52 protein-coding genes, 1 tRNA gene and 4 pseudogenes (1 of these 57 only partly in view) are annotated in these 55,716 nt (G+C 69.6%); 31 read left to right on the top strand and 26 right to left on the bottom strand.

Going from position 1 to position 55,716, the window contains the following annotated elements; all coding sequences use genetic code 11:
• Positions 1-456, bottom strand: the 5' portion of a protein-coding gene (locus ACWV17_RS27365) for a DUF2617 family protein (RefSeq protein ID WP_455356856.1). 63 nt of this gene lie to the left of the window's left edge; 456 of the gene's 519 nt are visible here — the first part of the coding sequence; its start codon is at positions 454-456; its stop codon lies off the left edge, out of view.
• 747 nt (positions 457-1,203) lie between these two features.
• Here ACWV17_RS27365 and ACWV17_RS27360 point away from each other — a divergent pair.
• Positions 1,204-2,412: a pyridoxal phosphate-dependent aminotransferase gene (locus ACWV17_RS27360; RefSeq protein WP_455361771.1), complete on the top strand. Its 1,209-nt coding sequence runs from the start codon at positions 1,204-1,206 to the stop codon at positions 2,410-2,412.
• A gap of 287 nt (positions 2,413-2,699) precedes the next feature.
• On the opposite strand, the gene ACWV17_RS27355 is transcribed toward ACWV17_RS27360, so the two are convergent.
• Positions 2,700-3,230, bottom strand: coding sequence for a YbjN domain-containing protein (locus ACWV17_RS27355; protein WP_455356866.1), 531 nt, complete (start codon positions 3,228-3,230; stop codon positions 2,700-2,702).
• Between the two features lie 137 nt (positions 3,231-3,367).
• Positions 3,368-5,983 (bottom strand): ATP-dependent chaperone ClpB, encoded by a 2,616-nt coding sequence (clpB, locus tag ACWV17_RS27350; protein ID WP_455361770.1) that lies wholly within the window; start codon positions 5,981-5,983, stop codon positions 3,368-3,370.
• A 120-nt stretch (positions 5,984-6,103) separates the two neighbouring features.
• Between clpB and ACWV17_RS27345 the strand changes: the two genes are divergently transcribed.
• Positions 6,104-6,508 carry a pyridoxamine 5'-phosphate oxidase family protein gene (locus ACWV17_RS27345; protein ID WP_455361769.1) on the top strand — a complete coding sequence of 135 codons (405 nt, stop codon included), beginning with the start codon at positions 6,104-6,106 and terminating at the stop codon, positions 6,506-6,508.
• A 143-nt stretch (positions 6,509-6,651) separates the two neighbouring features.
• On the opposite strand, the gene ACWV17_RS27340 is transcribed toward ACWV17_RS27345, so the two are convergent.
• The gene (locus tag ACWV17_RS27340) at positions 6,652-6,972 is read right to left on the bottom strand and encodes a (2Fe-2S)-binding protein (protein ID WP_455356869.1); all 321 of its coding nucleotides are present in this window, start codon (positions 6,970-6,972) and stop codon (positions 6,652-6,654) included.
• A gap of 6 nt (positions 6,973-6,978) precedes the next feature.
• On the opposite strand from ACWV17_RS27340, the gene ACWV17_RS27335 reads away from it, so the two are divergent.
• The 3 genes from ACWV17_RS27335 to ACWV17_RS27325 all read left to right on the top strand — a co-directional run bounded on the left by ACWV17_RS27335 (position 6,979) and on the right by ACWV17_RS27325 (position 8,961).
• Entirely contained in the window at positions 6,979-7,266 is a 288-nt protein-coding gene (locus ACWV17_RS27335; protein WP_455361768.1) for a hypothetical protein, read from the top strand.
• A 107-nt stretch (positions 7,267-7,373) separates the two neighbouring features.
• Entirely contained in the window at positions 7,374-8,360 is a 987-nt protein-coding gene (locus ACWV17_RS27330) for a helix-turn-helix transcriptional regulator (RefSeq protein WP_455356871.1), read from the top strand.
• A 220-nt stretch (positions 8,361-8,580) separates the two neighbouring features.
• Complete coding sequence (locus ACWV17_RS27325) at positions 8,581-8,961, top strand: DUF4234 domain-containing protein (RefSeq protein WP_455356872.1); 381 nt, start codon at positions 8,581-8,583, stop codon at positions 8,959-8,961.
• A gap of 100 nt (positions 8,962-9,061) precedes the next feature.
• Here the strand turns inward: ACWV17_RS27325 and ACWV17_RS27320 are convergent, their stop codons facing one another.
• Genes ACWV17_RS27320 through dnaK form a run of 4 tightly spaced genes read right to left on the bottom strand, consistent with a single transcriptional unit; the run spans position 9,062 to position 13,243 of the window.
• Positions 9,062-9,523 carry a heat shock protein transcriptional repressor HspR gene (locus tag ACWV17_RS27320; RefSeq protein ID WP_455361767.1) on the bottom strand — a complete coding sequence of 154 codons (462 nt, stop codon included), beginning with the start codon at positions 9,521-9,523 and terminating at the stop codon, positions 9,062-9,064.
• Position 9,524: 1 nt separating this feature from the next.
• The gene (gene dnaJ / locus ACWV17_RS27315) at positions 9,525-10,700 is read right to left on the bottom strand and encodes a molecular chaperone DnaJ (RefSeq protein WP_455356874.1); all 1,176 of its coding nucleotides are present in this window, start codon (positions 10,698-10,700) and stop codon (positions 9,525-9,527) included.
• A gap of 33 nt (positions 10,701-10,733) precedes the next feature.
• Positions 10,734-11,381, bottom strand: coding sequence for a nucleotide exchange factor GrpE (grpE, locus tag ACWV17_RS27310; RefSeq protein WP_455356875.1), 648 nt, complete (start codon positions 11,379-11,381; stop codon positions 10,734-10,736).
• Positions 11,378-13,243, bottom strand: coding sequence for a molecular chaperone DnaK (gene dnaK / locus ACWV17_RS27305; RefSeq protein ID WP_455361766.1), 1,866 nt, complete (start codon positions 13,241-13,243; stop codon positions 11,378-11,380). The genes grpE and dnaK overlap by 4 nt, the downstream gene beginning before the upstream one ends.
• A 275-nt stretch (positions 13,244-13,518) precedes the next feature.
• Between dnaK and ACWV17_RS27300 the strand changes: the two genes are divergently transcribed.
• The 3 genes from ACWV17_RS27300 (at position 13,519) to ACWV17_RS27290 (ending at position 17,643) form a co-directional block, all read left to right on the top strand.
• Complete coding sequence (locus ACWV17_RS27300; RefSeq protein ID WP_455361765.1) at positions 13,519-14,025, top strand: sugar transferase; 507 nt, start codon at positions 13,519-13,521, stop codon at positions 14,023-14,025.
• A 129-nt stretch (positions 14,026-14,154) separates the two neighbouring features.
• Positions 14,155-16,479: a heterodisulfide reductase-related iron-sulfur binding cluster gene (locus ACWV17_RS27295; protein ID WP_455361764.1), complete on the top strand. Its 2,325-nt coding sequence runs from the start codon at positions 14,155-14,157 to the stop codon at positions 16,477-16,479.
• 246 nt (positions 16,480-16,725) lie between these two features.
• On the top strand, positions 16,726-17,643 hold the full coding sequence (locus ACWV17_RS27290) for a Yip1 family protein (RefSeq protein ID WP_455361763.1): 918 nt from the start codon (positions 16,726-16,728) through the stop codon (positions 17,641-17,643).
• A gap of 100 nt (positions 17,644-17,743) precedes the next feature.
• On the opposite strand, the gene ACWV17_RS27285 is transcribed toward ACWV17_RS27290, so the two are convergent.
• From ACWV17_RS27285 to ACWV17_RS27275, 3 genes are all read right to left on the bottom strand, one after another.
• Complete coding sequence (locus ACWV17_RS27285; protein WP_455357567.1) at positions 17,744-18,241, bottom strand: phosphoribosyltransferase; 498 nt, start codon at positions 18,239-18,241, stop codon at positions 17,744-17,746.
• Between the two features lie 8 nt (positions 18,242-18,249).
• Positions 18,250-18,825, bottom strand: a complete 576-nt coding sequence (gene dcd / locus ACWV17_RS27280) for a dCTP deaminase (RefSeq protein WP_254375295.1) — start codon at positions 18,823-18,825, stop codon at positions 18,250-18,252.
• 88 nt (positions 18,826-18,913) lie between these two features.
• Positions 18,914-19,078: a hypothetical protein gene (locus ACWV17_RS27275; protein WP_455357379.1), complete on the bottom strand. Its 165-nt coding sequence runs from the start codon at positions 19,076-19,078 to the stop codon at positions 18,914-18,916.
• A 227-nt stretch (positions 19,079-19,305) separates the two neighbouring features.
• On the opposite strand from ACWV17_RS27275, the gene ACWV17_RS27270 reads away from it, so the two are divergent.
• Positions 19,306-19,376: transfer RNA gene (locus tag ACWV17_RS27270), tRNA-Gly, on the top strand.
• A gap of 252 nt (positions 19,377-19,628) precedes the next feature.
• Here ACWV17_RS27270 and ACWV17_RS27265 read toward each other — a convergent pair.
• A complete protein-coding gene (locus ACWV17_RS27265) occupies positions 19,629-19,967 on the bottom strand; it encodes a DUF6223 family protein (protein ID WP_455361762.1) in 339 nt (112 codons plus the stop codon).
• Positions 19,968-20,163: 196 nt separating this feature from the next.
• Between ACWV17_RS27265 and ACWV17_RS27260 the strand changes: the two genes are divergently transcribed.
• Both ACWV17_RS27260 and ACWV17_RS27255 read left to right on the top strand, forming a co-directional pair.
• Positions 20,164-21,315: a histidine kinase gene (locus tag ACWV17_RS27260; protein WP_455361761.1), complete on the top strand. Its 1,152-nt coding sequence runs from the start codon at positions 20,164-20,166 to the stop codon at positions 21,313-21,315.
• Positions 21,312-21,974, top strand: coding sequence for a response regulator (locus tag ACWV17_RS27255; RefSeq protein WP_455361760.1), 663 nt, complete (start codon positions 21,312-21,314; stop codon positions 21,972-21,974). The genes ACWV17_RS27260 and ACWV17_RS27255 overlap by 4 nt, the downstream gene beginning before the upstream one ends.
• Positions 21,975-22,020: 46 nt before the next feature.
• On the opposite strand, the pseudogene ACWV17_RS27250 reads toward ACWV17_RS27255, so the two are convergent.
• Positions 22,021-22,389 (bottom strand): annotated as a pseudogene (locus ACWV17_RS27250) (amino acid permease); the annotation flags it as partial.
• Between the two features lie 500 nt (positions 22,390-22,889).
• A pseudogene (locus ACWV17_RS27245) lies at positions 22,890-23,204 on the bottom strand (tyrosine-type recombinase/integrase); the annotation flags it as partial.
• Positions 23,205-23,391: 187 nt separating this feature from the next.
• On the opposite strand from ACWV17_RS27245, the gene ACWV17_RS27240 reads away from it, so the two are divergent.
• The 3 genes from ACWV17_RS27240 (at position 23,392) to ACWV17_RS27230 (ending at position 24,959) form a co-directional block, all read left to right on the top strand.
• Entirely contained in the window at positions 23,392-23,745 is a 354-nt protein-coding gene (locus ACWV17_RS27240) for a hypothetical protein (RefSeq protein WP_455361759.1), read from the top strand.
• A 252-nt stretch (positions 23,746-23,997) separates the two neighbouring features.
• Positions 23,998-24,297 carry a DUF7677 family protein gene (locus tag ACWV17_RS27235; protein ID WP_455357378.1) on the top strand — a complete coding sequence of 100 codons (300 nt, stop codon included), beginning with the start codon at positions 23,998-24,000 and terminating at the stop codon, positions 24,295-24,297.
• A 347-nt stretch (positions 24,298-24,644) separates the two neighbouring features.
• Positions 24,645-24,959, top strand: coding sequence for a hypothetical protein (locus tag ACWV17_RS27230; protein WP_455361758.1), 315 nt, complete (start codon positions 24,645-24,647; stop codon positions 24,957-24,959).
• A gap of 137 nt (positions 24,960-25,096) precedes the next feature.
• On the opposite strand, the gene ACWV17_RS27225 is transcribed toward ACWV17_RS27230, so the two are convergent.
• Complete coding sequence (locus ACWV17_RS27225; protein ID WP_455361757.1) at positions 25,097-25,537, bottom strand: flavoprotein; 441 nt, start codon at positions 25,535-25,537, stop codon at positions 25,097-25,099.
• Between the two features lie 268 nt (positions 25,538-25,805).
• Between ACWV17_RS27225 and lepB the strand changes: the two genes are divergently transcribed.
• Entirely contained in the window at positions 25,806-26,471 is a 666-nt protein-coding gene (lepB, locus tag ACWV17_RS27220; protein ID WP_455361756.1) for a signal peptidase I, read from the top strand.
• Here the strand turns inward: lepB and ACWV17_RS27215 are convergent.
• Positions 26,437-26,565 (bottom strand): annotated as a pseudogene (locus ACWV17_RS27215) (IS256 family transposase); the annotation flags it as partial. The gene lepB and the pseudogene ACWV17_RS27215 sit on opposite strands and share 35 nt — an antisense overlap.
• Positions 26,566-26,828: 263 nt before the next feature.
• Here ACWV17_RS27215 and ACWV17_RS27210 point away from each other — a divergent pair.
• Complete coding sequence (locus ACWV17_RS27210) at positions 26,829-28,250, top strand: ATP-binding protein (RefSeq protein WP_455361755.1); 1,422 nt, start codon at positions 26,829-26,831, stop codon at positions 28,248-28,250.
• Between the two features lie 409 nt (positions 28,251-28,659).
• On the top strand, positions 28,660-30,429 hold the full coding sequence (locus tag ACWV17_RS27205; protein WP_455361754.1) for a hypothetical protein: 1,770 nt from the start codon (positions 28,660-28,662) through the stop codon (positions 30,427-30,429).
• Here the strand turns inward: ACWV17_RS27205 and ACWV17_RS27200 are convergent.
• A complete protein-coding gene (locus tag ACWV17_RS27200) occupies positions 30,359-32,476 on the bottom strand; it encodes an ATP-binding protein (RefSeq protein WP_455361753.1) in 2,118 nt (705 codons plus the stop codon). The two genes, ACWV17_RS27205 and ACWV17_RS27200, sit on opposite strands and share 71 nt — an antisense overlap.
• A gap of 279 nt (positions 32,477-32,755) precedes the next feature.
• Between ACWV17_RS27200 and ACWV17_RS27195 the strand changes: the two genes are divergently transcribed.
• Both ACWV17_RS27195 and ACWV17_RS27190 read left to right on the top strand, forming a co-directional pair.
• Positions 32,756-32,938, top strand: coding sequence for a hypothetical protein (locus ACWV17_RS27195; protein WP_455361752.1), 183 nt, complete (start codon positions 32,756-32,758; stop codon positions 32,936-32,938).
• Positions 32,935-33,174 carry a hypothetical protein gene (locus ACWV17_RS27190; protein ID WP_455361751.1) on the top strand — a complete coding sequence of 80 codons (240 nt, stop codon included), beginning with the start codon at positions 32,935-32,937 and terminating at the stop codon, positions 33,172-33,174. Before ACWV17_RS27195 ends, ACWV17_RS27190 begins: the two co-directional genes overlap by 4 nt.
• Here the strand turns inward: ACWV17_RS27190 and ACWV17_RS27185 are convergent, their stop codons facing one another.
• Both ACWV17_RS27185 and ACWV17_RS27180 read right to left on the bottom strand, forming a co-directional pair.
• Positions 33,175-33,387 (bottom strand): DUF4287 domain-containing protein, encoded by a 213-nt coding sequence (locus tag ACWV17_RS27185; RefSeq protein ID WP_455361750.1) that lies wholly within the window; start codon positions 33,385-33,387, stop codon positions 33,175-33,177.
• 66 nt (positions 33,388-33,453) lie between these two features.
• A complete protein-coding gene (locus ACWV17_RS27180) occupies positions 33,454-34,017 on the bottom strand; it encodes a DUF998 domain-containing protein (RefSeq protein ID WP_455361749.1) in 564 nt (187 codons plus the stop codon).
• A 7-nt stretch (positions 34,018-34,024) separates the two neighbouring features.
• Between ACWV17_RS27180 and ACWV17_RS27175 the strand changes: the two are divergent.
• Positions 34,025-34,249: pseudogene (locus tag ACWV17_RS27175) on the top strand (response regulator transcription factor); the annotation flags it as partial.
• A gap of 300 nt (positions 34,250-34,549) precedes the next feature.
• On the opposite strand, the gene ACWV17_RS27170 reads toward ACWV17_RS27175, so the two are convergent.
• Complete coding sequence (locus ACWV17_RS27170; protein WP_455361748.1) at positions 34,550-34,954, bottom strand: hypothetical protein; 405 nt, start codon at positions 34,952-34,954, stop codon at positions 34,550-34,552.
• 170 nt (positions 34,955-35,124) lie between these two features.
• Here ACWV17_RS27170 and sigJ point away from each other — a divergent pair, with 170 nt between their 5' ends.
• The gene (gene sigJ, locus ACWV17_RS27165) at positions 35,125-36,078 is read left to right on the top strand and encodes an RNA polymerase sigma factor SigJ (protein ID WP_455361747.1); all 954 of its coding nucleotides are present in this window, start codon (positions 35,125-35,127) and stop codon (positions 36,076-36,078) included.
• 311 nt (positions 36,079-36,389) lie between these two features.
• Here sigJ and ACWV17_RS27160 read toward each other — a convergent pair whose 3' ends face one another.
• Both ACWV17_RS27160 and ACWV17_RS27155 read right to left on the bottom strand, forming a co-directional pair.
• Positions 36,390-36,833: a PIN domain-containing protein gene (locus ACWV17_RS27160; RefSeq protein WP_455361746.1), complete on the bottom strand. Its 444-nt coding sequence runs from the start codon at positions 36,831-36,833 to the stop codon at positions 36,390-36,392.
• The gene (locus ACWV17_RS27155; RefSeq protein ID WP_455357370.1) at positions 36,830-37,090 is read right to left on the bottom strand and encodes a ribbon-helix-helix domain-containing protein; all 261 of its coding nucleotides are present in this window, start codon (positions 37,088-37,090) and stop codon (positions 36,830-36,832) included. The genes ACWV17_RS27160 and ACWV17_RS27155 overlap by 4 nt, the downstream gene beginning before the upstream one ends.
• Before the next feature lie 549 nt (positions 37,091-37,639).
• On the opposite strand from ACWV17_RS27155, the gene ACWV17_RS27150 reads away from it, so the two are divergent.
• The 8 genes from ACWV17_RS27150 (at position 37,640) to ACWV17_RS27115 (ending at position 49,969) form a co-directional block, all read left to right on the top strand.
• The gene (locus tag ACWV17_RS27150) at positions 37,640-38,794 is read left to right on the top strand and encodes a type III PLP-dependent enzyme (RefSeq protein WP_455361745.1); all 1,155 of its coding nucleotides are present in this window, start codon (positions 37,640-37,642) and stop codon (positions 38,792-38,794) included.
• Positions 38,795-38,890: 96 nt separating this feature from the next.
• Positions 38,891-40,288, top strand: a complete 1,398-nt coding sequence (locus ACWV17_RS27145) for a diaminobutyrate--2-oxoglutarate transaminase (protein ID WP_455361744.1) — start codon at positions 38,891-38,893, stop codon at positions 40,286-40,288.
• Positions 40,285-41,973, top strand: a complete 1,689-nt coding sequence (locus tag ACWV17_RS27140; protein WP_455361743.1) for a pyridoxal phosphate-dependent decarboxylase family protein — start codon at positions 40,285-40,287, stop codon at positions 41,971-41,973. Before ACWV17_RS27145 ends, ACWV17_RS27140 begins: the two co-directional genes overlap by 4 nt.
• On the top strand, positions 41,970-43,919 hold the full coding sequence (locus ACWV17_RS27135) for an IucA/IucC family protein (protein ID WP_455361742.1): 1,950 nt from the start codon (positions 41,970-41,972) through the stop codon (positions 43,917-43,919). Before ACWV17_RS27140 ends, ACWV17_RS27135 begins: the two co-directional genes overlap by 4 nt.
• Positions 43,916-45,331 (top strand): lysine N(6)-hydroxylase/L-ornithine N(5)-oxygenase family protein, encoded by a 1,416-nt coding sequence (locus tag ACWV17_RS27130; protein ID WP_455361741.1) that lies wholly within the window; start codon positions 43,916-43,918, stop codon positions 45,329-45,331. Before ACWV17_RS27135 ends, ACWV17_RS27130 begins: the two co-directional genes overlap by 4 nt.
• Positions 45,328-46,797 carry an MFS transporter gene (locus ACWV17_RS27125; RefSeq protein WP_455361740.1) on the top strand — a complete coding sequence of 490 codons (1,470 nt, stop codon included), beginning with the start codon at positions 45,328-45,330 and terminating at the stop codon, positions 46,795-46,797. The genes ACWV17_RS27130 and ACWV17_RS27125 overlap by 4 nt, the downstream gene beginning before the upstream one ends.
• Positions 46,794-48,614 (top strand): IucA/IucC family protein, encoded by a 1,821-nt coding sequence (locus ACWV17_RS27120; RefSeq protein ID WP_455361739.1) that lies wholly within the window; start codon positions 46,794-46,796, stop codon positions 48,612-48,614. The genes ACWV17_RS27125 and ACWV17_RS27120 overlap by 4 nt, the downstream gene beginning before the upstream one ends.
• Positions 48,611-49,969 carry a glutamine synthetase family protein gene (locus tag ACWV17_RS27115; protein WP_455361738.1) on the top strand — a complete coding sequence of 453 codons (1,359 nt, stop codon included), beginning with the start codon at positions 48,611-48,613 and terminating at the stop codon, positions 49,967-49,969. Before ACWV17_RS27120 ends, ACWV17_RS27115 begins: the two co-directional genes overlap by 4 nt.
• Positions 49,970-50,053: 84 nt before the next feature.
• Here the strand turns inward: ACWV17_RS27115 and ACWV17_RS27110 are convergent, their stop codons facing one another.
• The 4 genes from ACWV17_RS27110 to ACWV17_RS27095 all read right to left on the bottom strand — a co-directional run bounded on the left by ACWV17_RS27110 (position 50,054) and on the right by ACWV17_RS27095 (position 54,150).
• On the bottom strand, positions 50,054-51,010 hold the full coding sequence (locus ACWV17_RS27110; RefSeq protein ID WP_455361737.1) for an ABC transporter substrate-binding protein: 957 nt from the start codon (positions 51,008-51,010) through the stop codon (positions 50,054-50,056).
• 193 nt (positions 51,011-51,203) lie between these two features.
• Entirely contained in the window at positions 51,204-52,040 is an 837-nt protein-coding gene (locus tag ACWV17_RS27105) for an ABC transporter ATP-binding protein (RefSeq protein ID WP_455356152.1), read from the bottom strand.
• Positions 52,037-53,125, bottom strand: coding sequence for a FecCD family ABC transporter permease (locus ACWV17_RS27100; protein WP_455361736.1), 1,089 nt, complete (start codon positions 53,123-53,125; stop codon positions 52,037-52,039). The genes ACWV17_RS27105 and ACWV17_RS27100 overlap by 4 nt, the downstream gene beginning before the upstream one ends.
• Complete coding sequence (locus ACWV17_RS27095; RefSeq protein ID WP_455356221.1) at positions 53,122-54,150, bottom strand: FecCD family ABC transporter permease; 1,029 nt, start codon at positions 54,148-54,150, stop codon at positions 53,122-53,124. The genes ACWV17_RS27100 and ACWV17_RS27095 overlap by 4 nt, the downstream gene beginning before the upstream one ends.
• 239 nt (positions 54,151-54,389) lie before the next feature.
• On the opposite strand from ACWV17_RS27095, the gene ACWV17_RS27090 reads away from it, so the two are divergent.
• Positions 54,390-55,118, top strand: coding sequence for a DUF2470 domain-containing protein (locus tag ACWV17_RS27090; protein WP_455361735.1), 729 nt, complete (start codon positions 54,390-54,392; stop codon positions 55,116-55,118).
• Positions 55,115-55,477, top strand: a complete 363-nt coding sequence (locus tag ACWV17_RS27085; protein WP_455361734.1) for a hypothetical protein — start codon at positions 55,115-55,117, stop codon at positions 55,475-55,477. The genes ACWV17_RS27090 and ACWV17_RS27085 overlap by 4 nt, the downstream gene beginning before the upstream one ends.
• Positions 55,478-55,716 lie beyond the last annotated feature (239 nt).

Genomic DNA, 55,716 nt, shown 5'->3' with positions numbered 1-55,716 from the left:
CGGATACGCGTGCCACGTCCGCCACCGGACCTGGCCCTCGTGCCGCTGCGCCAGCATCGCCGTGAAGGCGTGCGGGCTGCCGGGGAACGTGCCGGCGAGGCCATTGGGGTGGTCGGCGACCAGCGCGAGGAGCTCCTGCGCGCGCCCCGCGAACGAGCCCTGCGAGAGCGTCTCGACGCGCGCCGCGAACTCGTACTCCCAGTCGCCGACCCGCTTGGCCACACCGAGCGGCAGCGGCGTGCTGCTGCCCGGCATACAGGCGACCGTCTCGGAGCAGGAACCGTGGTCCTCCTCCACCAGCACCTGGTGCGAGGCGCCGAGCAGCCGCAACTGGAGCCTGGCCCCGGAGAGTTGGAGGTCGAGTACGGCGAGGGCGGGCAGCGGCTCCCGGCCCAGGGCCCAGGCGAGGTCGGCAGCACGCGTGTCGGTGTACTTGGTCTGGAGGGTTGTGAGCATGAATCGACTCCGCTGGCGCGCAAGGGAGGGATGGGCCGGGGGCGTCACCCCTGGCTCCCGGACTGTGTTCCGCGGGTGAGTGGGGTCGGCCGGCTCGAGTCCACAGGAAGTCCGAGGACTGCTGGTCTACACAGGGGAGGGAATCATGAAACGCGCGGCACTCACAGCGTTTTTACCCAACTTGACGGGGTTTCCATCCCCTCGGGGGCCCAACAGTTCAACTGTTCAACAACCCAGGTCACAGAGCGGTCAACGGCAGAGCGCCTGGCGGGAGTTGGGACCCGCCAGGCGCATATTTCATATGACGGTGCCACAGCAGTGCTGCCATGCCCCCGTCATGGCGGTGCCAGGCTGCCCCGTGTCAGCTGGAACCGCACCCACCGCCGCCCCCGCAGGAGGAACCTCCCCCGCAGGACGACGAGCTGCTCGAACACGAGCTGCCCCCGCCACCCGCCCACCAGCCGCCCGACCCGGTGGTGTTCGCGCTGCTCGATCCCCCGCGCCCGCGACGCGACCCGCTTCCCACGCCCCCGCGGCGGCCGACCAGGATCGCGGCCCCCACGATCAGCAACACCGCCACAGCCAGCCCGAAAACGATGACTCCCATCGTTCCCACCTGCCTTTCGTTCCCCCGAAGCGAGGTCCCCGCTTCTTGTGTGACTACTTGTGTGACAAGGGGATCCCCTCGGCCGCCCACGGCCAAAGCACACTTGAGGAACTCCAGAGCTTCGGCACAGGATGGCCGCCATGACAGGCATGACAGGACGATCAGGACGGCGCCCGCTGCTCAACAGCCGGCTCGCCGCCTTCGGCACGACGATCTTCGCGGAGATGTCGGCACTCGCCGTACGCACCGGGTCGATCAACCTCGGCCAGGGCTTCCCCGACACGGACGGCCCGGCCGAGATCGCCGAAGCGGCGGTGCGGGCCATCAGGGACGGCCGCGGCAACCAGTACCCGCCCGGCCCCGGCATCCCGGAACTCCGGACCGCGATCGCCGCGCACCAACAGCGCTTCTACGGTCTGCCGTACGACCCGGACACCGAGGTCCTGGTGACGGCCGGCGCCACCGAGGCGATCGCCGCCTCGCTGCTCGCGCTGCTGGAGCCGGACGACGAGGTGATCGCGCTGGAGCCGTACTACGACTCGTACGCGGCCTGCATCGCGATGGCGGGCGGGACCAGGGTCCCGGTCACCCTGCGCCCGGACGACGGAAGCTTCCGGCTGGACCTGGACGAGCTGCGCGACGCCGTCACCCCACGCACCCGGCTGATCCTGCTCAACACTCCGCACAATCCGACCGGGACCGTCCTCACCCGCCAGGAGCTGGCGGCGGTCGCGGAGCTGGCGGTGGAGCGCGACCTGCTCGTCGTCACCGACGAGGTGTACGAGCACCTGTCCTTCGAGAGCGAGCACGTGCCGCTCGCCTCCTTCCCCGGGATGCGTGAGCGCACGGTCACCATCGGCTCGGCCGGCAAGACGTTCTCTTTCACCGGCTGGAAGGTCGGCTGGGTGACGGCGACCCCCGAGCTGGTGACCGCGGTCCGCTCCACCAAGCAGTTCCTGACGTATGTCTCCGCGGGACCCTTCCAGTACGCGGTCGCCGAGGCGCTCGCGCTGCCCGACAGCTACTTCAGCGACGTCCGCGAGGACCTCCGCGCCAAGCGGGACATCCTCGCCACCGGGCTGGAGGAGGCCGGGTTCGGGGTCTTCAGGCCGGCCGGGACGTACTTCATCACCACCGACATCCGGCCGCTCGGCGCCGCCGCCTCGCACGAGGGCGACGGCTTCGCGTTCTGCCGGGCGCTGCCCGAGCGCTGCGGCGTGGTCGCCATCCCGAACGCCGTCTTCTACGACCACCGCTCGGCGGGCGCGCCCTTCGTACGGTTCGCCTTCTGCAAGCGGACCGATGTCCTCCAGGAGGCCGTCGGGCGCCTCAAGGGACTGGCCGGCTAGGGGGTGTCCGGTCGGTCAGGCCGGATCAGCGAGCGGCGTCTGGTGCGTGCAGCTGCAAGGCGGCCGGATTCAGCCATAGCGGAGCTATGGGTGGATGTGGCCAACGCGGCAGATGTGCGTGCCAGACGACGGGAGCCCGGCATGATCGGCCGGACACCCCCTAGGCATCGGCCAGGAGGGCCCGCCCGGGCGGGCCCTCGCAATGGCGAAAACCCGGCCCGGGGCCGCGGTCGTGGTGACCGTGGCCCTGGCCGGGCTGTCGTTCGGCTGAACGTGGACGCTCGACGCTACGCGTCGCCGTCGCTGTCGCCGTCTGCGGAGTCCACTTCCTGCTCGAGGCCGAGCTGCTCCACGAGCCACTTGTCGAACTCGATCGAGGCGCGGACCCAGCTGACCGTTGACGACACGAAGTGCTCAAGGCTGACTCCGGTGCCGATCAGCATCTGCGCCTCGCCGATGAGGCGGACGGAGCCGTCGTCGTGGGTGTGGCTGTAGACCTTCGGCCACAGCGTGCGGCGGTTCCAGTCGTCGATCGACTCGAGAAGCCGCTGCTTCTCGTCGATCTTGTGCGGGCGGTCGTAGAACGTCCGTACCGAGAAGACCTGCTGGTCCTCCTCGCCGCGGAACATGAAGTACGTGCGGAATTCCTCCCACGGCGCGGCGAGGTCACCCTCGTCGTCGACGACGTACTTCAGTTCCATCTGCTCGAGGAGCTGCTTGACCAGGTCCTGGTCGGGGACGACGGGGCCCGCCGGTCCTGTGGCCTGCGGTTCGGGCTGGCCCCCGAAATTCGGAATCGAGGACGGGTCGATGCTCACCGTGTATTTCCCTTCGTACGGTTACCGCCATCCTCCACCATGCCGGGAGGGGAGTGGCAACCCCGGACTGCGCCTTGCCGGTACTTATTGCTACTTCTTACCGTTCATTGCTGTGGATTACGGCGGATCGCTCCGGATCACTGCGCCTTGCCGACGATCAGGCCGTCGCCCGCGACATCCACCCGGACCGTGTCGCCGTCCGTGACCTCGCCCGCGAGGATCTCCTTCGCGAGCCGGTCCCCGATCGCCGTCTGGATCAGGCGGCGCAGCGGCCGCGCCCCGTACGCCGGGTCGTTGCCCTCGTCCGCCAGCCAGGCCAGTGCGGCCGGGGTGACATCGAGGACGAGACGGCGTTCGGCCAGACGCAGGGCCAGCCGGCCGATCTGGAGCTCCGCGATGTGCGCCAGCTCGTCCCTGGAGAGGGACGAGAAGACCACCAGGTCGTCCAGCCGGTTCAGGAACTCCGGCTTGAAGGACGCCCGGACGACCTCCAGGACCTGCCGTTTCTTCTCCTCCTCGCCGGCCGGCGGCTCGACCAGGCTGTGCCCGCTCAAGAACTGGCTGCCCAGATTCGAGGTCAGGATCAGGATGGTGTTGCGGAAGTCCACCGTCCGGCCCTGGCCGTCGGTCAGCCGGCCGTCGTCGAGCACCTGGAGCAGGATGTCGAAGACCTCGGGGTGGGCCTTCTCCACCTCGTCCAGGAGCACGACGCTGTACGGGCGCCGGCGCACCGCCTCGGTGAGCTGGCCGCCCTCCTCGTACCCCACATAGCCGGGCGGGGCTCCGACCAGCCGCGCGACGGAGTGCTTCTCGCCGTACTCGCTCATGTCGATACGGACCATGGCCCGCTCGTCGTCGAAGAGGAAGTCCGCGAGCGCCTTCGCCAGCTCGGTCTTGCCGACACCCGTCGGACCGAGGAAGAGGAACGATCCGGTGGGCCGGTCCGGGTCGGCGATTCCGGCCCGCGTACGGCGCACCGCGTCCGACACGGCACGGACGGCCTCGCCCTGGCCGATCAGCCGCCTGCCCAGCTCCTGCTCCATGCGCAGCAGCTTCTGCGTCTCGCCCTCCAGCAGCCGGCCGGCCGGGATACCGGTCCAGGAGCCGACCACGTCCGCGATGTCGTCCGGGCCGACCTCCTCCTTGACCATCGTGCTTTTAGTGTCAGCAGTCTTGGCGGCCTCCTGCTCCTCCTCGGTCGCCGCCGCCAGCTCACGCTCCAGGCCGGGGATCTCCCCGTACAGCAGCTTGGACGCGGTGTCGAAGTCGCCGTCCCGCTGGGCCCGCTCGGCCTGGCCGCGCAGGTCGTCGAGCTTCTCCTTCAGCTCACCGACCCGGTTGAGGCCCTGCTTCTCCTTCTCCCAGCGGGCGGTGAGGCCGCGCAGCTCCTCCTCCTTGTCCGCGAGGTCGCGGCGCAGCTTCTCCAGCCGCTGCTTGGAGGCGGGGTCGGACTCGTTCTTCAGCGCCAGCTCCTCCATCCGGAGGCGGTCGACCGCGCGCTGCAGCTCGTCGATCTCGAGGGGCGAGGAGTCGATCTCCATCCGCAGCCGGGACGCGGCCTCGTCCACCAGGTCGATGGCCTTGTCCGGCAGGAAGCGGGAGGTGATGTAGCGGTCGGAGAGGGTGGCGGCGGCCACCAGCGCGCTGTCGGCGATCTGCACCTTGTGGTGCGCCTCGTAGCGCCCCTTGAGCCCGCGCAGGATGGCGATGGTGTCCTCGACGCTCGGCTCCGCGACCAGCACCTGCTGGAATCGCCGCTCCAGGGCGGGGTCCTTCTCGATCCGCTCGCGGTACTCGTCGAGGGTCGTCGCGCCGACCATGCGCAGCTCGCCGCGCGCCAGCATGGGCTTGAGCATGTTGCCGGCGTCCATGGCGGAGTCGCCGCCGGCGCCCGCGCCGACGACGGTGTGCAGTTCGTCGATGAAGGTGATGATCTGGCCGTCGCTGGACTTGATCTCGGCGAGGACGGTCTTCAGCCGCTCCTCGAACTCGCCGCGGTACTTGGCGCCCGCCACCATCGCGCCGAGGTCCAGGGCCACCAGCCGCTTGTTCTTCAGCGACTCCGGCACGTCCCCCTTGACGATGCGCTGCGCGAGCCCCTCGACCACGGCGGTCTTGCCTACGCCGGGCTCACCGATGAGCACGGGGTTGTTCTTCGTACGGCGCGACAGCACCTGCACCACGCGCCTGATCTCCTGGTCCCGCCCGATGACCGGGTCGAGCTTGCCCTCGCGGGCGGCAGCCGTGAAGTCGGTGCCGAACTTCTCCAGGGCCTTGTACTGGCCCTCCGGGTCCGGGGTCGTCACCCGGCGCCCTCCCCTGCTCTTCTCGAACGCGTCCAGCAGCTTCTTCGCACTGGCTCCCTGCCGGTCCAGCAGCTCACCGGCCTGGCCGCCCTTGGCGGCGATACCGATGAGCAGGTGTTCGGTGGAGAGATAGTCGTCGCCCAGCTCCTTGGCGCGCTGCGCGGCGTCGGCGACGACGGCCAGCATCTCGCGGTTGGGCTGCGGCGGCGCCACGGTGGAGCCCGTCACGCTGGGCAGCCCGCCCAGCAGCCGCTCCGCGCCCGACCGTACCGCGGCCTGGTCCGCCTCGACGGCGGCCAGCAGGTCGGTGATGTTCTCGTTCTCCTGGCCCGCGAGCAGCGCCAGCAGCAGGTGCGCGGGCGTGAGGTCGGGGTGTCCGTCCTGTACGGCCCTGCTGGTGGCCGTGTTGAGCGCTTCCCGGCTCTTGTTGGTCAGCTCGGCGTCCACGTGTGCTCTCTCTCCTCCCCGGGCGTGGGGTTCTGACTGTCTGGCTGGAGGACTCTGACTCAGCCAGGGTACACAAAGTTGAGTCGATTCCACTCAAGCCGCTGGATTTACTCTTCCGGCATGGCCATCGACGTACGCGACCCCAGCCCCGAGTACCTCGCCTTCTGGCGTGAATACCACCTGTGCACGCTGACCACGCCGCGCCCGGACGGCACGCCCCATGTCACCCCGGTGGGCGTGACGTACGACCCCGAGGCCGGGCTCGCCCGGGTCATCACCAGCAAGCACCGGGCCAAGGTCGCCAACATCCTGGCCGCCGGCCCGGAGGGCGCGCGGGTCGCGGTGTGCCAGGTGGAGGGGAAGCGGTGGGCGACGCTCGAGGGGCGCGCGGTGATCCGTACCGAGCCGGAGCTGGTCGCGGACGCGGTGAGCCGCTACGCGGAGCGCTACGGGCGCACGCCGTCGCCCAACCCGGACCGGGTCCTCATCGAGATCGCCCTGGACCGGGCGCTCGGCAGGGGCTGACGACGGGGCGGCTGACGACGGGGGGCCGGCGACGCGGGAACGTACCTACCCGGACAGCACAGCGGCGCCATCGTGTTCAGGTCCACGATGGCGCCGCTGTGTGGGGGAGCGCCTGAGCGATTTGTAACGACGGGGGAATCGCGTCAGGCACTGCGGGGGGTGGCGGTGATGGGTTCGGGCTCGGCCAGCTGGTGGTCGCGCTGGTCGAGATTGACAAAGACCATGCCGTAACGAATGGCACAGCCCACAGGCTGCGGGGCACCCCGGGGCCGGCGAAGGCACCGGTAGGCCCGGACGTCCTCGTCCTCCTCGCGGACGACCACGATCGGCTCACCGAAGAGGGTGACCATCAACGAGTCGCCGCGATGGGGGATCGCGGTGACCAGGTCGATGAAGTGCCACCCGGACCGGTACGCCGTGGCCATCTCGCGCCGGAAGGACCGGTCGTCCGGTGGCACGGTCATGCGTCAGTGGAGGCCGAGGTTGCCGGGAGGCTGCCCCAGCCGCTGTCCACCGGCGCGCTGCCCCAGCCGCTGTCCGGCGGCGCCGCCTGCACGCTGCCCCAGCCGCTGTCCACCGGCGCGCTCCCCCAGCCGCTGTCCACGGGCGCGCTGCCCCAGCCGCTGTCCGGCGGACCCGCCGAAGTGGCGCCCAGCCCCGCGCCGCTCAGAGCGCCGAGGGCCACAGCCGCGGAGAAAGCAACGGCAAGTACCGAGCGAAGCAATCTCTTGTACATGGTCGGCTTCGTCCTCACTTGATGGATTCCTCTCCCCCGCGTCTCAGACGATGGCTCATTCAGGCATGTCAATGCCACAGGGACGATGCATCATGTTCCTGCACGTACAGGTTCCTGGGGGGTGGAGATTTGCCCATAAGCGACTCAAAGTCGACACATCCCCACCCGGTTACGGCCTTGTGCGACGCGGGGACGCAGCTTTACGCCAGTGCTCTCAGCTCGGGACGGATCGCCCGGGTGGAGGTCGAGGCAGCCCCGTGTTTGTTGGAGTTTGCACTACTGCACCCCGACCCCGACGACCCGAACTGGCTCCGGGCGGTGCCGCCTTCGGTCGCGCTGGCGCAGCGACTGCACCCCATCGAGCGCGAAATTCAGGACCGTCGGCGACATTCCGTCGAACTGACCGAATGCTTTGAGCCGTTCATGGCCATCAGCGCCCTGAGTCCGGCGCCCACGCACGCGATCACGGTGCTGGAGGGACACAACCGGATCAATGCGGCGCTCAACCTCGCCACCGCCGAGTGCCACACCGAGATGCTCACCGTCCAGCCCGGCGGCCGCCGCACCGAACACGTGCTCAGCCAGGCCCTGGAGCGGGACAGCCCGCTGCTCGACCGCGGGGTCCGCATGCGCACGCTCTACCAGCACACCGTCCGGCACAGCCAGGGGACCATGGCGTACGTGGACCGCATCGCCGGCGGCCGGGTGGAGATCCGCACGCTCGAAGAGCTCATCGAGCGGCTCATCATCTGCGACCAGACGGTCGCCTTCATCCCCGCGCGCGACGACCAGCAAGTCGCCCTCGAACTCCGGCATCCCGGCCTGGTCCAGTACCTGATCAAGGTCTTCGAGCAGTTGTGGCGGCGCGCCACCCCGCTCACCGAGAGCGTGTCGTACGACCACACTCCCGAAGGGATCTCCGGAGTCCAGCGCTCCATCGCCAAGCTCCTCATCGAGGGCCATGTGGACGAGGCGATCGCGCGCCGGCTCGGGATGAACGTACGGACCTGCCGGGCCCATATCGCCAAGCTGGCCGCCGCATTGGGCAGCGGCAGCCGGGCCCAGCTCGGCTTTCTCATCGCGCAGTCGGGGATCCTCGGGGACGACTGCCACTGACCGGCCCCGCTCGGAAGCCCGGAATGCGCGTTGTAATGAACTCGTAATGCCCGCGCAGGCCCCAGGGGGTGCCAGAACCCATACGCTCCGTAGGCCCATCGCCTCACTCACCACACGAGGCACATGGGCAACACAGGCATCACACTCATTCCTCGTTGCGCGTGGGGCGGTTCAGCCGAGGCGCGCGGCAGGAAGCACACCAAGCATGTGGGGAACACTCATGTCCACCGACGTACGTACGTCCGCGCCCGCCGGCTCGCCCTCCAGCCCGGTCGGCACCTGGCTGCTCACCCTGGTGACCCTCGGTATCTACTGGCTGTTCTGGTACTACAAGGTCAACAAGCAGGTGAAGCAGATCGACCCGACGATCGAGGTCAAGCCCGGCATGGCCGTGGTCGCCGTGACCCTCGGCGTCTGCCTGATCGTCCCGCCGTTCGTGTCCATCGTGAAGACCGGCTCCCGCATCGCCCAGGCGCAGCGCGCCGCCGGCGTCACCGCGGACTGCTCGGGCGCCGTAGGCCTGGTCCTGTCCTTCGTCCTCGGCCTGACGCCGCTCTACTACCAGAGCAAGCTCAACACGGTCTGGGCGCCGCGCGGCTGACCCGCCGTCAACGCGACCGGCCCCGCACGCTCCTGCGTGCGGGGCCGTTCCGTGTGCGTTGCGGTGTGAAGCGGTGTGATGCGCTGTCAGGCGTACGCGGTCAGTCCGCCGGCCGCTTCGGCCGCCACACCACCAGCGCGCTCGTCTGCTGCGCCTCCTGGTACGGGACCAGGTCGCGCCGGTACGACGCGTGGACCTGGGCCTCGCGCTGCTGCATCGCGACCGCCGCGCCCTCGACCGCGGCCGAGAGTTCGGCGACGCGCTGCTGGAGCGCGGCGACCTGGTTCTCCAGTTCGATGATCCGCTTGATGCCCGCGAGGTTGATGCCCTCGTCCTGCGACAACTGCTGGACGGTGCGCAGCAGCTCGATGTCGCGGGCCGAGTAGCGGCGTCCCCGCCCGGCCGTACGGTCCGGTGAGACCAGCCCCAGCCGGTCGTACTGACGCAGCGTCTGCGGGTGCAGCCCGGAAAGCTGGGCGGCCACCGAGATGACGTACACCGGGGACTCGTCGGTCAGCTCGAATGCCCCTGCCGAGGGAAAACGTCGGCGTCGCGGATCCATCTCATGCTCCCTTCGCGGCCTGGAACAGCTCCGCCCGCGGGTCCTCACCCGCGGTCGCCTCGCGATAGGACTCCAGCGCTTCCTTCGCCTTGTCGCCGAGGTCCGTCGGTACGGCGACCTCGACGGTGACCAGCAGGTCGCCGCGGGTGCCGTCCTTGCGCAGCGCTCCCTTGCCGCGCGCCCGCATCGTACGGCCGTTGGGCGTACCGGGAGGCAGCTTCAGCGTCACCGGCGGGCCCCCTAGGGTCGGCACCTTCACCTCGCCGCCGAGCGCCGCCTCCGGATACGTGACGGGCACGGTCACCGTGAGGTTGTCGCCCTTGCGGCCGAAGACCGGGTGCGCGCCGACATGGACGACGACGTAGAGGTCGCCGGCGGGCCCGCCCCGTTCGCCGGGAGAGCCCTTGCCGCGCAGCCGGATCCGCTGGCCGTCGGAGACGCCCGCCGGGATCCGGACCTGCATGGTGCGCGAGGACTTGGCCCGGCCGCTGCCCTTGCAGACGTCGCAGGCGTCCTGGGCGATCAGTCCGCGGCCCTTGCAGTCCGCGCACGGGTCGGTGAGCGAGAACGAGCCGGTGCCGCCCCGGCTGACCTGCCCGGTGCCGACACAGGTCGGGCACACCCGGGGCGTGCCGTTCTTGTCGCCGGTGCCGGAACACGCCTTGCAGGGCGCCTGGCTGGTCATCCGCAGCGGGACCGTGGCCCCGTCGACGGCCTCGGTGAAGCTGAGCGTCACCTCGGACTCGATGTCCTGGCCGCGGCGCGGCTGCGTACGCGTACCCGGTCCGCCCCGGTTGAACAGGCCGCCGAAGACGTCCCCGAGGCCGCCGCCGAAGCCGCCGGCGCCCGCTCCCCCGGCCTGGGCGCCGCCGAAGAGGTCGCCCAGGTCGAAGTTGAAGTTGCCGCCGGCCCCGCCGGGACCCGGACGGAAGCCGCCGTTGCCGAAGAGCGCGCGAGCCTCGTCGTACTCCTTGCGCTTCTTCGGGTCGCCGAGGATGTCGTTCGCCTCGGAGATCTCCTTGAAGCGCTCCTCGGCCTTGACGTCACCCTTGTTGGCGTCCGGGTGGAACTCGCGGGCGAGCTTCCGGTACGCCTTCTTGATCTCGGCCTCGGTGGCGTCCTTCGGGACGCCGAGGACCTTGTAGTAGTCCTTCTCGACGAAGTCCTTGGTGTTCATCCCCGGCGTCCCTCCTTCCTGCTCCTACTGACGTCAGCCCTCGTCCGGGCCACCGTTCTCCTCGTCGTCGTCCGCCTTCGCGGCCTGCGCCCCCGGCTGGGGCTCGGCCACCGCGACACGCGCGGGGCGGATGGTCCGCTCGCCGATGCGATACCCCGGCTGCAGGATCGCGACGCAGGTCGTCTCCGTGACGTCCGGCGCGTACGAGTGCATCAGGGCTTCGTGGATCGTCGGGTCGAAGGGCTCGCCCTCCTTGCCGAACTGCTGCAGACCCATCTTCGCGGCGACCGTCTCCAGGGATTCGGCCACCGACTTGAAACCACCCAGCAGCTCGCCGTGATCACGGGCGCGGCCGATGTCGTCGAGTACGGGGAGGAGTTCGCTCAGGAGGTTCGCGACGGCGACCTCCTTGACCGTGACCCGGTCCCGCTCCACCCGACGGCGGTAGTTCTGGTACTCCGCCTGCAGCCGCTGCAGGTCCGCCGTGCGCTCGTTGAGCGCCGTACGCACCTGGTCCAGCTGCGCGGTCAGGGCAACTTCCTGCAGGTCCCCGGCCGGGGCCGCCGGACCCGCCTCCTCGGAGGAGGAGTCGGGTTCGGCGGACTGCGGCGCGGCGTCTTCGGGGGTGGCGCCGGAGGGGACGTCAGGCTTCTCGTCGAAACCCGGGGTCTCCTCCGTCACGCGGCACCACCCTTGCGCTCCTCGGCCTTCTCGTCGTCGACGATCTCGGCGTCCACCACGTCGTCGTCGGCGGCCTTGGCGTGACCGGCTCCGTCGGGACCCGGGGCCTCGGCGCCGGCACCCTCCGCCTGGGCGTTGGCGTACATGGCCTGGCCCAGCTTCTGGCTGACCGCGGCGACCTTCTCGGTGGCGGTGCGGATCTCGGCCGTGTCCTCGCCCTTGAGCTTCTCCTTCAGCTCTTCGACGGCGGTCTCGACCTCGGTCTTCACGTCACCCGGGACCTTGTCCTCGTTGTCCTTGAGGAACTTCTCGGTCTGGTAGACGAGGCTCTCGGCCTGGTTGAGGGTCTCGGCGGCCTCGCGGCGCTTGTGGTCCTCGTCCGCGTACTGCTCGGCCTCGCGCATCATGCGGTCGATGTCGTCCTTCGGCAGCGCCGAGCCGCCGGTGACGGTCATCCGCTGCTCCTTACCGGTGCCGAGGTCCTTGGCTCCGACGTGCATGATGCCGTTGGCGTCGATGTCGAAGGCGACCTCGATCTGCGGCACGCCACGCGGGGCCGGCGGCAGACCGGTCAGCTCGAACATCCCGAGCTTCTTGTTGTACGCCGCGATCTCGCGCTCGCCCTGGTAGACCTGGATCTGCACGGACGGCTGGTTGTCCTCGGCCGTCGTGAAGATCTCGGAGCGCTTGGTCGGGATCGTGGTGTTGCGCTCGATGAGCTTGGTCATGATGCCGCCCTTGGTCTCGATGCCGAGGGACAGCGGGGTGACGTCGAGCAGCAGGACGTCCTTGACCTCGCCCTTGAGCACACCGGCCTGCAGCGCGGCGCCGATGGCGACGACCTCGTCCGGGTTGACGCCCTTGTTGGCGTCCTGGCCGCCGGTCAGCTCCTTGACGAGCTCCGCGACGGCAGGCATCCGGGTCGAGCCGCCGACCAGGACCACGTGGTCGATCTCGGACAGCTGGATGCCGGCGTCCTTGATGACGTTGTGGAACGGGGTCTTGCAGCGGTCCAGGAGGTCCGAGGTGAGCTGCTGGAACTGGGCGCGGGTGAGCTTCTCGTCCAGGTGCAGCGGGCCCTCGGCGGAGGCCGTGATGTAGGGCAGGTTGATCGTGGTCTCGGTCGAGGACGACAGCTCGATCTTCGCCTTCTCCGCGGCCTCGCGGAGGCGCTGGAGAGCCATCTTGTCCTTGGACAGGTCCACGCCGTGGCCGTTGGCGAACTGCTTCACCAGGTAGTCGACGACACGCTGGTCCCAGTCGTCACCACCGAGGTGGTTGTCACCGTTGGTGGCCTTCACCTCGACGACGCCGTCACCGATCTCCAGCAGGGAGACGTCGAAGGTGCCGCCACCGAGGTCGAAGACGAGAATCGTCTGGTCGTCCTTCTCCAGCCCGTAGGCGAGAGCGGCGGCCGTCGGCTCGTTGACGATGCGCAGGACGTTCAGGCCCGCGATCTCGCCGGCCTCCTTGGTGGCCTGGCGCTCGGAGTCGTTGAAGTACGCCGGGACGGTGATGACCGCGTCGACGACCTTCTCGCCCAGGTAGGCCTCGGCGTCGCGCTTCAGCTTCTGCAGGATGAAGGCGCTCATCTGCTGCGGGTTGAAGTCCTTGCCGTCCAGGTTGATCTTCCAGTCGGTGCCCATGTGGCGCTTGACCGACCGGATGGTCCTGTCGACGTTTGTGACCGCCTGACGCTTCGCGACCTCGCCGACGAGCACCTCGCCGTTCTTGGCGAAGGCGACGACGGACGGCGTGGTCCTGGCACCCTCGGCGTTGGTGATGACGGTGGGCTCGCCGCCTTCGAGAACGCTGACGACGGAGTTAGTCGTGCCCAGGTCGATGCCGACCGCACGTGCCATTTCAATTCCTCCAGCTGACTTGAGTGGAACAGGCTCAAGGATGCATGACGGATCCCGATGAGTCAACGTACGTGAGTCGGGGTGACTCAACTCTCTGGCCTTTATCCCGCTCATACAGCGCTCTCGCGCCCGGTTACGGGCCGCAGGGCCGCGCGCGTCGCACCCGGCCGTTTCGCATCAAGTCGGGCAATGTCGGGAAAGAACCCGGCGTAACCCGGCGGCACCCGACCGGACGGGCCGGGGACGCGGGCGGGGCCAGGGAGAGGATGCGGCACATGGCAGCCAAGCGAGCGCTGGACCTGGCGGGCAGCCTGGTCCTGCTCCTCGCCCTGGCGCCGCTGCTCCTCCTGCTCACCGCCGCCCTCGTCGCCACCTCGGCCGGCCCCGCCTTCACCCGGCGGGCGGTGGCCGGGCTGCACGGCCGGCCGTTCGAGACGCTGCGGTTCCGTACCGTCTCGACCGCGCTCGGGCCACTGCTGGACCGGCTCGCCCTAGACGAACTCCCGCAGCTGGTCAACGTGTTGCGGGGCCAGATGTCACTGGTCGGCCCGCGGCCGCTGCCCGCCAGGCACCCCGAGTCCACGGCGTACCGGCTGTCGGTACGCCCGGGCCTCACCGGCCTGTGGCAGGTGAGTGCGCGCTCCGATCTCCCGTGGGAGGAGATGCCCCTGCTGGACCTGCACTACATCGAGCACCACTGGCTCGGGATGGATCTCGCGATCCTTGCCCGTACCGTCCCCGCCGCCCTGCGGCTGCGCCGCGGCCGACTCAGGGTTGCCTGAGCGACACAGATCACCGCGTGCGCGGCTACAGTGCGGCGGCATAAGTGGGTAATCTCAACTCGGACTGATTAAGTTACCGCTTAGTAATTACTGATTGCCCACCCTCCCTCGCAGGCCCGAGGAGCCACCATGCAACTCGCCGCGATCATCGTGTCGCTGGTCCTGACGGTGGTCGGCGTTGCGCTCATCGCCCGAGCCGTCGCGCAGATCTACCGGTTCGTCAAGCTCGGCCAGCCGGTGCCCGCGGGCAGCCGCACCGACAACCCCAAGCAGCGCACGATCACCCTGGCCAAGGAGTTCCTCGGCCACACCCGGATGAACCGGTGGGGCATCGTCGGGTTCGCGCACTGGTTCGTCGCCATCGGCTTCCTGACCCTGCCGCCCACCCTGGCGCAGGCGTACGGCCAGCTGTTCCAGGCCGACTGGGTACTGCCGGTCATCGGCGGCTTCCTGCCGTTCGAGATGTACATCGAGTTCATCGGCCTGATGACCGTGGTGGGCATTCTCGTGCTGATGGTGATCCGGCTGCTCAGCCTGCCCTCCCGGGCCGGCCGCAAGTCACGCTTCGCCGGCTCCAAGGCCTGGCAGGCGTACTTCGTCGAGTACGTCATCCTCACCATCGGCCTGGCCATCCTGGCGCTGCGGGGCCTGGAGGGTGCGATCCACCACATCGAGGGCTACGAGGCCGCGTACTTCGTCTCGTACCCGCTCGTCCTGGCCTTCGAGGGCCTGAGCGTCCCGACCCTCCAGACGCTGATCTACTTCACCGCGATGATCAAGATCGGCACCTCGCTGATCTGGATGATCACGGTCTCGCTCAACACCAACATGGGTGTCGCCTGGCACCGCTTCCTCGGCTTCCCGAACATCTGGTTCAAGCGGAACGCCGACGGCTCCACCGCGCTGGGCGCGCTCCAGCCGATGACGAGCGGCGGCAAGGAGATCGACTTCGAGGACCCGGGCGAGGACGACGTCTTCGGCGTCTCCCAGGTCGAGCAGTTCTCCTGGAAGGGCATCCTCGACTTCTCCACCTGTACCGAGTGCGGCCGCTGCCAGTCGCAGTGCCCCGCCTGGAACACCGGCAAGCCCCTCTCGCCCAAGCTCCTGATCATGTCGCTGCGCGACCACGCGCACGCCAAGGCCCCGTACCTGCTGGCCGGCGGCGGCAAGACGATGGAGGGCGAGGAGAAGGCCTCGGCCGAGGCCCTCGCCGATGTCCCGGCCGCGGCACTGGCGGAGGCCGAGCGCCCGCTGATCGGGACGCTGGAGGAGAACGGCGTCATCGACCCGGACGTGCTGTGGTCCTGCACGACCTGCGGTGCGTGCGTGGAGCAGTGCCCGGTCGACATCGAGCACATCGACCACATCGTCGACATGCGCCGCTACCAGGTGATGATCGAGAGCGCGTTCCCGTCCGAGGCCGGGACGATGCTCAAGAACCTGGAGAAGAAGGGCAACCCCTGGGGGCTGGCCAAGAAGCAGCGGGTGGAGTGGACCAAGGAGGTCGACTTCGAGGTCCCGATCGTCGGCAAGGACGTCGAGGACCTCTCCGAGGTCGACTACCTGTACTGGGTCGGCTGCGCCGGCGCCCTGGAGGACCGCGCCAAGAAGACCACCAAGGCCTTCGCGGAGCTGCTGCACATCGCGGGCGTGAAGTTCGCGATCATGGGCGGCGACGAGAAGTGCACCGGTGACTCGGCCCGCCGCCTGGGCAACGAGCCGCTGTTCCAGCAGCTCGGCCAGGAGAACGTGGCGATGCTGAACATGGCCTTCGGCGAGGACGAGGACGAGGGCGTCACGGTCGAGAAGTCCAAGAAGAAGATCGTCGCGACCTGCCCGCACTGCTTCAACACCATCGCGAACGAGTACCCGCAGATCGGCGGCGAGTACGAGGTCATCCACCACACCCAGCTGCTCCAGCACCTCATCGACGAGGGCAGGCTGATCCCGGTGACCCCGGTCGAGGGCCTCATCACGTACCACGACCCCTGCTACCTGGGCCGCCACAACAAGGTCTACACGCCGCCGCGCGAGATCATGTCCGCCGTCCCCGGCCTGCGCCAGCAGGAGATGCACCGCCACAAGGAACGCGGCTTCTGCTGCGGCGCCGGCGGCGCGCGCATGTGGATGGAGGAGCGGATCGGCAAGCGCATCAACACCGAGCGCGTCGACGAGGCCCTGGCCCTCAACCCGGACATCGTCTCCACCGCCTGCCCGTTCTGCCTCGTCATGCTCACGGACTCCGTGAACGGCAAGAAGAACGACGGGGCGGCCAAGGAATCGCTCCAGGTCGTCGACGTCGCGCAGCTGCTGCTCGACTCGGTACGGACGCCGGTGGACCCGGCCGGCTCGGACGAGCCGGAGGCGGCGCCGGACCCGGCCCCGGAGTCGGATTCGGACCCGAAGCCGGCGTCGGAATCGGAATCCGAATCGGAATCGGCGCCGGTGAAGTAGACCGTACGCACCGCATGCGACGGAACCGCATAGGACAGAACGGCCGGATCTGCCTCGGGGGCAGGACCGGCCGTTCTGTCGTACGCGACGCTCCGCACGGGGCGTACCGCACGCGGTTCGTACGCCGTATTCCCCTCCCGATTCCCCTCCCGGGCATCCCCTAGGGGATGTCACAGCTCGGCAGCAAACCCCCACGTGTTCCGGCCGACCGTCACCGGGCCCCGCCGGACCAGGTACGTTCGAATGGTGGCTGGATTCAGGATCGGACGTGGCCGGGACAACCGCTCACCGCAACAACAACCCCCGCAGCAGCAGCCGTACGGGCAGCAGGCGCCTCCGCCGCCGTACGGCGGCCAGGCCGCGCCGCCCCAGTACGGCGGCGGCGCGCCGCCGCAGTGGCCGCAGTCGGGCGGCGGCTACGCCGGCGGTCAGCAGCACCCGCAGCAGGGGCGGCAGCAGCGGCACGGCGAGCCGGAGTACTTCGGCGACCCGTACCAGCAGCCGCAGCACGGGGACCCGTACGCCAACAACCCCGGTCACACCCGGGCCTTCAGCATCAACGAGGACCCCTACGGCGACGGCTCCACCTACCGCGCCGGGCAGACCTCGGCCCCGCCGGCCGGGCCGCGCCTGCACTGGAAGCAGCTGCTGAGCGGCATCGTGCTGCGGCCGTCGGCGACCTTCTGGCAGATGCGCGACCACGCGGTGTGGGGCCCGGCGCTGATCGTCACGTTCCTCTACGGGCTGCTCGCGGTCTTCGGCCTCGACGACGCCCGCGAGGAGGCGATCAACGCAACGCTGTCGAACGCCATCCCGATCGTCCTGTCGGCCGGCGTCGGCTTCGTCATCTGCGGCCTGATCCTGGGCGCCGTCACGCACACGCTCGCCCGGCAGCTGGGCGGTGACGGCGCGTGGCAGCCGACCGTCGGGCTCTCCATGCTGATCATGTCGATCACCGACGCGCCCCGGCTGGTCTTCGCGATCTTCCTGGGCGGCGAGAACACGCTGGTGCAGGTGCTGGGCTGGGTGACCTGGCTCGCGGCCGGCGCCCTGTTCACGTCGATGGTGAGCAGGTCGCACGACCTGCCGTGGCCGAAGGCGCTGGGCGCGTCCGCGATCCAGCTGATCGCGCTGCTGTCGATCATCAAGCTGGGCACCATCTGAGCCTTCGGCGCGCGGAACGCGGAACCAGGAGAACAACGAGAGGGCCCCGGCTGAACAACCCAGCCGGGGCCCTCTCGTACTCGCCTACGCGACCACTCGCCTACGCGTCGAGAATCTGCCCCTCGCGACGGACGACCGGAGGCTCGACGCTCCAGGGGAAGTTGATCCACTCGTCGGTGCGCTTCCAGACGTACTCGCACTTCACCAGCGAGTGCGACTTCTCGTAGATGACGGCGCTGCGCACCTCGGCGACCGTCCCCACACAGAAGTCGTGCACGAGCTTCAGCGTCTTGCCGGTGTCGGCGACGTCATCGGCGATGAGCACCTTCTTCTCGGAGAAGTCGATCACGTTCGGCACCGGCGAGAGCATCACCGGCATCTCCAGCGTGGTGCCCACGCCGGTGTAGAACTCGACGTTCACGAGATGGATGTTTTTGCAGTCCAGCGCGTACGCCAGGCCGCCGGCCACGAACACCCCGCCGCGCGCGATGCTCAGCACGATGTCGGGCTCGTACCCGTCGTCGGCGATGGTCTGGGCGAGTTCCCGGACGGCGCTGCCGAACCCCTCGTACGTCAGGTTCTCTCGTACGTCACTCATGTCGGCCCTTACACCTGCGTCCGATGGAAGTTGAGGAAGGACCGCGAGGCGGTCGGTCCCCGCTGCCCCTGGTAGCGGGAGCCGTAGCGCTCGCTGCCGTACGGGTGCTCGGCCGGCGAGCTGAGCCGGAACATGCACAGCTGCCCGATCTTCATCCCGGGCCAGAGCTTGATCGGCAGCGTCGCGAGGTTCGACAGCTCGAGCGTGACGTGCCCGGAGAACCCGGGGTCGATGAACCCGGCGGTCGAATGCGTCACGAGCCCCAGCCGCCCCAGCGAGCTCTTGCCCTCCAGCCGGCTGGCGAGGTCGTCGGGCAGCGAGACGACCTCGTACGTCGAGGCCAGCACGAACTCACCGGGGTGCAGGATGAACGCCTCGTCCCCCTCCGGCTCGACCAGCCGCGTCAGGTCGGCCTGCTCCACCGCGGGGTCGATGTGGGGGTAGCGGTGGTTCTCGAACACCCGGAAGTAACGGTCGAGCCGCACGTCGATGCTCGAGGGCTGCACCATCGATTCGTCGTACGGTTCGACGCGCACGCGCCCGGCGTCGATCTCGGCCCGGATGTCCTTGTCTGAGAGAAGCACGCCCTGAGGATACGCAGAGCGCGCGGGCCCGCCCCAATCGGACAACCACCCGCGCGCCTCATCTGTGCCCCTGGCCTCCCCCGGCCGGTCAGCGCTTCTCCAGCACCACCGGCACCGCATGCCGCAATCGGGCACAACGCGGACAGCGGATGAGCCGCCCGGGCCCGATCCGGCCCTCGCCGAGCTGCTGCATCGGGAACGAGGCGGTGCTGAAAACGTGCCCTTCGGCACAACGGACGACGGTGCGCTCCATCGAGTCCCTTTCCCCAACGACCATCAAGCGACGAATCGCCACATTAGGGGATGAACGGAACCCCACTCCAGGCGGCACTCCGCGCACCCAAGGTACGCCCCAACTCCCGCCCCCCGCACCCACATCCCACCCCCGGACACACGGAAACGACCCCGCGGCAAATACACCGGGGGCCATGCATGGGGTACAGTGTGCGACGATGCGGGTGCAGATCAAGGGCCCGCTGCGCGGGTGTAGTTTAATGGTAGAACATGAGCTTCCCAAGCTCAGAGCGCGGGTTCGATTCCCGTCACCCGCTCTTGAACGAAGGCCCAGGTCAGCGACCTGGGCCTTCGTCGTTGTCTAGACCTCTTGGGGCCTTCCGTGCCCTCCGCGTGCCCCAACTCGCGGGAATGCCCTGCTCGGAGGACAGGCGCTGCCACCCTGAGCAGCACTCAGGCGGGGTGGGGTCTCACATCGCGAGATCCATTTCGCGTGACCTGGCTCACTCGCATCGTCGCCAGGGTGAATTCGCCTTCACAAAACAGGGTTTGGTCCACGTTCTCCGGGCTCAGCCGGTCGGCCGGAAGCGGGCCAGAGCCCGCCCGCCGAGGACCGTCGCGATCAGCCCCACCATCAGACCGACATAGGCCCCGCCCAGGCCGTTGCCGGTGCCGAGGCCGCCGGAGGCGGTGGCCGCGACGAGCCCGCCCAGGGCTACGGCGACCAGCCCCGCCGACAGAGCCACGACGGCCCCGGGCCGCCAGGAGCGGCGGAGGGCTCGCCAGCCGGCGACCACACCGATCAGCCCGAGCACTGCGGCCGTGGTGGCACCCGCCCGCCCGGCGCTCACGTGGAAGACACTGACGGCGACCGGCTGGGCTTCGGCAAGCGCGTATCGGACGGACATGACGTGCTCCTTCTCCTCCTGCGACGGAATGTCCTGCGAGCATGTCCGCCGGACCCATCGCCGGTCGTCCGGCGGACGCGGACACTTCGCACTGCCACGGATGCGGCAGCCGCCGCGGATATACCGCGCGCGCGGTAGCCGGCCCCTCGTCCGTGGGACGGACTCGCCCGAGGCTCTCCTTGGGTAGGTTGCGCGCATGAGCAGCACAGCACGGTTCGGTCTCCGAGCCGATGTACGAGCCGCTGTCGCGGACGGGGCGATCGCCATCGGCGTGGCGACGGCGTTGCTGATCACCGGCCTCTCCGGCCAGCACTCCACCACCGGCCTCGACCCGGTCGACCTGCTCGGCTACGCGCTCCTCACGGCCGGCGGCCTCGTCCTCGTCGCGCGCCGCCGTGCCCCGGGCTCCGTCCTGGCCATCACCGGCCTTTGCGCCGTCGGGTACCAGGCAGCCGGCTTCGACGTGCCCGCTGTCGCATACCTGTTCGCCGTGTACGCGGCCGTACGGGCGGGCCACCGCACCCTCACGATCACGGCCAGCGTCGCCATGCTCGCCGCCCTCCCCGTCGCCGCCCTGGTCTCGGGCATGCACGACATGGGTGAGGCGCTCGCGCAGTCCCGGGGCGCCCTGGAGATCGCCTGGCTGATCGCCGCCGGGGCCGCCGGCGAGGCTCTGCGGCAGGCCGAGCGGCGGGCGGACGAGGCCGAGCGCACCCGGGAGGAGACCGCGCGGCGCCGCGCCGATGAGGAGCGGCTGCGCATCGCACGGGAGCTGCACGATTCGCTCACCCACCAAATCTCCGTCATCAAAGTGCAGGCCGAGGTCGCCGTCCACGTGGCCCGCAGGCGGGGTGAGCAGGTGCCGAAGGCCCTGCTGGCTATCCAGGCAGCCGGACGTGAGGCGAGCCGGGAACTGCGAGCGACGCTGGAGGCGTTGCGCGACGACGACACGGCCCCGCCACGCGGGCTCGTCGACGTCCCGGACCTGGTCGAACAGGCCCGCGCCATCGGCCTGGACGCGACACTGGCCGTCGAGGGACGGCGCCACGATGTACCGACCGCGGTGGACCGGACCGTCTACCGGATCGTGCAGGAGTCGCTCACCAACATCGCCCGCCACGCCAACGCCGCCAAGGCGTCGGTCGGCATCGACTGGCGTCCGGATGCGATCGCGATACGCGTCGACGACGACGGCATGGCTTCGCCGGACGCAGCCCCCACGCCCGGATTCGGACTGCTCGGCATGCGCGAGCGGGTCACCGCCCTCGGCGGCCGGCTGCGCGCCGAACCGCGCCCGGGCGGCGGCTTCACCGTCGAGGCCGAACTCCCCGTGGATCGGTTATCGTGATCCGTGTCGTGCTGGTGGACGACCAGCCGCTCATCCGCAGCGGATTCCGCGCACTCCTCGATCTCGAGGACGACATCGAGGTGGTGGCCGAGGCCGGCGACGGACAGGAGGGCCTGGCGCTCGTCAAGGCGCACCTGCCCGACATCGCACTCATCGACGTCCAGATGCCGGTGGTCGACGGCATCGAGGCGACCCGGCGCATCGCCGCGGACCCGGCTCTGGCCGGAGTGCACGTCGTCATCCTCACCAACTACGGCTTCGACGAGTACGTCTTCGACGCACTGCGCGCGGGCGCGACCGGATTCCTCGTCAAGGACATCGTGCCGGAGGACTTCCTGCACGCCGTACGCGTCGCCGCGCGCGGGGACGCCCTGCTCGCGCCGTCGATCACTCGCAAGTTGATCAACCGGTACGTCGCCCAGCCGCTCGACACCGCTGCCCACACGGGGCTGGCGGAGCTGACCAACCGGGAACGCGAGGCCGTCGCCCTGGTCGCGCAGGGCCTGTCCAACGACCAGATCGCCGGCCGGATGGTGATCAGCCCCATGACCGCGAAGACCCACGTCAACCGGGCCATGACCAAGCTCCACGCCCGCGACCGCGCCCAACTCGTGATCCTCGCCTACGAATCCGGCCTGGTGATCCCGCGCAAATCCTGACCTCCACCCTCAGCAGCACGGCGAGAGGAACGCCCGTCATGCCGGACTACGGCTCTCGGGTGGTCAGCGCGCGGCGTACCGCGTAGACGGCGGCGCCTGCGGCCAGGACCGCGGCGCCGGAGATCACCGAGGACGTCGGAAGGGCGAAGGCGAGCACGAGGCAGCCAGCCAGGCCGACGACGGGGATGATACGTGCCGGTCGGCCCTCGTCCGGGGTGAGCGTCCAGGCAGAGGCGTTGGCGATGGCGTAGTAAGCGAGCACCCCGAAGGAGGAGAAGCCGATCGCCGCGCGCACATCGGCGGTCGCGGCGAGTACGGCCACGACGGCGCCGACCACGAGTTCGGCGCGGTGCGGCACCTGGAACTTCGGGTGGATGGCGGCCAGCGCGTGCGGCAGGTGCCGGTCGCGGGCCATCTTCGGGTCAGCGAAGGTCGCGGAGAAGAAGGCGGGGCTGATCCCGTGACCGACGCGACCACCGCCAACCACGGCATACGCAACGTCATCATCATCGGCTCCGGCCCCGCCCGATAAGCAGTAACTGTCTGCCTTGAGCAAACAGCGGGGCCCATGTCCGCCCACTTGCGGATGCAATGCCGGGGGCAGTCGGCTCGTCGCGGCAATTCTCTTTGTCGGCACCGGTTGTCGGCACCGGCGTGGCTCGGACGACGCCATGACTCCTCACACCAGGGGCGTGCCCCCACCGTGCCCTTAAGGGCGGTGAACAGCGGTCAGAACGGGGGCACAAGGGCAGCCCCGACGGTGCCGCTGGGAACAGGAAACCGCAGGTCAGCCGCTATACAACACCCCTGCGTGCCACAGATTCCCAAGCTCAGAGCGCGGGTTCGATTCCCGTCACCCGCTCCACACAAAAGCCCCAGGCCAGCAGCCCGGGCTTTGTTGTTGTCTAGACCGGTCTAAGCGTCTCGTGCCCGTTCCGTGCCCGATGCCTGATCGTTTGACCTGTCCTCCGACTTCTTCCGCTCAGCTCGTACGCGAGCGTCGATGCCCTCGGCGACCTCCTTCTGACGCTCCCGATTCGAGCGCTGGTAGATCAACGCCGCCTTCGCGGAGGACTGGCCCGCTCGCACCATCGTGTCCTTGAGCGTCGCGCCGGACTGGGTCGAGAGGGTGTGTCCGGTGTGACGAAGATCGTAGAAGCGAAAGTTGTCAGCCAATCCGACTGTGGCGCGAGCTTTGCGCCACTTCCGCCCGAAGCTGGACCGCCGGAACATACACGAGTCCCTCGACACGGGGTGCGTCCACGGCGTGCCCCGGTTCGTTCAGCACCTCGGAACTGATCTCCTCAGCCGTCCGATCCTCATCAACTGCGCGACCGGTCTACGCGCGATCTCGGACCACCGAGTATCCGAAGTGACGAGGCGTCAACGTGAGGGATTGGCGGCGAGGTTGCAAGGGATGCCGGCAGCAGACAGGCGCCGCACCATCACGCACGCCCTGCGCTCCGTCATGAACACTGCCGATGGCTACTGGGTGGCGGCCACCGACCCCAAGGCGGCCGAAGAATCCGTGGAAGGCTCGGTCCCGCTTGCCGAAGTCAGAGCCGCAGCACTGCTCACGGACGGCGCATCGAGGCCGGTCGATGACTTCTACTCCATGACTTGGCACGTGGCCATGGCCCACCTCGAAGCCGAAGGGCCCCAAGGGCTGATCAACCGCACCCGAGCCATGGAAAGCACCGACGCCGACGCCAAACGGTGGCCCCGGAGCAAGCGCCACGACGACGCGACAGCAGCCCTGTTGCAGTTCTGAGCGCCGCGGCAGTGCCGGTCGGCGGAGTGAGTAGAAACCTTCTCTACGGGTTCAAGGCGGCTCACTCCGCTCGCCGCGCGCTCCCCGGCTCACCGCCGGTCGCGCGACTAGAGCGAGCACCATGAAGAGGTACAAGAAGGCCGGCCGGGGCTGGGGCCGGTCGGCTCCACGGCTTTAGCCACCTCCCCGGTTCGGGTCCCGGCGCAGGACACCGACCAAAGCCCCTCCGCCGACCTCCTGCAGGATGATCTCGTGACGCATCTTCCGACAGACGTACGAGCTTCCCTCCGCTTCTTCGCGTTCTATCTGCGCAACGGCACTTTGGACATCGATCTGCTCGACGGCTTCGACTATTGGTCCGAGCTCCAATTCGGATCAGACCTCGAAATGGTCTTTGCGATCTTCACCAATGTCCTGGAAGTCGACGAGCACGGACAGACGCTCAACGACGGCGACGCCCAGTACCGCGCCGCCCAATGGGTTCGTAGGCGATGTGACCCCAGCTACCAGGTGGAGCCTCCGTTCGAAGCGTGGGAGACCGAACTTCACTGAGAAGTCCCACGCGGTCGGTACCGCAGTGCCGTACCGCAACCCCAGCAACCGCCCCCGTCCGGTAGCGTCCCCTCTGGAACTGGGCATCGGCGAAGACCGGCCCGAGTGCATCCCGCACCCGCATCACCAGACAGCCCTTCGGGAACACCGCGCGAGCCACCCGCACGGTCTCCTCCGGGATCTCCGCCAGCTCCACCAAACGCAACGACACGAACCCACCCCTGAACACGACGACGGCCCTCGCGGATTTACCAACAGCGTCCGGTCATGGTCGGGGCCTTCGTCGTTGATCCCTCTCACTGGGTCGACCGGTGACAATCGGTTAGCCACTTGCGATACTGCGCGCCATGTCCATGATCTCTACCGCGTCGACCGCAGCCACATCCAACCCGACAGGACTGCTGATCTTCCTCGCTGCCCTGGGGGCCGCAGGCACGTACGGCGGAGCGAGGTGGGTTTTCAATCTGCGTGGTGCCGTGGATGCAACATTGCAGCGCCGACGTGCCGTTCTGGAGCTGAAGGGCCAACGCTCGGGCAACCTGAGCGTGGCAGGCAACGACCCCATCGGTCCCTGGTTCTTCAAACTTTGCGGAAGCGTCATAGGCCTGGCAGGGCTTGTCCTGCTGGCAATGAGCCTGATCCTCATGAACCCGACCGACTGAGCCGCATACAGACGCCGACAGCGCGCCCTCTCGGTTTCCGTCTGCGGAAGCGGGGCGCAAGGCGAAGGTCCCGCGCCGCGCAACTGACCGCAGCCGCGTAAGGCGGTGGCCGCGTCGGTGCCATGCGGGTCAAGAGATTACGAGCACGCAGCCGCTTGGTCCGCCAACTTCAAGATCTCCGCCCAGGGCAGATCGCGAACAGCGGGGCCTTCCCGCGGCTCGTCCAACGGCCAGAAATCAGGACCGTAAACGAGTTCGACGCCGCCCTTGCGAAGCGTCTCGACGTGGCCGTCCCACGCCGGGTGGCGCGCATGGGCAGCGTTGATCCGCGGGAACACGACCACGGGCACTCCGATCGTGCCGATGGCCTCGCCCACCTGCGTCAGTGCCTGGTTGTCGGCGATGCCGGTCGCGAGCTTGGCGACGTAGTTCGCGCTCGCGGGAGCAACGACGTAGCAGTCGGCGACAGGGTGCGGGCGGGGTTCGCCCGGCAGCCGAGGCGTGTCACGGACGGGCAGGCCGGTCAGGTTCTCCAGTTGCTGGCCGCCCGCGTCTACGAGTGATCGCGTGCCCTCCACGTGCCGGAACCGACGGCGGCCAACGGGGAGTATCGGGGAACGGCGGATAGCCGCCCAGAAATGCGCAGGTCAGCGTCTTGCCAGGTCAGGGCTCATCCGGTTACGCGATCTTCCAAACTGGTGCTCCAGGGCCCCCAGCGCCAGCACGTGACTGGGTCAAAGACTCCACCGACCTGTGCGGCCTTGGGAGTGGGGTGCGTTTCCGCCCCGAGATCGTTTAGCCTCTGCTGGTCCGCACGGCCTCAGGCGGTTCAAGGGAAGGGCGTTTATGCACCAGCGGGGAGTCGGCAGCCGGCTGAGGGCCGCGGCCTGGGTACTGGTGCCACTCGGGCTGGTCCTGGCGCTGGGGGGCATCGGGTACTTGCTCACGAATTACCAGGGGGCCACCGTCATGAGCGAGGCGATGGAGCCCACGTACCGCCCGGGCGAGCGGCTGGTCATCGAGAACATCGACGCGGGCGAGATACGCAGGGGCGATGTCGTACTCGTCCACGTGCCCGATCGCTATCGGGACAGACCGGTTCTGCAGCGGGTCATCGGGATGGGCGGCGATCACGTGGTGTGCGACGGAAATCAGATCACGGTGAACGGGAAGCCGGTCGACGAACCCTATGTGATGCGCGGCGAAGTGAACCCGGCAACCGGACCGTACGACGTGCAGGTGCCGGACGGGCGGTTGTTCCTGCTGGGCGACCACCGAGGGAACTCGAACGACTCGCGGTTCTTCCTCGACGAGCAGTCGGGCAGCGTCGCGGCCTCTGGGGTGCTCGGGCGAGTGCAGAAGGGTTCCACTGCGCCGGCGGTGTTGGTGGCGCTCGGGGGCCTCGGGATCGTGCTGACCTTGGTTGGGATCGGCCTGGGGATCGGGGGGTACGCGGCCGGGCGGCGGGCCCGGCGGCCGCTCGCGGCTGTGCCGCCGTGGCCCGTGGCCTAAGCGATCTGATCATCGCGCGCAGCAGATCCGGACTCGCCGCAGCGAGGTGGTCTTCGGTCCGGGCGTGCAGGGGCAAGCTGTCAGGTGCGGTCATCGTGCTGATCTCCTTCGTGACTCGACATCTCGAAGGAGATCAGCCGGTGGCCGTTCGTCTATGCGGACACCCACCCGAACCCCGGCACAAACCCCGGAACAGGTAGAACCCGTACACCACTTCCAAGGACGCAACCCGACTCAAGCAGTCAGTCGGCCTCTCGACCCCGGCGAGGGGCGCCATACGGGAAGGAACATCCGGACCGAATACTGCCACGCGCGATAGTATCGCTGTCGATACCATCTCCGACGGGAGCGTATGGCATGCGTCGATTCATCGGGCGCGAGCGAGAGCTGCGGGTTCTGGGCGCGGCCTTCGAGAAGGTCCGCGAGGGGGGCGGTTCTCAGAAGCCCGGCCAGTGCATCCTGCTGCGCGGGCGGCGTCGGGTCGGCAAGTCGAGCCTGGTCGAGGAGTTCCTCAGCCGTGCCGAGGTCCCTTACCTCTTTTTCACCGCAGCAGGGGGATCTACTGAGGACGAGCTCGCGGAACTACTCGACGCCGTCGCTTCCTCCACCCTGCCGGAGCGGTCTCTGTTCGCCGAGGAGGCGCCGACACAATGGAACGCTGCGTTCCGACTGCTGGCGGAGATCCTGCCCGACGACAGCCCGAGCGTGGTCGTGATCGACGAAGTCCCGTACCTCATGGACCGAATCGACGCCTTCGAAGGCATGCTGCAGCGGGCGTGGGATCGGCTGCTCAGCCGCAAGCCGGTACTGCTTCTGCTGGTCGGCTCCGATCTGTCGATGATGGAAGCCCTGAACAGCTACGACCGGCCCTTCCACCAGCGCGGGCGCGAGATGGTCCTTGGGCCGCTCAATCCCGCTGACATCGGCGACATGCTCGGCCTGGAACCGGCGGCCTCGTTCGATGCAACTCTGGTTACCGGCGGACTGCCTCTCATCTGTGCCGAGTGGGCGCAGGGGACCTCGCTGTGGCAGTTCCTGCGCACCTCGCTCGACAATCCCATCTCCGCGCTCCTGGTCTCCGCGGAGCGGTCACTGGCCGCCGAGTTCCCTCCCCAGGCGATGAGCCGGGAAGTGCTGCGTGCCATCGGGAGCGGCGAGCGCACGTTCACCAACATCGCCCGGGCGGCCGGCGGAATCTCCCACACGACTCTCACCCGGGCCACAGACGTCCTGACGGAGAAGCGCGTGGTCGCGGCTGAACTGCCCGTCTCCCTCAGGCCATCCAAGGAGCGCCGCTATCGGGTGGCCGACCCGTATCTGCGCTTCTGGCTGGCATTCCTCGATCCGCACATGGCAGAGATCGAACGCATGCGCGGCGACCTGACCCTGAGCCGGATCAAAGAACAATGGACAAGCTGGCGCGGCCGGGCCATCGAGCCGCTCGTCCGCGAGTCCCTTGCCCGCCTGCTTCCCGACGGGGACCTGCCCGCCGCCCCGGCCATCGGCGGATACTGGACCCGCAGCAACGACGTCGAGATCGATCTGGTCGGCGCCGACCGCCAGCCGGTGGCCAAACAGCTGCTCTTCCTCGGATCGGTCAAGTGGCTGGAGAACTCGGCTTTCGACAGCCACGATCTCGCCGCACTGCACAAGCACCGGGCAGCAGTCACTGACGACCCCGTGCCACTGATCGCGGTGTCCCGCAGCGGCGTCAACTGCGCCGGACTGCAGGCAACGTACGGCCCGGAAGAACTGCTCACCGCCTGGCGCGGAAACTGAACAGCCGGATATCCGGTCGGCCCGAGCCATGCCCCGTGGTTCCAGTTCTGGCTGTATTCGCCTGGACGGCGCGTGCCACTACGTGCCAGCCAGGGCGGTAGACAGCGGTCACCAGAAGGCCGCTCGCATCCCTCGCGACCATCAGCAACAAGCGACCCGAACACGCCCAGATTTGCGGGTCGGCCGGTCAAGCGCCACGTCGGTGACCCCTGGCGCTGCCCCGACCGCCGACATGAGCTCCTGGGGCAATGCGCTGATCGAATTGGCCGCACCGCACAGATAGGGTAAGCACACGATTACGCCACGCACGCTCAGGAGGACACGAGTGGGGCCAGCCGAACCCCTCCCGATACGCGTGCCGGTCGGCGATGGATCCCCTCGGTGGTCCAGCCGGACAGCGCATCGCCGAGTGTTGCTGGTGGTCCACAACGCAACCTCTGCTGGACGTCTGCTGGATCTGCTGCCGCTGTTCCATAACGACTTCCGCGTTCAGCTGCTGGTCACTTCAACAGGGTCCTCCGCGTTCCAGGGTGGAGTCCGCGAACTCTTCGATAACTTGGCGCTGCCCGAGCTTCCTTGGGAGCAAGCGCTGTCGACACCGGTAGACCTCGCGGTTTCCGCAAGCTTCGGCGGGCAACTCTGCCTCATTCAGGGCAAACTGGTCATTATTTCACATGGTGCCGGTTATACTAAGAAACTAAGCGAGCCGGGAGCCGGGAGCCGGGAGCCGGGAGCCGGGAGCCGGGAGCCGGGAGCCGCGAGCCGCGAGCCGCGAGCCGCGAGCCGGGAGCCGACGTTCGGCTTGTCGCCGGAGTGGCTTCTGGCGGACGGCAAGCCGTTCACGGACGGCCTCGTACTGTCCCACCCGGAACAGCTGGAGCGGTTGCGCCGCGTATGCCCAGAGGCGGTGCCCGCCGCCGTACTCGCCGGGGACCCCTGCTTCGACCGCATGCTCGCTGCCCGTCCGTACCGAAATCGGCTGAGACGCGCCTTGGGGGTACGCCGTGGCCAACGGCTCGTCGTTCTCAACTCCACCTGGAACCCGGAGGGATTCTTCGGCAGCGGCGGCAGTCACGACATCCTTCCGAGTCTGCTTCCCCGGCTCGCCGCTGAGTTGCCGGCCGACGACTACCGACTGGCCGCCGTACTGCACCCCAACATCTGGCACGGACATGGTCACGGTCAGATCCGAGCCTGGCTGGACCAGGCTTGTCGCAGCGGGCTGACCTTGATCGATCCGGTTCACGCGTGGAGGCAGGCTCTACTGGCGGCAGACGTGGTCCTGGGAGACTTCGGAGCGGTGTCCTACTATGCGGCGGCGCTAGGCACCCCTGTGCTGCTGGCAGCGGACGGACAGGACAGGCTTGACCCCGAGGCACCCCTCGCAGCGTTCGTCCGCGAAGCACCACGACTCGATCCGCACGGCCCCCTGCGCCCACAGTTGGAGAACCTGCTGGCCGGGCACCGTCCGCTCACCGGTCCGGCCGAGTTCGTCACATCGGCTCCCGGCGCCTCGGCGGCGCTGCTGCGGCAGCACTTCTACGCGTTGATGGATCTTCCCGAGCCCGCGTTTCCCGCATCGCTGGAACCGCTGCCTCTGCCACCGTACGATCCCCCGCGACGGACGGCTCCCTTGCACGTGCGTACACGCGTCCATGGATCGGAAGTCGTGATCGAGCGCTCCACGGAACATCCCTACGACGCTGCCGGCGAAACGCACCTGGCCGTGCACGAGGACACCCGCGCCCCTGGGAGCCTGGAGTCGGCGGATGTGATCACGCGTGAAGGGCAGCCCGACGACCCGCGCCTGGGCGGTCCAGAGGTGTGGACCGCAGAGGTACTTCGGCGGCACCCGCACTGTGCGGCCGCCGCGTACGTGACCGGGCCGGACACCTGCACCGTGCGCACCCGGGACCACGGCGTGTTCCGGCTGTCCGCCGGCCCTGGAGCGGATGCGGATCCAGCGGCGTACGCCTCGTCCCTGTACGCGTGGCTGGCGAGCGGCGGCACAGTCCCTCCACCGGGCACCACGCTGCGGATGCACGTGGCCCGCGGTGTGCATCCGGTGGTGGTGGAACCCGCAGCAGGACCAACGGCTCAGGAGCCGACTACTGAGCCGCCTCGCAGCGCCGCCGCAGACCGGCCAGGTACCGCAGGTGCGGACCCGCCTGTGGCGTGAGCAGGCGCTCAGCCTCAGCGATCTTCGTCAATGCCTGGGTGTCTTCTCCCGCGTCGTGAAGTGTCTCCGCAAGGTCCGTGAGGGCGCGGGCCTGGTTGTACGCCTCCCCCTGCCGCGCGAAGAAGTCCGTCACCGCCTCCAGGAGACGGCGGGACTCCGCCAGCTGCCCCGACCCACGCAGAGCCCGCCCCTGGTGGCGCTCGGCCAGGGCGAGGGCCCGCGGGAGGTCCCCGGCGCCTTCCTGGCCGGGAGCGATCCGCCGGTAGATGTGCTCCGCCTCGACGAACCGCTCGTACGCCGCCTCGTACTGCCACCGGTGCAGGTTCAGCAGGCCCAGCAGTTCCACGGACGACGCCTCGCCGCGCGGATGGCCCGCCGCGCGCTCGCACGCGACAGCCGCCTGCGCCTCGCGGTCCGCCTGCTCCGATCGGCCCAGTTCGCCCAGGCAGTGCGCGAGTTGGAAGTGCAGCGCACCCGCCATCCGGGAATCGGGCCGGTGCTCGTCGGCGCACCTGGCCGCGATACGCAGCGCGGGCAGCACCTCGTCCCAGTAACCGGCCTTCAGCTGCAGCGGCCACAGCGCGCGGGTCAGCCGCAGAGCCGTGGTGATCTCCTGGTATTCCTCGGCCACGGACACGGCCCGGACCACGTTGCCCACCTCGGCCGCCAGCACCGCCACGCCCTCCGCCTCGCCGCGGTACGCGTCCCCGTTCTCCGGTGCCGGCTCGGTCCGCCAGCTCTGCGGCAGAGCGGCGTGCGCCGCGTGCAGCACCCTGTTCAACAGGGCTTCGAGCACCCGGCCCACGGCTGCCGAGCACTCCGGGATGCCATGCTCCGGGCCAGCGGTGTCGGCCAGATACCGACGTACCTCGGGCCGGAAACGGTAACGCCTGTCAGGCAGGGGCTCCAGCAGCTGGACGTCGGCCGCCTCGTCGAGCATCCGGGCGGCCTCGTCCTCGTCGATACCGGCGGCCGCTGCGGCAAGGTGGGCACTGACGGACGGCCAGCCGCCCAGCGCCGTCAGCCGGCAGAGCCGCGCCGTCTCCGGCCGCAGGAGACGGCAGGCGTGCTGTGCGGTGTCGCGCACGGGATGGTGTCCCGACCCTTCCGACTCCGGTTCCGCGAGCGCCGCGTCCTCGGCCAGCAGACGCATCGCCTCCGCCTTGAGGGCGAAGGCGTTGCCCGCGCAGCGGTCCAGTAAGCCGGGCATCCGCGCCCTGGCACGCGCGACCTTGTCCCGCCCGGCCACCTCTCTCAGCATCTTGACCGCGTACCGGTCGCTCAGCGGAGAAACGGCCACCCGCTCTGCCTCGAGCGCGAAGGGTGGGCCGGATACGACCACCAGCAGAAAGACGTCGGGGGTGGATGGCACGAGGCTGCGGACTTGGGCCACCGAGGAAGCGTGGTCGATCACCACCAGCGCCCTGCGCTCCTCGGTGAGCCGCCGGTAGAGCTGTTCCCGGCCCGACTCGGTGGGCGGCATCTGCTCACGCTCCACGCCCATCTGCCGCAGCAGACGCAACAGAACCGCGGCCGGCTCCGGGCCGCTCTCCCCCCATGCGTCACGCAGGTCGACATAGAACTGCCCGTCGGGGAACTGGGCACGGCAGGCGGCACTCAGATGCAGGGCGACCGCCGTGGTGCCGATGCCGGGTGGCCCGTACAGCAGCGCGACTCGGGGCCGACCCGCAGCGGGACGGGTCGCCTCCCGCTTCAGCTGCTTCAAGACTCGCTGACGGTTGGTGAATCCTCTTGGAGCCGGCGGAAGTCCACCGCCGGACAGCGCCATCGACTCCTCCTGGCCGCTCCGCACGAGCAGCGCCCACTCGCCCGCGTGCTGCGGATCAGGGCCCAGACGGGCATACAACCGGCCTGCCAGTGCCTCCCGCCCCGCCGGGTCCGCAGGCAACGGAGTCTCCCGCCCCATGGTCCTTCTCACCAGCGCACCCGTCGACAGGGTCAGCTGCTTGCCGATCTCCCCAGCAGCGCCGTTTCCCACGCCCAAGAGAAATGTGGTGAGCGCACTGAGTGCCACGATCTCCAACACGCCGGCCCCTCCCCTGTTCCCCGATCCGACCCTGGCCGGACTGTATCTCCGCTGCAGCAGATCAAGGAAACCTTTCGACCTCAGCAACTCCGGTCCGTCGCACGCCAGATACAGCTATACAGGCCATGCTCGGCGTCCTTTCAGGAGCAATGCTCAAGACCTGTGGATCGACCTCGGGGTGGCGCGCGAAGGGCATACCTTCCCGAGTGATCGATTGAGCGGCCGAAAGGGATCGCGGCATGACCGGCCTCCACCGTCCTGCGCGACCAGGACACGACGATGGCGGCCAGCGCGGTGGGCCGCCATCTGGACCGCCGGGCCGCCGACCTGCTGACCGAACCCCGTTTCACGGCCTGGGCCCAGACCATGACCGAGGTGATCGCGGATCGCGACTTCCTCGCCCGCCGCTTGCGCGAATGGACCCTGCTCAGAACCATCGCCGTGGGCCCGCCGAGGAGTTGACCGGCGCATCCGACTGGTTCCAGCGCTCGGCCGCAGCCATCGTGACCTCACCCGAGGCCCTCAAGCTGCTGGCCGAGCGCGGACGAACCCGCCGCGTTCGAAATGCAGCGAGCCGTCAGTTGCGGCACCGGGACCAGCCCAGTATCACCGCGTTCCGCGACACCGCGCGCCTCTTCCCGCTGTTCGGCCTGCCGGATCGCCTGAGTGAAGAAGCCGGCCTCGGCGTCCCGGCCTGATCACTTGCCGCTGTCCTCGGCGAGGGTGTGAGCGACGAGGGCGTTGGCGTGGCCGTGGCCGAGCCCGTGCTCGGCCTTGAGCCAGTTGACCAGCTCCATGTGCTTGGTCAGCGGGGAGGAGCGGATGAGGTCCTTCCATTCGGCGATCGGGCGGCCGTACTTCTTCTCGATAGAGGGAAAGTAGCTGGCAGGCCCCTTCACGGCGTCGGTCATGGGTGCCCCGTTTCGTAGCTCGATGATCTTGGTGGTGTCGATGATGCCCGCCGGAACGACGGTCGGCTAGCGGTCGGCCGGAACGCCGGCCAACCGAGCCGTCACCGCGCTCACCCACAGCAGGCCGAGGCCGGCGCCGGCGGTGAACGTCAGGACCGAGGCGGCCGAGAGCATGAAACCGGCGAGAACGGCCACGGGCACGACGCGGGACGCGACGGCCCACCCTCGCAGGCCCCGGACGGCGAGCGGACGGGCCAGCACGAAGAACGCGGCACACAGGGCGAGATAGCCGATCATTCCGCCGAACATGTGGACGGCGCCGTGCCCGCTCATCACGGTCGCCTCGGGTGCCCCGACGGGAAAGCCCGCACCGGCATCGGCCGGGAAGGCCGCCGCGGCCCAGAAAGAGAAGCCGAAGACACCGACCAGAGCCGGCCCCCACGTCCCGCCGGGGCCACCGCGCAGCGCCCGCCACAGTCCGGTCGCACCGGCGATCAGCAGCGCGCCGGTGAGCAGGAAGCTCGCCGTCTGGATCCAGCCCCACTCGCCGAGGGCGAGCTGACTGATCGCGTTCCGGGTGAAGTCGAAGCCGTCGCGCGCGAGCCCCGACCTGTCCCCCCACCGCGGCACCGCATGGCTGACCGGGGTGACGGAACGGGAGCGCGAGGTCCTGGAGCTGATCGCACGGGGCCTGTCGAACGACGAGATCACGGCACGCCTGCACCTGAGCATGGGCACGGTGAAGACCCACATCGGCCGCCTGCTGTCCAAACTGGCCGCCCGCGACCGCGCCCAGCTGGTGATCGCGGCGTACGAGTCGGGAGTCGTGTCGCCCTCCGACGGCGGCCTGGGAACACACTGAGGGGAAAGCCCCGGAGAAGGGCGCACCAGGGTCCTACCGTGCGCCCCGGCCCGTGCCCCATCCGTGCCCTTCGGAGCGGTGAACAGCGGTCAGGACAAGTACGACCGGGTCACCGCCAAGAGCCGTCCATGAGCGCGTTCCCGCAGGTCAGACCTATTCAGGAGTCCCGCGCCATTTGCGCACCACTTGACCCCTGCGGCCTGCCCTTCCGCCGTAGCTCGGCCTGCTCCTCGGGGTGCATGGGGACCGTAGGCTCCGAGGTAACTGCGGTGGCGGTGGCGACAGTGGTTCGCGCGGCGGCTACGACCGGGTGCCTGAGCGCTTCGACAAGCGGGGAGACAGTACCTGGCCCAGCGCGAGCACGCTCAGGCCGAACATCAGGACGCCCAGGGGGACATGGAGCGACGGCATGTGCGCGATGCCCAGCACCACCTGCACCGAAGCGAGTACGAGGAAGCCGGACGCGTACAGGATGGGGCGGGGTGACCGGCCGCCCGGCCGCCACGCCAGGATGGCGGCGAGCACGTACAGCATCGACGCGCCGTACATCACGCGCGATCCGGCGTCGTGCAGCACTGCGCCGTGGGTCGAGGACAGCAGCATTCCGGCGGTGACCGCCTGGAAGAAGAGGGACAAGGTCTGCAGGGCGATCGTGACCTGCAGGAATGTGAGTCTGCCCTGTACTGCCGTCGTCTGTGTGGCCATGACGTGGCCCCCTCTTCTGCCTCGCGGCGGTGGATCGGTAGTGTCTCGGTGGTCCGACGACGTGGGTACGTGAAATGTGAGGCGAAGCGCGGACCTCACAGTCCGGTGCGGTGTTTCGAGAAGTGTCGAGAGCGGAAGCGGACGAGAAGAACCAGGGAGCGGTCGCGACCATGAGCACCCCGTCCGAGCCAGGGCATGACCGGTCCGAGCCGGGCCTGAGCGCGATCGTCGGTGAGCGACGCCAGCTGATCAATCTCGCCTACCGGCTGCTCGGTTCGCTGGCCGAGGCCGAGGACGCCGTGCAGGAGACCTACGCCCGCTGGTACGCGCTGTCTCGGCAACAGCAGGAGGCCATCGAATCGCCCGGCGCCTGGCTGACGACGGTGGCCGGCCGCATCTGCCTGGATGTGCTCGGCTCGGCGCGGGTCCGGCGCGAGCGCTACGTCGGCGAATGGATTCCCGAGCCGCTGCCCGACCGTGCGGAGTGGCTCGGCGAGCGGGCGGGCGGCGGCAGGGCCGAGCTGGCCGACCCCGCCGACCAGGTCACCCTGGACGAGTCGGTGAACATGGCCTTCCTCGTCGTACTGGAGTCGATGACGCCGGCCGAACGCGTGGCGTTCATCCTGCACGACGTCTTCCGGTACCCCTTCGCCGAGGTCGCCGAGATCGTCGGCCGGACGCCCGCGGCCTGCCGGCAGCTGGCGTCCTCGGCCCGTCGACGTATTCGCGCCGCGCAGGCTCCGGCGGTTCCGGCGGCCGGGCAGGCCGGTCTGGTGCGGCATTTCAAAGAGGCGTGGGAGGCCAGGGACATCGAGGCCCTCGTCGGCCTCCTCGACCCCGACGCCACGATGATCGCCGACGGCGGCGGCCTGGTCGGCACCGTCCTCCGCCCGGTCGAGGGCAGCGAGCGCATCGCCCAGTACCTGATCCACATCGCCGGCAAAGCCCCAGGGCTGACTCTCCTGGAGCGGACGGTCAACGGCCGGCCCGGCCTGGTCGCCCAGCACGCCGGCGTCACCGTGACGGTGGCAGCGTTCAGTCTCACTGGCGGCCGTATCAGTCGCATCTGGGCGGTCCGCAACCCGGAGAAACTCCGTCCGTGGACCGAGAACGGACAGAGCTGACCCGGCGCCATGAATCTGATCACGCGGTACGGCGCCGGCACCGCTCCCGGGAAACAGCCCGCCTGATCTTGATCAGCACCGGGTTCATCGCAACTCGGGCCACGCCACGTGCCCTACCGCCAGGGGCGTGCCCCAGCCGTGCCCTTCGGGGTGGTGAATAGCGGTCAGAACCGGTGGGCAGAGGCAGTCACGACGAAGGCCGCCCGGACAGGAACCCGCAGGCCTGAGCAGCTCAGGCGTAGCGACACCGTCTGAGCCTCTCCCGCGGGCTCCAGACCCACAGGGGGCATCAGTTGGCGCCCCCGGACCCGTCAGAGAGGGAGGTCGTCGGGCAGGACTCGGAACGCTTTGTGGCGGCCGAGAGGGCGGACGGCACGAAAGTCGCGTCGGTCCAGGGTGAGAATCGCATCGGTGTCGTAGTCAGCCGCCAGGGCCACATTCACCGCGTCAGCCAGATCGAGATCGAGTCCCAAGTAGCGGGCACGAACGGATTGGGCAACGCCCAGGCGTTCCTCCGTGATCTCAGGTACGGAGACCCGGCCGCGGCGCATCCAGCCCCGGATGTCCTCGATCGCACTCATCGCGGCCTCACGGCCGAGTTCTCGAGTAGCCACGTGATCGAGTTCAGCCAACAGCAGCGGAGACATGACGAGCAGCCCGGCGGCCATGATCGCTTCCTGGGCTGCCTCGCGCTCTTGGTGCGTTGAATCCAGGGCAGCCAGAAGGCCGGACGTATCGGCGATGACGATGATCACGCGGCGGTTCCGGGATCCGTCTCGCGCTGGACGGCGTCGGCGACGGCGTCACGCACTTCGTCTTTGGGGAGGGTGCGCCCCGGGCCGGGGAAGGTGCGGGAGAACAGTGGCTCGTCCCACACTCGATTGGCCATCGCGGCGAGATGGATGCCTTGCCTGATGATCTCAGCCTCGCTTATACCGCGACGCTTGGCCGCTTCCTTGATGATCGCGAGGTCTTCCGGGTCGGCGTAGACGTTAGTGCGCTTCATCGTCATGTACCAACCATAGTCCATGTACCAGAATGATGTATACGTGCCGCTGACGAGGCGCGTGCCAGCGGATTGAACCGACTCGCCTCGATCGGCGCCGGGTCGACCTCTTGGTGTGGCGGGCCGTCGGTTCATCCCGGCCCGGCGACCGGCGTGCTCCACATGGCGGAACAACGGGCCTGAATTGGACTTACGGACAGCCAGCCACTTGGAAAGAATCCAGCAAACCATTAGGTTAGGCTCACCTAAGTGGTTGGATGTGGCCGTGTGGCTGCCCGCAGTCCGTTTTCCCAGGGGGGAACCGTGCCTCGTTCGAACAGTGCCGTCGCGCCGCGACCCATGGTTCACCGACCGGATTGCCCGCCTGACGCGTCGGACGGCGATGACCTGGCCGGCTTCTACTTCGACGCCCGCTGAACACCACCAACCTTCCGAACCCGACCCGACCCGACCCGAGGCAGAGCCGTGTCCATTCAGTTGCCGCCATCCGCCGCCCCACGATCCGCCTATCCCCTGGACGTGCTCCCCCTGGCGGTCCGTCACCGTCTTCTGGAGATGGCGCAGACCCGGGTCCCGGTGTCGGCCTATGTGTACGACGGTGCTGTCGCCGCCGAGCGCGCGCGCGAGTTGCGCACGGCGCTTCCGGAATGGGCAGCCGTCTACTACGCCGTGAAGGCGAACTCCTTCCCGGGGATCGTCCAGGCGCTGGCCCCGCATGTCGACGGCTTCGAGGTCGCTTCCCGTGCGGAGCTCGAACTCGCCGTATCGGCCAAGCCGTTGTCCGGGGACACCCCGGCCCCAGTGGTCGCCGCCGGCCCCGCGAAATCCGTCCCCGTACTCACCGCCCTGGTCCGGGCCGGAGCCGAGGCGATCAACGCCGAGAGTCTCCTCGAACTGCACCGGATCAGCCGGATAGCGGTCGGCGAAGGCGTCCGCGCCCGCGTGGCGCTCCGCGTCAATCCGGCGACGATCCCGGTCACCGGCTCGCTGCACATGGGAGGTGTCCCCTCCCAGTTCGGGGTGGCTGAGCCCGACGTGCCCGGCGTGCTGCGCGAAGCTCTACGGCTGCCTGGCCTGGATCTGATCGGCTTTCACATCCACGCCGCGTCCAACAACCTCGACGCCGAGTCCCATGCGGCGTATCTGCGCTGGTGCGTGGAGTGGAGCGTCAGGACCGCCCAGGACAACGGGGTCGACCTGCGCCATATCGACATCGGCGGCGGCATCGGCGTCGCCTTCGAGGGTGAGAAGCCCTTCGACGTCGCCCGCTTCGGTGAACTGGCCGCGGCTGTCGAGGTGCCGGCGGGCGTGAAGGTGGTGCTGGAGCCCGGCCGTTTCCTGGTCGCGGACTGCGGCTGGTACGCCGCCGAGGTGACGGACGTGAAGGAGTCCTACGGCGAGGAGTTCGTGGTGCTGCGCGGTGGCATCAACCACTTCCAGCTCCCCACCTCCTGGGACATCGTCCACAACATCGCGGTGCTGCCCGTGGAGGACTGGCCCGAGGAGTGTCCCCGCCCTTGCGCCGAACAGACGCGCGTGACGGTCGTCGGCGAGCTGTGCACTCCGGAGGACACCCTGCTGCGCGATGTCCTGGTGGACCGGATACGCGCCGGTGACCTGGTGGTCTTCCCGTACGCGGGCTCCTACGGCTGGGAGTTCGCCATGCACAGCTTCCTCGGCCACCCCGTCGCCGAGCGCCATCTGCTCTGAGGCGCCGGCAGCCCCGTCCGGGCCGTACCGCTGCCCTCGGGGCCTCGTTGCCACCCGCTCGCTCACCTCACCCTCCTCACCCTGGAGCCGTACATCATGACCGTGCACCCCGCCGAACGAACCGACGCCGGACGCACCACAGGACAGGCCGACGCCATCCTGCGGCGCCAGCGCACCCGGGAGTCCTCGGCCCGCACGTACGCCCGGTCGTTCCCGATCGTTCCGGCCCGCGCACAGGGCATGACGGTCGAGGGCGCCGACGGCCGCCGCTACCTCGACTGCCTCTCCGGAGCCGGCACCCTGGCCCTCGGACACAACCACCCGGTCGTGCTGGAGGCCATTCAGCGGACCATCAGCAGTGGGGCGCCGCTGCACGTGCTGGACCTGGCCACCCCGGAGAAGGACGAGTTCACCGACGCGCTGTTCGCCACCCTGCCCAGCGGCTTCGCGGACAAGGCCCGCATCCACTTCTGCGGGCCCGCCGGGACCGACGCGGTCGAGGCGGCGTTCAAGCTGATGCAGACCGCCACAGGGCGGCGCGGACTGCTCGCCTTCACCGGCGCGTACCACGGGATGACGGCGGGTGCCCTGGCCGCTTCCGGCGGCGTCACCACGAAGCAGCCCGTGCCGGGGATCGCCGCCGACGTGACACGGTTGCCCTACCCCTACCCGTACCGCTGTCCGTTCGGTGCCGGCGGCGAGCAGGGCGCGCGGCTGTCCGTCGCGTACACCGAGCGTCTGCTGGACGACCCGAACGGCGGGGTCGTCCCGCCTGCCGCGATGATCCTCGAAGCAGTTCAGGGAGAGGGTGGCGCGGTACCGGCCCCGGACGCCTGGCTGCGCGAGATGCGGCGGATCACGGCGGAGCGGGACATCCCGCTGATCGTCGACGAGGTGCAGACCGGAGTCGGGCGCACGGGCGCTTTCTGGGCCGTGGAGCACAGCGGGATCGTGCCGGACGCGATGGTGATGTCCAAGGCGATCGGCGGCAGCCTGCCGCTCGCGGTACTCGTCTACCACGAGGACTACGACGGCTGGCTGCCCGGCGCCCACACCGGAACGTTCCGCGGCAACACCCTTGCCATGGCGACCGGTACGGCGACCCTGCGGTACGTCGCCGAGGAGGGCCTGGCCGATCGGGCGGCCACCGTCGGCGCGCGGATGACGGCGCGGCTGGAAGGTCTGCGGAGCGAACTCCCCGCGATCGGTGACGTGCGCGGTCGGGGCCTGATGATCGGTGTCGAGCTGGTCGACCCCGAGGCCGAGCCCGACTCCTGCGGCGCCCGGCCGGTCGCCCCGCGGGTGGCCGCGCAGGTTCGGGCCGCGTGCCTGGAGCGCGGTCTGATCGTCGAGCTGGGAGGTCGCTACGACTCGACCGTGAGGCTGCTGCCGCCGCTGATCATCACCGACGAGCAGGTCGAAGCAGTGCTGGACCGGCTGACGGACGCCATCGCCACGGTGACGGCAGCGCAGGTTCCGGGCGTGCGGGCATGACGGGCGAGATACCCGGCCTCGGGCCGGCCACCGGTGGCTTCGACGTGGCTGTGAAGGCGTACGCCGCGGGTACCGCGCCCGAGCAGACCGACAGCATTCGTACACGTGGCGCCTTGGGCCTCGCCGCTGAGCCCGCCTCGGCGGGAGCCAGAGCTCTGAGCGAGGCGGTGGCCGGGCTGATTCATGGTGGCGTGCCGTCGGGCCTTCAGGTCCGGAGGACCGCACTGTCCGGAGGCTCGGAAGGACCCGTGGCACTGGAGCCACTGGTGCAGGCCGTGCTGACGGCGCTCGCCAAGGGTGCCGCGCGGCGCGGCGGTCCCGTGCCCACCGGGACGCCCGAGGAGCTGGCGGCGGAGGTCACGCGGGTGTTCGCCGAGGCGGACGGCGACGATGCCCTGCACCAACTGACCGAGCTCCTGGCCTACGGCAGCGCCGACCCCGCGGACCCGTCCTGCGCCGCGCATCTCCACTGCCCGCCGCTGGCCGTCGCCGTCGCCGCCGATCTGGCCGTCGCCGCGCTCAACCCCTCCCAGGACTCCTGGGACCAGGCGCCGGCTGCCACAGCTGTGGAGACGCTGCTGCTCCAGGAGCTGGCGCAGCTCGTCGGGTACGACCCGGCGGAGGCAGCCGGAGTGCTCACCTCAGGCGGCACCGAGTCCAACCTCATGGGCCTGATGCTCGCCCGTGACCGGGTGCTGGGCCGCGCGGCCCAGCGTCAGATCGAGCTGAACGGAGTACCGGGCACCGGCCCGCGTCCGCGGATCTTCGCCTCCGCCGCCGCGCACTTCTCGGTGCAGCGGTCGGCCGCCCTGCTGGGCCTGGGGGAGGACGCGGTCATACCCGTGCCGGTCGACCGCGAGCTGCGGATGGAGCCGGAAGCGCTGGCGTCCGCTCTGCGCGACTGCGTCGCGCGCGGTGAACTGCCGGTGGCCGTCGTGGCCACGGCCGGCACCACCGACACCGGTGCGGTCGACCCGCTGCGCACGTGCGCGGCGCTGGCCGCCGAGTACGGCGCCTGGCTGCACGTGGACGCCGCGTACGGCGGCGGCGCACTGCTGTCCGACGAGCTGGCCCCGCTCGTCGGCGGTATCGCGCTGGCCGACTCCGTATCCCTGGACTGGCACAAGCTGGGCTGGCAGCCGGTCGCCGCGGGCATCTTCCTGGTCCGGCGGGCGGAAACCTACGCCTCCCTCGCACGACGGGCGGTGTACCTCAACCCGCAGGACGACGAGGAGGCCGGCTACCCCAGCCTCCTCGGCCTCTCGCTGCGCACCACACGCCGCGCCGACGCCTTCAAGATCGCGGTCACGCTGCGCACCCTGGGCCGCGAGGGCCTGGGCCGGCTCGTGGATGCCTGCCATGAGCTCGCGCGCGGGGGTGCGGAGGCCGTACGGGCGCATCCCCGGCTGGAGTTGCACGCCGATCCCATCCTCACGGCCTTCCTCTTCCGCTACCTGCCGGAGGGCGCCGATCCCGCGCACACCGACCGGGTGAACGCGGCGCTGCGGCGCAGGCTGCTGCGCGAGGGCCGGGCGGTCGTCGGCCGCACCGAGCTCCCGGGCGAGGGGCCGGGCCGGGTCCGCCTGAAGCTCACGCTGCTCAACCCGCACACCACTCCCGCCGAGGTCGAGCGACTCCTGCACGCGGTCGCCGCAGCGGGCCAGGCCGAGGAGGAGAACCGGTGAACCGGCCCGACGACGCTCGTACGACGCTGACGGCACCCTCCGCGGCAGGAGCGCCCGCATCCGGCACCGTACGTCCGCCGGGCGCCGCGCCGACGTCTGCCAACGGGCTGCCGGCCGGACCCGGCAGGAGCGAGAGCGCTGCTGTCGCCCCGTCATCCGCGGCTTCCGGTATCGGCCCGGACCCGCTCGACGACGCCGACCCGCTCCGCGCGGGCGACACCGCGGCGACGGAAACCCTGCTGCGCGCCTACGTACGCGAGACCGGCACCGAGGTGCCCGCGACCGGGCAGGCACTGCTGCTCGACCTGCCGGCCAGCCGGCTCACCCTGCGGGTGCCGGTGCGGTACCGGTCGGCCACCGGCTGGCACCGCTTCGGTGCGCCCAGCCTGGTCGCGGCCGGCGACGACGGCGACAGCGAGGGCCTTCCGGCCGACGCGGCTCTGGTGGCGGCCGCGCTGATCCGGCAGACCACGCTGGGCCGCGGTGTGCCTCCGCACCACGGGGGCGACGCCGCCGCCCGGGTGCTGAACTCCGCTCGGCGCACCGCCACGCACATCGCCCACCGGCGCGCCGAGGGTGGGCACGGCCAGGGGCCGACGCCGTTCCTCGACAGCGAGCAGGCGCTGCTGCTGGGGCATCCGTTCCACCCCGCGCCCAAGAGCCGCGAGGAGGCGTCGGAGGCCGAGCTGGAGGCGTACTCGCCAGAGTTGCGCGGCTCGTTCCCGCTCCACTGGTTCGCAGCCCACCCGGATGTCGTCGTCGGCGGGAGCGCGGACGGCCGTTCGCCCGCGGAGGTGCTGCGTCCGCTCGCCGCCGGGGTCGAGGTGCCCAACGGCATGGTTGCGGTACCCGCGCATCCGTGGCAGGCCCGGGACGTGCTGTCCCGTCCGGAGGTCGCCGCGCTGGTCGACGCCGGACTGCTCCGTCCGCTCGGTGCGGCCGGACCCGCCTGGTACCCCACGTCCTCCGTGCGCACCGTGCAACGGCCGGATGCCGAGGTGATGCTGAAGCTGTCCCTCGGAATGCGGATCACCAATTCCCGGCGGAACAACCTGCGCAGCGAGATGCGCCTTGGCGTACGGGCCACGCAGTTGCTGGCCGCGGGTCCCGGGGACTGGCTCCGTGCCGAGCACCCGGAGTTCGGCATCCTGCGCGAGTTCGCCTGGGTTTCGGTCGGCACCGAGGGCCCGGAAACCGGGCTGGAGACCGCGATCCGTGACAACCCCTTCCGGGGCGGCGGCAACGGCGCGCCGGAAGGACTGTGCGTGGCGGGTCTGCTGGCCGAGCGGACCGGTCCCGGCGACGGGACACCGCCGCGGCACCGCGCCCTGCTGTGCGAGGCGGTCGAGCGCGCCGCTCGTGCGCTCGGCGTCCCGGTGTCCGAGGCGTCGGAGCGTTGGCTTGCCCGCTATCTGGATGTACTGGTCGTTCCCCTGATCCGCCTTCAGGCGCGGTACGGCATCGCCCTGGAACCGCACCACCAGAACACCCTGGTGGCCCTCGACGCCCACGGACTGCCTCGCGCGGGCTGGTACCGGGACAGCCAGGGCTACTACCTGGCCGCCTCCCGTGCCGCCGACATCGAGCGGCTCCTGCCGGGCGCCACGGATGGCGTCGAGCTGGTATTCGACGATGCCTTCGTGGACGAGCGGGTGGCCTACTACCTCGGCATCAACAACCTGCTCGGTCTCGTGGGCGCGTTCGGCGCGCTCGGCCTGGCTGACGAGGGCCACCTGCTGCGGGTGCTGCGCACCGCCCTGGAGCGGCTGCGCACGACCGAGCCCGCCGCCAAGGGCCTGCTGGACCTGCTGCTCGACGCACCCGTACTGCGCTGCAAGGGCAACTACCTGACCTGCGTGGACGGACTCGACGAACTCGTCGGCGACGTCCATACCCAGTCCGTCTACATCGATCTCCCCAACCCCCTCACGGAGGCCCAGCGGTGACCGCCCTCTCGACTTCCGACGACCGGAATCTCCCCTACGATCTGGTCGGCGTCGGAATCGGCCCGTTCAACCTGTCCCTGGCCGCGCTGGCGGACGGGGTACCTGGCTTCCGTTCTCTCTTCCTGGACGCCAAGCCGGCGTTCTCCTGGCATCCAGGCCTGCTGATGGAGGGAACGACACTTCAGGTGCCGTTCCTCGCGGATCTGGTCACCATGGCCGACCCGACCAGCCCGTGGTCGTATCTGAACTACCTCCGCTCCCACGAGCGGATGTTCAAGTTCTTCTTCTCCGAGCGTTTCCACATTCCGCGCCGTGAGTACGACCACTACTGCCGCTGGGTCGCCGAGCGACTGCCGTCCTGCCGCTTCGACGCCGCGGTCACCGCGCTGGAGTGGGACGAGGCCGCGGGCGCCTTCGCCGTCGTGTACCGCTCCGCCTCCGGCGCCGAGACCCGCGTCCTGGCCCGCCAGGTCGTGCTCGGCGTGGGCACCGACCCCGTCGTCCCCGAGGCGCTGCGCCCGCTGCTGACCGACGCCCACGCCGGCCGTGTGCTGCACAGCGCCGACTACCGCACCTACCGGGAGCAGCTCGGCGCCGCCGATGACGTCACGGTCATCGGCTCGGGGCAGTCCGGTGCCGAGGTCGCGCTCGACCTGCTGCGCCGCCAGGACGGCGACGGCCAGGGCGGCCCTTACGTCCGCTGGCTGGCCCGCACCACGGCCTTCGCGCCGATGGAGTACTCGAAGATCGGCCTGGAGCACTTCACCCCGGACTACATCCGCTACTTCCGCGAGCTCCCCGAGGTCACGCGCGAACGGCTGGTGCGGGAGCAGTGGCAGCTCTACAAGGGCGTGAGCGAGGAGACGCTGGGGGAGATCTACGACGAGCTGTACGAGCGCACCATCGGCGGCGGCGAGCCGCGCGCCACCCTGCAGCCGGGCGTGGAGATCGTCGCGGCGGAGGTCGACGGCGAGGGTTACCTGCTCACCTGCCGGACTCAGCAGCAGGATTCGCTCTTCGAGGTCCGGACCTCCGCCGTCGTCTCCGCAACCGGCTACACCGCCTCCCGTCCGGCCTTCCTGGAGTCGATGGGCGACCTGGTCGACTGGGACGACAGGGGCCGCTACCAGATCGACGGGGAGTACCGGGTCGCGCTCGACCCGCGGGTCTCGGGCACGCTCTACGTCCAGAACGCCGAGATGCACACGCACGGCGTCGGCGCCCCCGACCTCACCCTCGGCGCCTGGCGCGCCGCGACCATCCTCAACGCGGCCGCCGGTCGCGTCGTACTGCCCGTTGCCCCGCGGCAGGCGTTCACGACCTTCGGCGCACCGCAGTCACCGGCGCCCGCTTCGCTCGCGACGGCCGTACCGGACGGGGCTGCCGCCACACCCTCCGGTACGCCGCGATGACGGTCGTGGAACAGGCCGGGACACCGGCCCCGGGTGGAACGGCACGCCACGCCAAGACGGTGCTCATATCCGTCATCGGCCTCCACCTGGTCGCCGAGACGGCGCTCACGCCATTCCTCCCTCAGCTGTTCGAGCGGCTGTACGGCATCGAGGACCCGGGGGCGACCGGGCTGTACATCTGGATATGCCGCATCGTCGGGCTCGCCGCCCTCCCTCTGTGGGGCCTGGCGGCCCGGCGCTGGCCGCTGCACAAGCTGGTGCTGGCCGGGCTGTGCGGGTCCGCCGTTCTCGACCTGCTCCTCGGCATGGCACCCAGCTATGCCGCGTACACGGTGCTGTCGACGCTCATCGTGATGACCAACAGCTCCCTGCTGCTGGCCTATCCGGCTTTCATCGCCGAGCACGGTGACGAATCGAAAGGCGGCGAGCGGGCCCGGCTGGCCGGGGTGTGCACGCTGGTGGTCGTCTTCCATCTGTCCGTCGTGGTCTCCACGATGGTGGGCGCCGGAGTCCTCGCGCTGCCGGAACCCCGCATCGGTATCTCGGCGTTCGCGGTCCTGGACGCCGTCCTGGCCGTGCTGACGTACCGCATCCTGGGCAGGCGCCCGGCCGTGAAGGCCGCCGAATCCACCGAGTGCGCCTCGGACGGCTCCACGGCCCGCGACGGCCAGGACACCGCCGGCGCGTCGGACACGGCCCCGGGCTCGCCCGTCCCGTCGAACCGGCTCACGTGGTTCGCGATGCTCGCCTATGCGGCGCTGATCGGGGTCGCCTTCGACTTCTCGGTCAATGTCGCGCGGCCCTTCTTCACCGAGTTCTCCGACAGCCTCGGCAGCGGTTCGGTCGGCTCGGCCGTGCTGTTCTTCCTGCCGAGCGTTTCCGCGCTGGCCGTGCTTCCCCTGGTACGCCGCTGTCACGACCGGTTCGGTGACCGGCTGCTGCCGCTTGCTCTGGCCGTGGGCGCGGTCGGGATGGCCTGGTCGTGGCTGGCCGACTCCCTGCCCGGCCTGGCCGGCGGCCGGCTGCTGTACGGCGTCGGCCTCGGCCTCGGCCAGGTCGCCGTCGAGCTGCGGATGTTCCGCGCGACCGGCACGAAGGGGCCGGCGTTCACCGCGGTGGAGACGGTCCGGTCCGCCGGTCTGCTCGCCGCGCCGCTGGCCGCCACGGCCGCGGTCTCCCACGACCTGGCGCTGCCCCTCGCTGTCGCCGCGGCCGTGCAGGTGTGCGCCGTCGCCCTGTCCGTGCGGCGCTTCCGCAACGCCGCCCCAGAAGGGGGCGCGCGGCGGGCGGGAGTGGCTTCGCCCGACCCGGACGTAACCGCGGTCAGGCGTGACGATGTGCCGAAACCGCGGGCCGCCGTGGCGACGTCCACCGTGCCTGCTCCGGTGGGGTCCGGCGCCGGTGATTCCACGCATTCCCTGATGGCCCCCGCCTCCCCCGCGTACTCCGAGGAGAACCACCGATGAACCGCACCACCCGTGACGCCTGGGCCCAGGCCGGCCGACGACTGCTCGTCAAGGCGGTGGAGGAGTTCGCCTACGAGGAGCTGCTCGTCCCCGGACCGGACCCGTCGGCCGACACCCCCGACGCGTACCGGCTGGATCTCGCCGACGGAATCCACTGGACCTTCCGGGCAACACGCGGCACCTTCGGCACCTGGCGGCTCCTGCCCGGCACCCTGCGGCGGCACCCCGAGCCCGCGGACGGCGTCGTGACCGGCCCTGAACAGCTGCTGCTCGACGCCCGCCCGGTCCTCGGCTGGGACGGGCCCACCACCGCCGAGGTACTGCGCGAACTCACCGCCACCCGCCGGGCGGAGGCCGAGCTCATCGCCCGTGCCCTGCCCGCGGCCGAACTCGCCGACCTGGACCACCTCGACCTGGAGGCGCATCAGGACGGCCATCCCTGCATGCTGCTCAACAAGGGCCGGCTGGGATTCTCCGCCTCCGACGCGGCGGCCTACGCCCCCGAGGCCGCCGGTTCGGTGCACCTGCTCTGGACCGGTGTCCACAGCAGCCTCGCCTCCTACTCAGGGGTGCCCGGTCTCGACGCCGACACCCTGCTGGCCGAGGAGCTCGCCGAGGACACGCGCAAGCAGTTCAGGGCAGCGCTCCAGGAGACATGCGCCGAAACCGGTTACGACCCCGCCGACTTCCGCTGGCTGCCGGTGCACCCCTTCCACTGGGACGAGGCCGTGGCGACGCTCTTCGCCCCGTATCTCGCCGACGGCCGGATCGTGCTGCTCGGTGAGGGCCCGGACCGCTACCGGCCGCTTCAGTCCATCCGCACCCTGGCGAATCTGGACCACCCGCACCGCCGCAACGTGAAGGTGCCCCTTCTCATCCGCAACACCCTCGTCTGGCGCGGCCTTTCCACGAAGCCGACCGAGGCCGCGCCTGATGTGAGCGCCTGGCTGCACGCCGTCCGCGACGCCGACCCGTATCTCCGCGACGAGCTGCGCTTTCACCCGCTCGGCGAGGTGGCGGGCGTGGCCGTGCACCACCCGCTGTACGAGTCGGTGAAGGACGCTCCGTACCGCTACCACGAACTCCTCGGCGCGGTCTGGCGTGAGCCGGTCGCGGCGCTGCTGGCCGACGGCGAGCAGGCCCGCACCATGGCCGCGCTGCTCAAGGTCGGCTCGGACGGGCGCGCCCTGGTGAGGGAACTGGCCGACCGGTCCGGGCTGACGCCACACGCCTGGCTGGAGCGCTTCTTCGGTGCTCTGCTGCCCGGCCTGCTGCACTACCTCTACCGGTACGGCGTGGCGTACTGCCCGCACGGCGAGAACACGGTCGTTCTCTACGATGCCGCCGACATCCCCATCGGCATCGCGGTCAAGGACTTCGCGGAGGACGTCAACCTGCTGCCCGGCAGCCACCCGGAGTACGCGGGCCTGTCCGAGCGGGCTGACGCGCTGCTGCTGCGCTGGCCCGCAGGCGAGCTGGCCCACTCGCTGCTCAGCGCCATCTTCGCCGGTCACTTCCGGTTCTTCGCCCCGCTGGCCGCCGAGCACCTCGGGGTACCGGAAGAGGAATTCTGGGCCATGGTCCGCGCCGAGATCGAGCGCTACCACGCCCGCTTCCCCGAGCTGGCCGACCGGTTCGGCGACTTCGGGCTGCTCGCCGCGGAATTCGACCGGGTGGCACTCAACCGTGAACAGCTGCTCGGCGGTGGGTTCCACGACCGCGCCGAGAAGGACGAGGGATTCGACATCGTCCACGGCACCGTCCCCAACCCCCTCGCCACCGCGACCGCCATCCCGGAACCTCAGGAGCAGATATGACCGACTCGCCGTACGAGCGACTGCGCGCCGAGGCCGAGGAGGGACAGGTCGAGGAAGTCATCGTCAGCGTCCCGGACCTTCAGGGAAGGCTCCAGGGCAGCCGTCTTTCCGTGCCGTACTTCCTGGACGAAGCGGCCGAGCAGGGCTTCGGCGCCTGCGTCTATCTCCTCGCCTCCGACGTCGAGATGGGCACCGGATCCGGATACGCCATCGACGCCTGGCAGAGCGGCTTCGGTGACTTCGTCCTCCGCCCCGACCCGGCCACGTTGCGCACCCTTCCCTGGGACCCGGGCACGGCTCTCGTACTCGCCGACGCCGTCTGGCCGAGCGGGGAGCCGGTCGAGGTGGCCCCGCGCCAGGTACTTCGCTCCCAGCTCGACCGGCTCGCCGAGCGCGGACTGACCGCCTTCGCGGGCACCGAGCTGGAATTCCTGATCTTCCGCGGGTCGTACCGTCAGGCGTGGGACCGCCGCTATCAGGGTCTGGAGACGGCCACCACCTACAACGTCGACTACTCCCTGCAGGGCCTGGCAGAGATCGAGCCGGTGGTCCGCCGCATCCGCCGGGAGATGGTGCGCGCCGGGCTCAACATGGAGACAGCCAGGGGCGAGTGCCACGCCGGCCAGTACGAGATCGTCTTCCGCTACGACGAGGCGATGACCACCTGCGACAACCACGTCGTCTTCAAGAACGGCGCCAAGCAGATCGCCGCGCAGGAGGGCGTCGCGCTCACCTTCATGCCCAAGTACGACGAGGGCGAGGGCAACTCCTGCCACATTCACCTGTCGCTGCGCGGCACGGACGGTTCAGCCGTCCTTGCCGACCCGGCGGCCGAGGACGGCATGTCCGAGCTGATGCGCCACTTCGTCGCGGGTCAGCTCGCCTGTCTCGCCGACTTCGCCCTGCTGATGGCGCCGAACATCAACTCGTACAAGCGCCTGCAGCCGGGTGCTTTCGCCCCCACCGGCATCACCTGGGGCCAGGACAACCGCACCTGCCCCGTCCGTGTCGTGGGCTCCGGCCACTCGCTGCGGATCGAGCACCGAGTGCCTGGCGGGGACGCCAACCCGTATCTCGCCGTCGCCGCCGCAGTGGCCGCCGGCCTGTACGGCATCGAGAACGGCCTCGACCTCCCGGCGCCGCACACCGCCAACGCCCTGGCCGATCCGTCGGTGCCGCGGCTGCCCAGCACGCTCACCGAGGCTCTGCACCGGTGGGAGAACAGCGAGATCGCGGCCAAGGTGTTCGGCGAGGCGGTCGTCGGCCACTACGCGCAGGCCGCCCGCACTGAGCTGGCCGCGTTCGAAACGGCGGTCACCGACTGGGAGCGGGTTCGGGGCTTCGAACGCCTGTGACGTTCTCAGCGTCTGCTACGACTGCGGCCCTGGCCACGGATGTTCCGTGACCAGGGCCGCAGTTCGTAGTGTCCCGCGCCTGCGTTACGAGAGGCTCTTCTGCATCTCGTCCAGGATCTGGCCGGCGCCGGTGTAACCGATGCCGAGCATCCACAGGCTGTCGTCGACCTTGAACGCCTTCTTGTTCTTCACGGCGTCCAGGTCCTTCCACAGCTTGCCGCCGGTGACGCTGGTCTCCTTGGCCTTCGCCGGGTCACCGTAGGTGGAGTAGAAGACGACGTCGGAGTTGCCCTCGCTGATCCGCTCGGGACTGATGTCGAGGGAGAAGCCGGCCTTGTCCACGTTCGCGGGGCGGCCGACCTTCAGGTCCTTGAGGATGCTGCCGACGAACGTGTCATTCATGTACAGGCGGGTGTCCGCGCCTTCGATGAAGCGCACGAACCCGACCTTCGTCTTGGCGGCCTTGTCCGCGCCGCCAAGTGCCTCCGTCACCTCGGTGACGTGCTTGTCGTAGTCGGCGACGACCTTCTTCGCCTCTTCCTTCTTGCCCAGCACGTCGGCGTGCAGCTCGAAGTTCTTCCGCCAGTCGGGGCCGGTCGTCTCGGTGAAGACGGTCGGCGCGATCTTCGACAGCTCCTTGTAGCTCTTCTCGTCGCGCGCCTTGCTGCTGATGATCAGGTCCGGGTTCAGCCCGTCGATCGCCTCGAGGTTGGGCTCCATGATGAGCCCGACCGGCTTGATGTCCTTGATCTTGTCCTGGGGGAGGTAGGCGGACATCGGCGCGCCGGCTTCGGCGGTGACGGCCCCGACCGGCGTGATCCCGAGGGTGATGGCCGAGTCCAGGGCGTCGGTGTCCAGGACGACCACGCGCTTGGGGCTGTCGAAGACCTCGACCTTGCCCATGGCGGTCGTCACCGTGTGCTTTCCGCCCTCGGCGGCCGGCTTGGCGTCATCCTTTCCGGACCCGCATGCGGTGGCGCTGACGGCGAGCGCGGCTACGACAGCGACAGCTGCGGCGCGACGGTTGAAGGAGGGGGCCATGAGAGGAAAGCCTTTCGTGACAGGTGCGCTGGTCGGCGCGGGGGGTTAACTTAGGTAAAGCTAACCTTAGGTGCAGGTGGGGGCAAGCGCGCCAACATCACAACTCGGACTACATGGCAACACGACTGACCTCGCCTTACTTTGCTTCGCACGGGCATCCGTTCACGCGAACACGAGTGCCCGGTCGGCGCGTTCAGCCAGCCTCTGCCGAGACCACTGCTGCTGCGGTGGCGGCGTCTTGATGCCAGGGGCTGCCGGGGACGACCAGCGGGCCGCCGGTCACCGGATCCGGCACCACAACCGATTCGAGGCCGAAGACATCCCGTACGAGATCCGCCGTGACGATTTCCGAGGGGTGCCCCTGGGTGACGATGCGTCCGGCCTTCATGGCCACCAAGTGGTCGGCGTACCGCGCGGCCTGGTTGAGGTCGTGGAGGACCGCCACAACCGTCCGTCCGCGCTCCCGGTTGAACTGCCGGACCAGGTCCAGCACCTCCACCTGATGCGAGATGTCCAGGTAAGTGGTGGGCTCGTCAAGGAGCAGCAGATCAGTGTCCTGTGCAAGCGCCATGGCGATCCACACGCGTTGCCGCTGACCGCCCGACAGTTCATCGACGGGCCTCGCGGCGAGGGAGCTCACATCGGTGCGATCCATGGCGTCGGTGACCGCCCGCTCGTCCTCCTCCGACCACTGCTGCCACCAGCGCTGGTGCGGCTGGCGACCGCGGGCGACGAGATCGGCCACCGTGATCGCCTCCGGCGCGACCGGGGTCTGCGGAAGCAGCCCGATGGACTGCGCGATCGTACGGGTGGCTATGCGGCTCAGTTCCGTACCGTCCAACAGCACCGAGCCCCGCCGCGGCTTGAGCAGCCGCCCGAGGGCGCGCAGCAGCGTGGACTTACCGCAGGCGTTCGGACCGACGATGACGGTGACGCGGCCGTGCGGAACGTCCAGGTCGAGGCCCTCCACGACCGTGCGTTCCTCGTAAGCCAGGGTCAGGTCACGGGCTGTCAGCCTGCTCTCGGTCACGCTGTTCCTCCAGTACTGCCGCGGACGCTGCGGCCTTTCACGATGAGCCAGATCAGATACGGAGCGCCTACGGCCGCGGTCAGCACACCCACGGGCAGCTCGACCGGCGCGAACAGCAGGCGCGCCGGCAGGTCGGCGGCCACCACGATCAACGCGCCGAGCAGGGCCGAGCACAGCAGCGGGATCTGTGCCGTGCGGGTCAGCCGACGGGCGATCTGCGGGGCGAGCAGCGCCACGAAGTCCACCGGGCCCGCCGCGCCCGTCGCCACCGACGCGAGAAAGACTCCCAGCAGGGCCAGCCCGAACCGGGTCCGCTGGAGCGGCACGCCGAGCGCCGTCGCCGTGTCGTCGTCGAAGGCGGCGTTGCGCTGTGCCCGTGCCGCCCAGACCACACACGGCACCAGGGCGAGCAGCGTCCAGCCGAGCGGTGCGGCCTCGTCCCAGCCACGGCCGTTGAGTGAACCGGTGATCCACACCTGTGCCTGATGGGCCACCAGGTAGTCGCCCTTGGTGATGAAGAGATGGACGACGGACCGCAGCGCGATGGCGACACCGATGCCGATGAGGACGAACCGTGCCGCGTGCAGTCCACCGCGCCAGGCGAAGAAGTAGACGAGCACAGCGGCGAGCACTCCGCCCGCGACCGAGAAGTACGGCAGCACACTGAACGAGCCGATACCGAACGTCAGAGCGCCGACGGTCACGGCGCTGGCCCCTTGGGAGACACCGATGATGTCGGGGCTGGCCAGCGGATTGCGGGCAACGGTCTGGATGAGTGCGCCTCCGACCCCGAAGGCGGCACCGACCATCAGCCCCAGAACCAGCCGGGGCAGCCGCAGCTCCCCCACCACGAAGTCGGCCGTCGACTCCCGCCCGGCCAGCACGTTCAGCACCTCGCCCGGCGCGACGAACTTCTCACCGAGGCAGAGGTACGCGACGCAGACAGCCGCAGTCAGCACGGCGAGAACGCACGAAACGACCGCGGCACGCCGGTGGACGAGGAAGGACGCGCGGCCACGTCGCACGAGCGCGTACCCGCCGGGGCGTACGGCCGCAGCCCGGCTCTCGATGAGCGAGGTCGTCATGCGCCCACCGCCTTGCGACGGACCATGGCGATCAGGAACGGCACACCGATCAGGGCGGTCATCACGCCTGCCGGCACCTCGCCCGGCGGAAAGACGATCCGGCCGATGACGTCCGACACGAGCAGCATGACCGGGCCGAGCAGGGCCGCCATCGGCAGCACCCATCGGTGATCGGTGCCGACGATGGCACGAGCGATATGCGGAACCGCCAAGCCGACGAAGGCGATCGGCCCGGCGGCCGACACTCCGACCCCGGTCAGCACGGTCGCGCCGATGCCACCCACGATCCGTACGGTCGCCACGTTCTGCCCGAGCCCCTTGGCAACGTCGTCGCCGAGCGCCAGGGCGTCGAGCCCCCGCGCCACCGAGAGCACCAGCACCGCGCCCACCACGAGGAACGGCCAGATCTGACCGGCCACTTCCGCACTGCGTCCGGCGACCGAGCCGACCTGCCAGAAGCGGAATTCGTCCAGGGTGGCGGCGTCCGTCGTCAACATGCCCTGGATGACGGAGATGAGCAGTGCGTTGATGGCGGCGCCGGCCAGCGCCAGCCTCAGGGGCGACGCACCGCCCCGCCCACTGGAAGCGACGGCGTAGACGGCCACCGACGCGACGCCGGCACCGACGAACGCGAACCACACATAGCCGGAGAGCGTGTGCACCCCTGCGAACGCGATCGCCAGCACGACACCTACCGCGGCACCCTGGCTGATGCCCAGCACACCCGGGTCGCCGATGGGGTTGCGGGTGACGCCCTGAATCACCGTGCCCGCGAGGGCCAGTCCCGCGCCGACCATCACGCCGACGACGGTACGGGGTACCCGAAGCGACCGTACGATCTCGGCGCCCTCGCTCGTACCGCCGTACAGCAAGGCGTCGAAGACCTCACCCGGGGCGATGTGGCGGGCTCCGACGGCAAGGCTGAGCAGCACCGCAAGCAGCAGCGCGACGACGGCCGCTGCCGTCCAGCCTATTCGGCGGCCGACGAGAGCGGCTCTTGGGCTGCTGAGGGTGGCGGCTGACATCGCATCCATTCCGACGTGACGGATCTCGTTGATCACGAACTTAGGCGAGCCTAAGTGTAGGCGTGGCGGGAACCACCGCGTAACGGACTGCGACGAATTGATGGAGAGCTCGACCACGGGAAGCCGCCCAGTGGCCTTGGGGGCCGCCCCACTTCACCGAGTTCACCGAGGCCGCAACGGGGCTGGCCATCACGCCCTCACCTGCCATAGATTAGGCAAGCCTAACCTTAGGAAGCCCGATGAGTTCTTCCGCTGCCCGCGCGACCGAGCTGACCCCGGCAGAGCGGATCCGTTCTGTACTGGCACGTGCGGGGTCACTGACCCTCGTCACAGAGGGACACCGATGCGACCTCGTCGGCCTGCACACCGTCGACGACAAAGGGCGCTTGACGCTGCGGCTGCCGACGGACAGCTCCCCGCCGTCACAGGCCCTGTACGCGCCGAGCGACACACCGACCACCTTCCTGGAATTCACCGACGTCGCCCCCACAGCGGTCCGTGACCGGGTACGCGCCAGGGTGTTCCTCTCGGGGTGGCTCACCCCAACCGGTCCGGCAGGGGCCGCGGGCAACAGCCACCGCGTCGACCTCGCACGCGCCACCCTCGAAACAGCGTCAGGCATCGCCGCTGTCAGCCTCGACGAGCTCGCGCTCGCCGCGGTGGATCCCTCGGCGGTCGCGGAAGCGGCACTGCTCACGCATCTGGCCGATGCCCACCAGGACGTGGTGGAGCGACTGACGCGGCTGGCCGACCCGCGAACGCTGCGCGGAGTTGTCCGCGTACAGCCCTTCTCCCTCGACCGCTACGCCATCACGCTGCGGTGCGAGTACGCCCACGGTCACAGCGACCTGCGTCTTCCGTTCCCGACGCCGTTGCGCGAAGCGGCCGAGCTCGGTGACCGGATCCAGGGACTTCTCTCCGCTGCGCGAACCTGCCGACACCGGCGCCACGCGTCCTCCCGCCCATGACACCCAACCCCGAGGGTGCAGAGCGGCTTCCTCACTTCGACAAGGACACCGACCGGCCGCGGAACCGTATGGCCCATGCCGGCGTTCCGGTGTTCCTGGAGGCGCTGCGAGACGGCGAGACGGTTGCGCGCTCAGCGGTTGAGGCAGGCATGTCCCCAGAAGCGGTGTACAGGCGTCGACGTCGGGATCAGGCATTCGCCGAGCTGATGAAGGACGCGCAGAAAGCGGGACTGCAGGCCCGCGCCCGCCGCAGGGAACGCAAGCGCGCCCCGTTCCGGTCCATGCGTTACAGGCTTGTCCAAGGGAACACGGACGAATTGTCGAACTCTCCGGGCGATACCGCGCCATCGGCAGCGTGATTGCACTGCCCGGCACCAGCCCGTTCGGAGCGCTGCAGGCGGCCGACGCCAACGGCATCATGCTCCCGGCAGGCTTGGTCACGTCCGCTGGAGTGGTGTATCGACGGCCACTCGGTGATCTCGTTTTGAGGCTATGCGGTGAGTTCGGTAGGCAGGGCGGTCTCGTCGGTTTCTGACTCGATCGGGTGGAGGCGGGCCTTGGCGAGGAGTTCGCGGCCCATGTAGCGGCGGGCCTCGGT

It is taken from the genome of Streptomyces mabaensis (genome assembly GCF_053763515.1).
Note: the sequence above shows the minus strand (reverse complement) of the source record. Positions and strands in the feature narration are given on the sequence as shown.

Excerpts from the sequence above, each read along its gene's own strand:
- dnaK (WP_455361766.1), bottom strand. The coding sequence starts at position 13,243 with ATGGCACGTGCGGTCGGCATCGACCTGGGCACGACTAACTCCGTCGTC.
- ACWV17_RS27140 (WP_455361743.1), top strand. The coding sequence starts at position 40,285 with ATGACGGGCGAGATACCCGGCCTCGGGCCGGCCACCGGTGGCTTCGAC.
- ACWV17_RS27285 (WP_455357567.1), bottom strand. The coding sequence starts at position 18,241 with ATGAGTGACGTACGAGAGAACCTGACGTACGAGGGGTTCGGCAGCGCC.
- ACWV17_RS27125 (WP_455361740.1), top strand. The coding sequence starts at position 45,328 with ATGACGGTCGTGGAACAGGCCGGGACACCGGCCCCGGGTGGAACGGCA.
- ACWV17_RS27185 (WP_455361750.1), bottom strand. The coding sequence starts at position 33,387 with ATGACCGACGCCGTGAAGGGGCCTGCCAGCTACTTTCCCTCTATCGAG.
- ACWV17_RS27115 (WP_455361738.1), top strand. The coding sequence starts at position 48,611 with ATGACCGACTCGCCGTACGAGCGACTGCGCGCCGAGGCCGAGGAGGGA.
- ACWV17_RS27100 (WP_455361736.1), bottom strand. The coding sequence starts at position 53,125 with ATGACGACCTCGCTCATCGAGAGCCGGGCTGCGGCCGTACGCCCCGGC.
- ACWV17_RS27360 (WP_455361771.1), top strand. The coding sequence starts at position 1,204 with ATGACAGGCATGACAGGACGATCAGGACGGCGCCCGCTGCTCAACAGC.
- ACWV17_RS27145 (WP_455361744.1), top strand. The coding sequence starts at position 38,891 with ATGACCGTGCACCCCGCCGAACGAACCGACGCCGGACGCACCACAGGA.
- ACWV17_RS27300 (WP_455361765.1), top strand. The coding sequence starts at position 13,519 with ATGGCAGCCAAGCGAGCGCTGGACCTGGCGGGCAGCCTGGTCCTGCTC.
- ACWV17_RS27195 (WP_455361752.1), top strand. The coding sequence starts at position 32,756 with ATGGCGGCCAGCGCGGTGGGCCGCCATCTGGACCGCCGGGCCGCCGAC.
- ACWV17_RS27230 (WP_455361758.1), top strand. The coding sequence starts at position 24,645 with ATGTCCATGATCTCTACCGCGTCGACCGCAGCCACATCCAACCCGACA.
- ACWV17_RS27150 (WP_455361745.1), top strand. The coding sequence starts at position 37,640 with ATGGCGCAGACCCGGGTCCCGGTGTCGGCCTATGTGTACGACGGTGCT.
- ACWV17_RS27275 (WP_455357379.1), bottom strand. The coding sequence starts at position 19,078 with ATGGAGCGCACCGTCGTCCGTTGTGCCGAAGGGCACGTTTTCAGCACC.
- ACWV17_RS27210 (WP_455361755.1), top strand. The coding sequence starts at position 26,829 with ATGCGTCGATTCATCGGGCGCGAGCGAGAGCTGCGGGTTCTGGGCGCG.
- ACWV17_RS27095 (WP_455356221.1), bottom strand. The coding sequence starts at position 54,150 with ATGTCAGCCGCCACCCTCAGCAGCCCAAGAGCCGCTCTCGTCGGCCGC.
- ACWV17_RS27085 (WP_455361734.1), top strand. The coding sequence starts at position 55,115 with ATGACACCCAACCCCGAGGGTGCAGAGCGGCTTCCTCACTTCGACAAG.
- ACWV17_RS27345 (WP_455361769.1), top strand. The coding sequence starts at position 6,104 with ATGGCCATCGACGTACGCGACCCCAGCCCCGAGTACCTCGCCTTCTGG.
- lepB (WP_455361756.1), top strand. The coding sequence starts at position 25,806 with ATGCACCAGCGGGGAGTCGGCAGCCGGCTGAGGGCCGCGGCCTGGGTA.
- ACWV17_RS27090 (WP_455361735.1), top strand. The coding sequence starts at position 54,390 with ATGAGTTCTTCCGCTGCCCGCGCGACCGAGCTGACCCCGGCAGAGCGG.
- ACWV17_RS27260 (WP_455361761.1), top strand. The coding sequence starts at position 20,164 with ATGAGCAGCACAGCACGGTTCGGTCTCCGAGCCGATGTACGAGCCGCT.
- ACWV17_RS27320 (WP_455361767.1), bottom strand. The coding sequence starts at position 9,523 with ATGGATCCGCGACGCCGACGTTTTCCCTCGGCAGGGGCATTCGAGCTG.
- ACWV17_RS27295 (WP_455361764.1), top strand. The coding sequence starts at position 14,155 with ATGCAACTCGCCGCGATCATCGTGTCGCTGGTCCTGACGGTGGTCGGC.
- sigJ (WP_455361747.1), top strand. The coding sequence starts at position 35,125 with ATGAGCACCCCGTCCGAGCCAGGGCATGACCGGTCCGAGCCGGGCCTG.
- ACWV17_RS27325 (WP_455356872.1), top strand. The coding sequence starts at position 8,581 with ATGTCCACCGACGTACGTACGTCCGCGCCCGCCGGCTCGCCCTCCAGC.
- dnaJ (WP_455356874.1), bottom strand. The coding sequence starts at position 10,700 with ATGAACACCAAGGACTTCGTCGAGAAGGACTACTACAAGGTCCTCGGC.
- ACWV17_RS27170 (WP_455361748.1), bottom strand. The coding sequence starts at position 34,954 with ATGGCCACACAGACGACGGCAGTACAGGGCAGACTCACATTCCTGCAG.
- ACWV17_RS27110 (WP_455361737.1), bottom strand. The coding sequence starts at position 51,010 with ATGGCCCCCTCCTTCAACCGTCGCGCCGCAGCTGTCGCTGTCGTAGCC.
- ACWV17_RS27120 (WP_455361739.1), top strand. The coding sequence starts at position 46,794 with ATGAACCGCACCACCCGTGACGCCTGGGCCCAGGCCGGCCGACGACTG.
- ACWV17_RS27265 (WP_455361762.1), bottom strand. The coding sequence starts at position 19,967 with ATGTCCGTCCGATACGCGCTTGCCGAAGCCCAGCCGGTCGCCGTCAGT.
- ACWV17_RS27155 (WP_455357370.1), bottom strand. The coding sequence starts at position 37,090 with ATGACGATGAAGCGCACTAACGTCTACGCCGACCCGGAAGACCTCGCG.
- ACWV17_RS27340 (WP_455356869.1), bottom strand. The coding sequence starts at position 6,972 with ATGACCGTGCCACCGGACGACCGGTCCTTCCGGCGCGAGATGGCCACG.
- ACWV17_RS27240 (WP_455361759.1), top strand. The coding sequence starts at position 23,392 with ATGCCGGCAGCAGACAGGCGCCGCACCATCACGCACGCCCTGCGCTCC.